Below are 57,671 nucleotides of genomic sequence, written 5' to 3' on the forward strand. Positions count from 1 at the left end.
TATAATTCATTTTGGAATTCTATAAATTGTATATTAACCATACCAAGTACATTAAGGTCTAAAGCTATTTTTTTAGTATATTCTAGAATTTTATCTTTTATCTTATCAGATATATTTTGGCTTGGATACATTGTCGTACTATCTCCAGAGTGAACTCCAGCTCTTTCTAAATGTTCCATTATTCCAGGTATTAATATATCTTCTTTATCACATATAGCATCTACTTCTATTTCTCTACCAGTTAAATACTTATCTATAAGTACTGGATTTTTATGGTCTCTAGCAAAAGCATCATCTAAATACTGAGTTAATTTTTCCTCGTTGTAAGTTATTTCCATACCTTGGCCACCAAGTACATAAGATGGTCTAACTAATACTGGATAACCTAATTCATTAGCAACTTCAATACCTTCATTAGTTGTCCATACGCCTTTTCCTTTTGGTCTATTTATATCTAATCTCTCTAATAATTCGTCAAATTTTTCTCTGTCTTCTGCTGCATCTATATCATCAAAATCAGTTCCCAATATAGGTATATTTTTCTCATGTAAGAACTTAGCTAGTTTTATAGCTGTTTGTCCTCCAAATTGTAGTATTACACCTTCTGGTTTTTCTTTTTCAATTATATTTAAAACTTCTTCTTCTGTTAATGGTTCAAAATATAGTTTATCTGATGTATCAAAATCTGTACTTACTGTTTCAGGGTTATTGTTTACAATTATAGTTTCTATACCCATTTTTCTTAAAGATTTTACACAGTGAACTGAACAATAGTCAAACTCTATACCTTGACCTATTCTTATTGGTCCAGAACCCAATACTACCACTTTTCTCTTATCACTTACAACTACTTCATCATATTGCTCATAAGTTGAGTAATAATATGGAGATAGAGCTTCAAATTCTCCTCCACATGTATCAACCATTTTATAAACTGGTTGTATATTATATAGACTTCTTAGTTCATATAATTTTTCTGGGCTAATCTTCATTAAGTCAGATATACCCTTATCAGAGAATCCTTTTTTCTTTAATTCATGTAAGTATTCCTTATCTAAATCTTCTATTTTAAGACCTTTTAATTTTTCTTCTTGCTCAACTATCCATTTAAATTTATTTATAAACCACTTATCAACACCAGTGATTTCTTCTATCATTTCTACTTTATAGCCTCTTCTTATCATTTCAGCTAAATCAAATAGTCTTTCATCATCAGGTACTACAACTCTTTTCTTTAACTCTTCTAATGTTCTACCTTCTGATGGAGCATGAACTAATGAATATTTTCCTGTTTCAAGTGATCTTATTCCCTTAAGAATGGCAGCTTCAAAGTTACTTCCTATACTCATTATTTCACCAGTTGCCATCATCTTAGTTCCTAATTTTCTATTTGCCTTTTTAAACTTATCAAATGGCCACTTTGGTATTTTTACTACCACATAATCTAAAGTTGGCTCAAAACAAGCATAAGTTTTTTTAGTTACCGCATTTTCTATTTCATCCAAAGTATATCCTAAAGCTATTTTAGCCGCCACTTTTGCTATTGGATATCCTGTAGCTTTTGATGCTAGTGCTGATGATCTACTAACTCTTGGATTTATTTCTATTATTGCATATTCTAAGCTATGTGGATTTAAAGCTATTTGAACATTACATCCACCTTGAACTTCTATTGCATTTATTATATCTATTGATGCTTTTCTAAGTAGTTGGTATTCTTCATCACTTAAAGTTTGACTTGGAGCAACAACTATACTATCTCCTGTATGAACTCCAACTGGGTCTACATTTTCCATGTTACATACAGTTATACAGTTTCCATTTCCGTCTCTCATTACTTCATATTCTATTTCTTTCCAACCTTTTATACTCTTTTCAAGAAGAACTTGACCTACTGGACTTAATTGCAATCCATGTGAAAGTATCTCTCTTAATTCTTCCTCTGTATCAGCTATACCTCCACCAGTTCCACCTAATGTGTATGCTGGTCTTACAACCACTGGATATCCTATTTTATTTGCAAATTCAAGACCTGCTTCTAAATTTGTAACTATATCACTAACTATTACAGGTTGATTTATTTCTTTCATTACTTCTCTAAATAAATCTCTATCCTCACCCTTTTTTATAGACTCTATAGACGTACCTATAACTTTTACATTATATTTATCTAGTATACCAGCATCATGTAATTCTACAGCCAAGTTTAGTCCTGTTTGACCACCCATACCTGCAAGTAAACTATCTGGTCTTTCTTTTTCAATTATTTTTTCTATAAATTCTATTGTTAATGGTTCTATATATATTTTATCTGCAATTTCTTTATCAGTCATTATTGTAGCTGGATTACTATTTACTAATACAACTTCTATTCCCTCTTCTTTTAGTGCTTGGCAGGCCTGTGTTCCTGAATAGTCAAATTCTGCTGCTTGACCTATTATTATTGGCCCTGACCCTAATACTAAAGTTTTCTTTATACTATCTAATTTAGGCATAACTCTTTCTCCTTATCTAAACAATTTTCACAGTTTTTATCTTCATAATCTATACAATCAATTTTAATTACTTTATTTCATCTTTAAATTTGAGTTTATTTATTATATCTATATTAATTAAACCAATACTTTTTTTGATTTAAGTTAGTCTTATTTTTAGCTATATATTCTGATATTATTTATTTTATAAACTCTAAAAACTTATCGAAAATATAGTCATTGTCTTTTGGCCCTGGACAAGCTTCAGGGTGGTATTGAACACTGTATACATCTAGCTTCTCATGTCTCATTCCTTCAACAGTATTATCGTTTAAATTTATATGTGTCACTTTCATTTGTTCAGGAACTTCTGAAACATAATATCCATGATTTTGAGAAGTTATAAATACTTTTCCCTCTTCTAAATCTTTAACTGGATGATTTCCACCTCTATGTCCAAATTTAAGTTTCTCAGTTTTTCCGCCAAGAGCTAAGGCTAAAAGCTGATGTCCTAAGCATATTCCAACTATAGGCTTTTTACCAATTAGAACTTTTATATTTTCTATAACATCTTCTAAATCCTCTGGGTCTCCAGGCCCATTTGATAAAAATATTAAATCAGGATTTATACTTAATACATCTTCTGGAGATGTTGTAGCTGGGAATATTGTTATATCGCATCCACGAGCTATAAATGATCTTAAGATGTTTCTTTTAACTCCAAAATCCATAACAGCTACTTTTGGACCATTTCCTTCTATATGCTCTACTTCTTTTCTTGTAACCGTTCTAACTGCTTCTGTATTTGAAAACTTATCTAATTTATGTTTAACATCTTCTAATTTACTATCTTCTAACGTAATTATACCTTTCATTGTCCCATTATTTCTAAGTATCTTAGTTAAAGCTCTTGTATCTATTCCTTCTAGTCCTATCACTTTATTTTGCTTTAAATATTGGTCTATATCAATTTCACATCTAAAATTACTTGGAGAATCACTTTTTTCTCTTACTATAAATCCTTTCACTTGCACTTTTTCAGATTCTGCTGATGATAAATTTATACCATAATTTCCTATAAGAGGATAAGTCATAGTAACTATTTGACCATAGTAAGAAGGGTCTGTTAAAACTTCACCATATCCTATCATTGAAGTATTAAATACTACTTCTCCTACACTTTCTTCTAAATATCCAAATGCTTTTCCTATAAAAACTGTCCCATCTTCTAATATTAACCTTGCTTTCATATTACAGTACCTCCTATAATTCTCTTTAGGCAAACTAAAGAACATTAACTAAATATAATCTTTTAAATATCTATATATATTTTTCACTTTTACATTCTAGTTTTATACTCATTTGCATTTATTTTTTATCTTTTTCTATTATACTACAAATTTCTTAAAAAAAAGAAGTTATCTCAAAAGTAAAAACTCCTAGAAAAAATAACTTCTTCTTTTTAATTTAATGATTAAATTCTTAAACTATACAATCAACTTAATTTCTATTCAGCTATATTGTAAACTTTTAACTTATCTTTGTTTAGGTGTTTTTTCTTAACCTCTACTAAGGCTTTTAATGTATCTAAAGATGTCATTATTTCAGTAGAGAATTCAATAGCTGTTCTTCTTATTTTAAATCCATCTCTTGTTGAGTCATTACCTTTAGTAGGTGTATTTATTACTATATCAACTTGTTTATTTCTTATAGCATCTAGTATGTTTGGTCTAGGCTCTTCAACTCTGTTTACTATATCAGCCTCTATTCCATTTTCTCTTAGACTCTTAGCTGTACCTTCTGTTGCAACAAAAGTATATCCTAACTCTTTCATATCTTTTGCTATTGCTATAAATTCATCTTTATCGTTATTATTGACAGTAGCAAGCACTACTCCTCTTTCATCGGACATATGTCTACCTGCTGCTAAGAATCCTTTATATAAAGCTTCTTCTAGATTTTCTCCTACACCTAAAACTTCTCCTGTAGATTTCATTTCAGGTCCAAGACTTACTTCAACTTTAGCTAATTTAGACATTGAGAATACTGGAACTTTTACTGATACTAGTTTAGGCTCTTTATAAACTCCTGTACCATATCCTAAATCCTTTAATTTAGCTCCTAGCATACATTTTGTAGCTAAGTCAACTATTGGTACTCCACTCACTTTACTTATATATGGGACTGTTCTACTGGCTCTAGGGTTAACCTCAATTATATATAATTCATTTTGGAATTCTATAAATTGTATATTAACCATACCAAGTACATTAAGGTCTAAAGCTATTTTTTTAGTGTATTCTACTATCTTTTCCTTTATCTTATCAGATATATTTTGGCTTGGATACATTGTTGTACTATCTCCAGAGTGAACCCCAGCTCTTTCTAAGTGTTCCATTATTCCAGGTATTAATATATCTTCTTTATCACATATAGCATCTACTTCTATTTCTCTACCAGTTAGATATTTATCTATAAGTACTGGATTTTTATGGTCTCTATCAAATGCATCCTGTAGGTATTGAGATAATTTTTCTTCATTGTAAGTTATTTCCATACCTTGACCACCAAGTACATAAGATGGTCTAACTAATACTGGATAACCTAATTCATTAGCAACTTCAATACCTTCATTAAGTGACCATACACCTTTTCCTTTTGGTCTATTTATATCTAATCTCTCTAATAATTCGTCAAATTTTTCTCTGTCTTCTGCTGCATCTATATCATCAAAGTCCGTTCCCAATATAGGTATATTTTTCTCATGTAAGAACTTAGCTAGTTTTATAGCTGTTTGTCCTCCAAATTGTAGTATTACACCTTCTGGTTTTTCTTTTTCAATTATACTTAAAACTTCTTCTTCTGTTAATGGTTCAAAATATAGTTTATCTGATGTATCAAAATCTGTACTTACTGTCTCAGGGTTATTGTTTATGATTATAGTTTCTATATCCATCTTTCTTAAAGATTTTACACAGTGAACTGAACAATAATCAAATTCTATACCTTGACCTATTCTTATTGGCCCAGAGCCTAACACTATTACTTTTTTCTTATCGCTAACAACTACTTCATCATATTGCTCATAAGTTGAGTAGTAATATGGAGATATAGCATCTATTTCTCCCGCACATGTATCGACCATTTTGTATGCTGGTTTTATGTTATATAGACTTCTTAATTCATATAATTTTTCTGGGCTAATCTTCATTAAATCAGATATACCTTTATCAGAGAATCCTTTTTTCTTTAACTCAAGAAGATAATCTTTAGTTAAGTCTTCAATCTTCATAACTTTTAATTTTTCTTCTTGTTCAACTATCCATTTAAATTTATTTATAAACCACTTGTCTATTCCTGTGATTTGCTCTATCATTTCTACTTTATAGCCTCGTCTTATCATTTCAGCTAAATCAAATAGTCTTTCATCATCAGGTACTACAACTCTTTTCTTTAACGCTTCAATACTTCTCTCTTCTGATGGTGCATGAACTAATGAATATTTTCCTGTTTCAAGTGATCTTATTCCCTTAAGAATAGCAGCTTCAAAGTTACTTCCTATACTCATTATTTCACCAGTTGCCATCATCTTAGTTCCTAATTTTCTATTTGCCTTTTTAAATTTATCAAATGGCCATTTTGGTATCTTAGCCACTACATAGTCTATAGTTGGCTCAAAACAAGCATAAGTTTTTTTAGTTACTGCATTTTCTATTTCATCCAAAGTATATCCTAAAGCTATTTTTGATGAAACTTTGGCTATTGGATATCCTGTGGCTTTTGATGCTAGTGCTGATGATCTACTAACTCTTGGATTTATCTCTATAACTGCATATTCAAAACTATGTGGGTTTAATGCAAACTGAACATTACATCCACCTTGAACTTCTACTGCATTTAATATATCTAAAGATGCTTTTTTAAGCATCGCACATTCTTTATTGCTTAGAGTTTGTGTTGGAGCAACTACTATACTATCTCCTGTATGAACTCCAACTGGGTCTATATTTTCCATGTTACATACAACTATACAGTTTCCTTTTGAATCTCTTATTACTTCATATTCTATTTCTTTCCAACCTTTTATACTTTTTTCAATTAATACTTGTCCAACTGGGCTTAATTGCAATCCATGCGAAAGTATCTCTCTTAATTCTTCCTCTGTATCAGCTATACCTCCACCGGTTCCACCTAATGTGTATGCTGGTCTTACAACTACTGGATACCCTATTGTAAGTGCATAATCAAGACCTGCTTGTAACTCTGTAACTATATCACTAACTATTACAGGTTGATTTATTTCTTTCATTACATCTCTAAATATATCTCTATCTTCACCTTTTTTGATAGATTCTACTGAAGTACCTATTATTTTTACTCCGTATTTATCTAGTATGCCTTTTTCATAAAGCTCAACTGCTAAGTTTAATCCTGTTTGTCCACCCATACCTGCAAGTAAACTATCTGGTCTTTCTTTCTCTATTATTTTTTCTATAAATTCTATTGTTAATGGTTCTATATATATTTTATCTGCCACTTCTTTATCAGTCATTATTGTAGCTGGATTACTATTTATTAATACAACTTCAATTCCTTCTTCTTTTAAAGATTGACATGCTTGAGTTCCTGAATAGTCAAATTCTGCCGCTTGACCTATTATTATTGGTCCTGACCCTAATACTAAAGTTTTCTTTATACTATCTAATTTAGGCATAAATTTTTCTCCTTATCTAAATGGTTTTTACTATCTGTAAATAATACTAAATCTATATTAATGCTAAGAATTTATTAAATATACAATCTAAATCTTCTTTTGTTGTGTATTCTGGAATGTACTGAACACTATATATTGGTAATTCCTTATGTCTCATTCCTTCTATAGTATTGTCATTTAAATTTACATGAGTTATCTCTGTATTTTCTGGCATTTCTGAAACATTGTATCCATGATTTTGAGAAGTTATAAATACTTTTCCTGTTTCTAAACATTTAACTGGATGATTTCCTCCTCTATGTCCAAATGCAAGTTTTGAAGTTTTTCCACCTAATGCTAATGCCAAAATTTGATGTCCTAAACCGATTCCTGCTAGTGGTTTTTTGCCTACTAATTTCTTTATATTTTCAACTATATCATTTATATCTTCTGGATTACCTGGCCCATTAGATAATAATATCAAGTCAGGGTTTATTCTTAAAATTTCTTCTGAAGTAGTCATTGCTGGTACTACTGTTATGTCGCAGTTACAAGCTTTCAGTGAATCTAATATACTATTTTTAACACCAAAGTCTACAACTACAACTTTAGCACCAGTCCCTTTAATATTTTCAATTTCTTTTCTTGTAACACTTTTAACTGAATCTTTATTGCAACACTCTGTCAATTTAGACTGAACTTCTTGTAATGATACATTTTCTAAAGTTATAATACCTCTTTTTGTTCCATTATTTCTAATAATCTTAGTCAATGCTCTTGTATCTATTCCTTCAAGTCCAATTACTTTATTTTGCTTTAGATATGTGTCTATATCCATTTCACATCTAAAATTATTTGGGTTGTCACTTTTTTCTCTTACTATAAGTCCTTTTACTTGCACTTTATTTGATTCAACATCTTCTAAATTTATTCCATAGTTCCCTATAAGTGGATATGTCATTGTCACTATTTGTCCATAATAAGTTGCATCTGTCAGTAGTTCACCATATCCTGCCATTGAAGTATTAAACACAACTTCACCAACAGCTTCCTTTAAATATCCAAATGCTTTTCCTTCAAATACTGTTCCATCTTCTAAAATTAATTTCCCCTTCATATAAGCTACCTCCCAAATGTTTTATCTAAGCATTTTCTATTTCTTTTACAATATTAATAGCTGATTCTCTTGGACTTTCTGCTTTTGTTATAGGTCTTCCAACAACTAAATAATGAGCTCCTCTTTTTATTGCATCTGATGGAGTAACAACTCTTTTTTGGTCTCCAACTTCTGCTGACTTAGGTCTTATCCCTGGGCAAACTGTTATAAAATCAGTTCCACACGCTTCTACTATCTTATCTACTTCTTGAGCTGAGCAAACAACTCCATCTATTCCTGATTCTTTTGCTAATTTAGCTCTCTTTATAGCCAATTCTTCTGTTGTCATATTACATCCTATATCTTGTAAGTCTTGGTTGCTTAATGAAGTTAAAACTGTTACTCCAACCACCAAAGGTTTTTCTATATTTAATCTCTCTGCTTCTTCTTTAGCAACTAGTGCACATTGTCTCATCCCTTCCATGTCTGATACATGTATTGTCATTAACCAAACATTATCTCTTACTGCAGCTCTTACTGCACTTTTCATAGTATTTGGAATATCATGGAATTTAAGGTCTAGAAATATTTTTTTACCTTTTTCTTTTAAATAGTCTATAGTCTTTCCTTTTGTAGCCACATATTGTTCTAGTCCTACTTTAAATATATCTACACTATCTTCTAATTTGTCTATTAGTTCTTTAGCTTTATCAAATTCGTCAGTATCAATTGCAACTATTAGCTTCTCTTTACCATTTATCATTTTTACATCTCCTTTTTAATAAAGCCTAAATCCTCATAAAAAAATCCTCACACCAAAAGAGGCACAAGGATTTTATCTATACATAACTCTATTTATTAGCTATGAGATATCTTTCCCAGTCTCTCTGGACTAGTTTAAAAGACTTTATTATATTTAAATTTTTATTTTATACTCATCAAAAACCTCTAGAAGATTTACTAGAGGTTATATATTAACACTATCTATAACCCTTTAGTCTCTCTGGACTAATTTAAGGAATTTAGCTGTAATATTTTTCTTTATTTATATAACTTTATGTATCTTAAGGATATTTTAAAGTTTCATCTTTTTTATAATTAAACCACTAATTGCTTTTTATGTCAATAAGTCTTTGAATTATTCTTTATCTTTATCAAACAATTTTTTTTCAAAATAAGACTCTGCATTATATATCGCAGCAGCTGGATTATGCCCAGTTACTCTATCTTTGACAATTAGAGTTGTTATAGGAGCTTCCATATATTTCATAGCTAATGTATCATGTCCAACACATAGTCCAAGAATTATATTAAGGTCAACTTTAGCTTCATTTAAAAACAAAGCCTGCCCTATTGGATTACACATTATTTCATCTGCACACTTTGATATCGTTTGAGATGCTTCTAATCCAACTGTACTTTTAGGCATTGCTCCATTTTTACATATCACAGAAAACACTTCAAATCCATGATGTTCAAATACCTTTTGTACTGTTTGCATTTCTCTTTTTAAACCAATACAAAACGCTATACCAATTTTTTTATAGTCACATTTTTTAGCAAACTCTATAATCTCTTTTAACCTAGTATATTGACAGTATCCCTCTGTTTCAATTAATCCAGCATTATAAGCTATTTTTCTATTTTCTTCATCTTCATAAAGTTTTTTTGCTTTTTCTTGTAACTCAATTTCTCTAGTTGGACATATCTTCATTAGCTTATCCATATCTCCATCTGAACAGCCTCTAAGATTACATTTCCCACACTTATACATACCTACTATCCCCTCTCAAAATTTTATTCATTTTGTGATTCTTCTTTTTCCAAACTTAAATTTTCATCTTGAGTTTCTTCTTCTGGTTTTACATGTTCAACTACAGTTATAAAATATGACTTTCCTATTCTATTCTTTATAGGAAGTTTTTCATATGAAACATCTATTTTATTTTTTATACATGCTATATCAAAATGTCTTAAGCCTACTCCTAAGCTAACCTTATTCATATCTTCACAATGTTTCTTAGGTTTCTTTTCAAATAGATGAAGACCTCGTTCATCTTTATGAAAATACCAAGGTTGAGAGTTTTTCACAGATGGAGCTCTTCTTGTAAATTCTAATATTTCTTTCCATTTCCTATTTCTATTTATTTTATTTATGATATCTTTTACTGGTTTTCTATCAGGCCTAGCGTGTCTTGTCCTAAATAAATCTTCATTTTTTGCCGGATATCCAAAAGCTATTATTATATATGGATTCTCTATTTTGTTTTCATCTTCTTCTTCCGTTTTTATTCCAGCTAAATAATCTAAATCGTCTTCTTCATCTTCTCTTGGGTCTTTGTTGCCAATATCTACAAATTCCAAGATATCTTCTCTTTTTAATGTCGACTCCAACCAACAAGTAGCTACTCCTAACGTTGTAAGACGTAAGACTATACCTTCAGTGGCAAAACCTATATTTTGTAGATAGTCTTTTCCTTTATCTGATGTGACTACTATATAATGAGGTGCTTTTACTTTACACTCTTTTCCCATTAAAAAGTGTATTATATGACCTCTATCAACAACATGTGCTTTAATATTTAAATCTTCATTTAAGTATTCTAAATTTTTACAACTTCTTTTTATTTCTTCCATTAATGGCTTTTTTAGTTTTGTACTGGAAAAATTTCTTACAGATTTTCTATAAAAAATGGCTTCATAAAGCTCCATTTATGCCCTCCTAACTGAAATCTTCTGTTCATAATATATAAACTACTATATTTAAACATATATAAGCTTTGCCAGAAAATTTTTTATTTCATTATAAATATCTATCTCATTATTATATTATAAGTTTTTTTCGGTATTCTTGTATAGCTTTTCACTAAAAAAGTATTTTTATTTCTACTTTAATACTATTATCAACAAAAAATAACGTCTTAGTTGCAATTATATATTTAAACAATCTATTTTAATTAAAATAAGTGTTTTTTATTTCTCAGTCTATTGAGTATAAATATTTTAAATATGACCCAAAATCTAAGTAATGATATTAATATTTTATAAGTTATTTAATGATATAATATTTTATAAGTTATTTAATATTAAAAATACAGGAGGAATAATATGGATTTTAATAAAAATTTAGAAAAATATGCTGAGTTAGCAATTAAGGTCGGAGTTAACATACAACCAGGTCAAACTTTACTTATAAAATCACCAATTGAATGTGCTGATTTTGCAAGAAATGCACTAAAGGAAGCATATAAATGTGGTGCTAAAAATGTATATATAGAATGGTCTGATGAAGAAAGTACTCTTATTAAATATTTATATGCACCAGACGAAGCATTTCATGAGTTTCCAAAATGGACAGCAGATCAATATGTAGACATAGCTAAAGAAGGTGGAGCATTTTTATCAGTATATGCTCAAAACCCAGATTTATTAAAAGATGTTGACCCTGAGAAAGTTGCTAACTTTCAAAAAGCTTCTGGAAAGGCTTTAAAAGAGTGGCGTTCTTATACGCTAACAGATAAATGTAAATGGAGTATAGTTTCTGTACCAACAAAAGATTGGGCAAAAAAAGTATTTCCAAATTTATCAGAAAACGAAGCAGTAGATAAGTTATGGGATACCATATTTAAGTGTTCAAGAGTTGATGGACAAGACCCTATAAAAGCATGGAAAGAACATAATGAAAATCTAAAGTCTAAAATGGATTTTTTAAATGAAAGTAATTTCAAAACTTTAAAGTATAAATCTTCAAAAACTAATTTAACTTTGGATTTACCAAAAGGTCATATTTGGTTGAGCGGAGCATCTAAAGACCCTAATGGAGTAAGCTTTAATCCTAACATTCCAACTGAAGAGATTTTTGGAATGCCACACAAGTTTAAAGTCAATGGAACTGTTTACAGCACTAAACCTCTTGTTTATGGAGGAAATATAATTGATAATTTCTTTTTGACATTCAAAGATGGTAAAATAGTAGATTTCTCTGCTGAAAAGGGATTGGAAACATTAAAGAAACTTATTGAAACAGATGAAGGTTCTCATTATCTAGGAGAGGTTGCTCTTGTTCCATATAACTCTCCAATATCTGATACAAATATTATTTTTTATAATACTTTATATGATGAAAATGCTTCTTGCCACTTTGCAATTGGTTCTGCTTATAAGACTTGCTTAGATGGTGGAAATGATTTGAAAGATGAAGAATTGGATGAACATGGAGTAAATGATAGTCTAACACATGTTGACTTTATGGTTGGCTCTTCAGACATGGATATTGTCGGAGAAACTCATGATGGAAAACATATACAGATTTTCAAAAATGGCAATTGGGCTTTTTAACTTATTTTTATACTAAAAAGGGCTGACGGAAGTTATACCAGACTTCCCAGCCCTTTTTAATGTTGATGATAAATATTTTTTTATATTAATTAATCTCATTATTATAGATTAATTCCTATTATTTTGGATATAAGTTTCTAAAACTTATATCTATATTATATATAAAATATCCTGTTTAGTAAAACCTTTATTTTAATTTCCATGCTAAAAATTTAACTTTGCTATCTCAACAGCAGATTTTGCATCTTTTGAATAATAGTCAGCTCCCATTTCCTCAGCATATTCCTCTGTCAAAACTGCACCACCTACAAATACCTTTGCATTTATTTCATTATCTCTTAATGCTTGAATTGTATCTTTCATACTTTGAACAGTTGTAGTCATAAGTGCACTCAATCCCACTAACTTTATATTTCTTTTTTTAGCAACCTCTACTACTTCTTCAATTGGAACATCTTTTCCTAGGTCTATAACTTCATATCCATAATTCTCTAGCATTATTTTTACTATATTTTTTCCAATATCATGAATATCCCCTTTTACTGTAGCAACTATTATTTTTCCTTTAGATACATTGTCACTACTTCTACTTAGTAAGGTTTCTTTTATTGTATTTAGTGAAGTTTTTACTGTTTCTGCTGATTGAATCAGTTGTGGTAAAAAGATGTCTCCACTATCGTATTTCTTTCCTACTCTATCAAGAGCTGGAATTAAAATTTTATCTAATATATAATTTTCATCCTTCTCTTTTAAAAGATTCAATGTTACATTTTTGGCTTCTTCTTTTAATCCTCTTTCAACTAAAACATCTAGTGACAAATCTTTATTAGCTTTAACAGTGGAATCAGACTGTTTTGAATTATTTATATTGCTATATTGATTTATGTAATTTATACATCCTTTATCTGTATTATTTAAGATTCTAAAAGAATTAACAGCCTCCATCATGCTATATTCGTTTGGATTTATAATTGCTAAGTCAAGCCCAGCTCCTAAAGCTAGTGTTAAAAAAGAGGCATTAAGTGCTTTTCTATTTGGAAGTCCAAATGAAATATTTGAAACCCCTAGTATAGTTTTTACCCCTAATGTCTTAACCATTGTTATGGCCTTTATAGTTTCTATTGCTTCCTCTTGTTGAGCTGAAACAGTTAGTGATAAACAATCTATAAATATATCTTTTGGTTTTATTCCATAAGAAACTGCTCTATCAACTATTTTTTTTGCTATTTCAAATCTTTCCTCAGCTTTTTTTGGTATACCTTTTTCGTCTAATGCAAGACCAACCACACATGCACCATACTTTTTAACTATTGGTAATATACTTTCTAAAGACTCTTCTTTGCCGTTTACAGAGTTTACGATTGTTCTACCATTATAATATCTAAGACCTTGTTCTAAAGCCTCTACATCGGAAGAATCGACTTGTAATGGTGTGTCTACTACTGCTTGAATCTCTTTTATTAACTTTGGCATTAATTTCTTTTCATCTATTTCTGGCAAACCAACATTCACACCTAATATTTGTGCCCCAGCACTTACTTGTTCTAGCCCTAAATTTATTGCATAATCTAAATTTTCATTTTTTAAAGCTTCTTGTAAAGATTTTCTACCTGTTGGATTTAATCTTTCTCCGACAACTGTAGGCGATTCTACTTCCACAAATTTTGATGGCGAACAAACTACACACTTATCAATCTTTTCGGTACTTCCCTTTTTAACAGAACTTATATTTTCAGATATTTCTTTTATAAAGCTTGGATTTGTGCCACAACATCCGCCTATTATAGTTGCTCCAGCTTCAACAAATTTTTTGACTCCCTCAAAAAATTCCTTTGCATCAACATCATATATAGCTTCTCCATCAACTATATTTGGTAAACCTGCATTTGCTTGAACCATTACAGGTATTGAAGCTCTTGACACGATTTTTTTTACTATTGGTAAAAGTTGTTTAGGACCTAATGAACAGTTTACTCCTATTGCGTCAACCCCCAGCCCTTCTATTGTAGCAACCATACTTTCTGGCATACATCCAGTAAAACTTCTCCCACTCTCATCAAATGTCATAGTACAGAAAACAGGTAAATCAGAATTCTCCTTAGCCGCTAAAACAGCAGCTTTAGCTTCATATAAGTCCATCATAGTCTCTATTACTATTACATCAGCTCCAGATTTAACACCCTGTAATACTTGTCTTTTAAATATCTCATATGCTCTGTCAAAGCTTAAAGTTCCCATAGGCTCTAACATTTCTCCTATAGGACCAATATCTAGTGCTACATATCTAGGTTTAGTGTTATCTACATTTTCTATAGCTTTTCTAGCCACTAAAATGGCATTGTCGATAACTTTTTCTACTGTATATTCACTATCTAATTTTAATTCATTACACCCAAAAGTATTTGTAAGAATTACATTTGAGCCTGCCTCTAAATATGATGTATGTATCTCTATAAGTTTTTCTGGATTTTGAAGACCAAATACTTCTGGATTTTCACCTATTTTTAACCCCTTTTGTTGAAGCATTGTTCCCATTGCACCATCAAATATTAATATATTATCCTTTAGATATTGTCTTATTTCCACAAGAATTCGCTCCTTTTCTATATGTACAATTTCTGTAGTTTTTACAATTTTCACACGATTTTTCTTTCTTTGATTTATCTATTTTTAAATTAGAAATGCCTATAATAGCTACTACTGATTTTCTTGGTATCATAATCCCATTTGATGTAATTGTGAGTCCTATTTGTTTTTGAGCATTTAAAACATTTAATATATCTATATTTTTCTCTATTGGTAAGTCCCCATATCCTGGGCTATATCGCATAGTTATAAATTTGTTTTGTTCTAAAAAAACCTTTTCTATGTTGTTTTGAACAATATCACATACTTCTTCTATTGCTGTTGTTCCACATGAATCAATTATTAGTCCTTTTGTTAAATCTGAGTAAGAGTATCTTTTTATTTCCTTTTCTACTTCTATTCCCAAAGTCGCTGCCATAATTACACATTCATCACAGTTTTTTAGAAGTTCATATATATCCTTACTCTTTAAAGTTAAATTTGTTCCCTCTAGTTCTACAATCTTATCTTTATTTATTTTGATAGGATAAATCCTAGATATATATCTAGGATTTATCTTGTTTTTGGCTGTTTCTATACATTCATCAATAGTTTCTTTAAGTTCTTTATCTATTTCTTGTCCTTTATATTGTAAATACCTTAAAACTTCACTTTGATTTATGCTTATACTTTCTCTTTCAATTAAATTATTCTCCATATATATTAAGAGAAAATCCTTTATCTAAAACATCTTTTGCATATTCTTTTGCTCCAAATAAAGATAAGTCTCTATAATTTCCACATTCTAAAGCTGTAGCAGCTGGCATTTTATCAGATTCAATTACTTTCTTTAATGCCTTTTCTAAACCATCTTTAACTGTCTTAGCATCTACATCTCCCCATAATATTAAATAAAATCCTGTTCTGCATCCCATTGGAGATAAGTCTATCACACCATCTAATGTCTCTCTTAAATAAGTTGCTAGTAAATGTTCTAAACCATGCATAGCAGCAGTTCCAAAGCTTTCTACATTTGGTTGTAAAAATCTCAAGTCAAATTTACTTATTTTATCTCCTTTAACTCCATCAAGTACACTGCACTTTCTCACAAAAGGAGCTTTAACTTTTGTATGGTCTAATTTAAAACTTTCTACTTTTTCCATTTTTGAATCCTCCATTATCACTTAAAAATTTGTTACTTTAAATCTATAAAAAAACTCTCCCTATCCACTATTGATAAGAAGAGTATATTATTTCCAATCATCTCATCGTTGTTAGCAGGACCACCTAATAAAAGGTTGGTATAGGTTCACTGAGCTAACTCTCTCCCCTAATTCTTGATAAGTATCTTATTAAACTGACTTAAATTATATATTACTTTTTTATTTTTGTAAACACTTTATGCTATAAATATTTGTGCATCTAAATCATACTTTTATCTTATTGCACAGTTTCTTGTATTATTGGTAGCTGTACCTCAAATACAGTTTGATGTATATTACTTGAAACAGTAATTTCCCCACCATGTAAATTCACAATATTTTTTGTAATTGCAAGACCTAATCCAGAACCTCCATCATTGCTATTTCTTGATTTTTCAACTCTATAGAATCTATCAAATATATTTGGTAAATCCAATACTGGAATGGGTTCTCCATAATTTATAACTTTTGCAATCGCCATATTTCCTTTTTTGGCAGTTACTATATCTACATAAATTCCTTCTTTTCCATATTTCATAGCATTGGTTATAAGATTTTCAAAAGCTCTCACCAATTTATTTGGGTCAGCATTTATAATTAATTTTTCTTCATTGAAGTTAACTCTACTAACCATAAATTCTTTTTTAAAATAAAATCCAAGTTGAGATACTATTTGACTTAATAGTTCTACCAAGTTTATATCTATTTTTTTTAATCTTATTGTATTATTTTGCATTTTTGTAAGTTCAAATAAATCATTTATAAGTATATTTAAACTTTTTGATTTCTCATATGCAATATTAACATAATACATCAACTGAACTTCATCTTTATACTTACCATCTTCTATCAATCCCAGATAACCCATTATTGAGGTTAAAGGAGTTCTTAAGTCATGCGAAACATTTGTTATTAAATCCGTTTTAGTCTGTTGAGCTTGTCTTTCTTCAACAGTTATATTTCTAAGTTGATAAACTATACTATTGATTTTATTTGCAAGTTCATCAATCTCATCAATTTTTTTATCACTTAATCCATTTGACTCATACTCAATATCTATACTTTTTTCTAAATCGCCTTCCTCCATTGAGTTTACAGCATCCATGATAATTTCTAGTTTTTTATTTTTGTTATCAGTATCTTTTAGAAAATTTACAAGTTTTTTATTTCTCTTGTATGACATTAATGAATAAATTGATAATGATGCTGTCAGAAATAAAACAGAATATAATGTACTGTCTCCTATAACAGCTCTAATGCCTCTTAAACTACGCATAAGGTAATTAATCGTAGATAAAGTAGTTCTAATATATAATATCTTTATTATATATACACTTGTTAACATAATCATTAGGGTTATAATACAACTTATTATAAAGTCTACTATAGGGCGAAACATATAATTTAATACACTCTTATTTTTCAATTTTATATCCTACCCCCCATACAGTATGAATTATTTTTTCTCCATCTGTATACTTTTCAATTTTATCTCTTATCCTACTCATATGAACCATTACAGTATTGTTAGATTGGTAGTATTGTTCTTTCCACACTTTTTCAAATATCTCTTCTGTACTATATACTCTACCTCTATTATTTGCTAGTAAATACAAGATATCAAATTCTCTTGATGTCAAAAATATATCCTTGCCAGCTACTGTTACACTATGTTTTTCCTTATCTATTAACACCACTCCTACTTCTATGACATCTTTATTTTCTTTGTCAGTACCACTAAAATAATACGCTCTTCTAAGTAATGCTTTTACTCTCACAGTAAGTTCAAGTGGATTAAATGGCTTTGTTAGATAGTCATCTGCACCCGTCATTATTCCTTGTATCTTGTCCATATCCTCTGATTTTGCACTCAGCATAAGTATTGGTATATTTAAACTTTCTCTAACTTTTCTACAAACTGCTATCCCATCCATCTTTGGCATCATTATATCCAATACCATCAGATGAATATTTTCTTTTTTTAAAATATCTAAAGCTTCTTGTCCATCTTTAGCTTTAATTACATTATATCCATCATTTAAAAGATATATCTCTACAAGGTCTCTTATTTCCTTTTCATCATCCACAACAAGAATTGTATCTTTCACTTTTTCACGTCCTAACTTACTTTAATATAGTTCTTACTCATCTAAAATTATACTATACTTAAAGTAGTCTAATCTATCAAATTTATTTATATTACATTTAGTAATATTATACAATTTATGTTATGTTGTTTTATTATTTGCTTTGTAAATATTCTTCCAAAGTTAACCCTTTTGAATAAATTTCCTCAGCGACATCCTTACCCACATATCTAATGTGCCATGGCTCATATGCTGTACCTGTTATATCTTCTTTACCTTTAGGATATCTTATTATAAATCCAAATTTATGAGCATTTTCTGCCAACCATATGGCTTCTTTTGTGCTTCCAACAAACCATCTTTCTGGATTTGTCAAGTCAATACACAGTCCAGATTGATGTTCACTATGTCCAGGTTTTGCTACATATGCATCGGCTTTTTCCTGACCTTGAGAATTTACTCTTCTTGTATAAGTATCTTGTTGAGTATCATAAGACCGATATGCTGAAGACCCTAAAAACTGTATTCCTTCTTCATTAGCTTGTCTAACTAAGTCTTCTACTGCTTTTGCAGGTTCTCCTGCCATTTGTTTTTCCTCTTCAGTAGCTTCTGGAACAAACTCTATATTTACTTTAGTAATATCTTTTGGCATATAATCTTTACTAAGTTCATTTGTCTTGTTTACCAATAATATATTATCTGCTATACTATTTGAGTGATTTTTTTTCTGAGAATTTGCTTCAACATCTTCTGATGAAGCAAATTGAGCAGTTCCAGTCAGTTCTTCATCTTTCAGAATTTTATCTTTAACTATAAACATACTTATAAATACTAATACTATAATGGCTAACATCAATTTTAATTTTTTCATGGTTAAATCGTCTCCTTTGTTATGTTTGTTAATGTTAATTTTAGAGTATAAGTTTTAAGTATTTTATAAGTAAACCTTAAGTTATTCTTAAGTTTATATTTTCAAATAAAGGATGGTGCTAAAAATGTCTATGCAAAAACTTCTTAGTAAAGCCCGTAAGGCTATACAAGACTTTGATATGATACAAGAAAATGATAAAATTGCAGTTGGTCTTTCTGGTGGAAAAGATAGTTTGACATTACTTCATATGCTTAAAAATTATCAACGATTTTCTCCACAAAAGTTTGAATTAATAGCTGTAACACTAAATCCTGGCGGAATTGATAACTCCCCATTAAATAAGTTATGCGAGGAAATAAATGTACCTTTTTATGAATTTCAAACTAATATAAAAGAAATCGTATTTGATATAAGAAAAGAAAAAAATCCTTGTGCATTATGTGCTAATTTAAGAAGAGGTGCTTTAAATGACAACTCAAAGAAACTTGGGTGCAACAAAGTAGCTCTAGGACACCATAAGGATGATGCTATTGAGACATTTTTAATGTCTATGTTTTATGAAGGAAGAGTTAATTGTTTTTCACCAAAGACATATTTAGATAGACAAGATTTAACTGTTATAAGACCTATGATTTACATAGAAGAATATATGACTAAGAAGATTTCAAAGGAGTGTAACTATCCTATCATAGCAAATCCATGTCCTGCAAATGGCCATACTAGGAGAGAATACATAAAAAATCTTATTGCTAATTTAAATAAAGAAATGCCAGATTTTAAAAGGAATGTATTTGGAGCTTTAAATAATTCAGAAAAACTTTTTATATGGGATAAAGAAAAGATAAAAAATATTTATTTAAAATAATTTAAATATAACATTAAATCGCTTTCATACATTGTATAAAAATTAATATCTTTATATAAAGAAATGCAAGATTGTATTAATTATAAATACTCTCTATTTATAATTGACACAATCTTGCTATATTATAATCTTTTATATTTTTATTATTTTTTATATCTATATTTTAATAGTTATTAATATTATTATCGATTCTAATAAATGTATTAACTATAACTTAAACTTTTTATATTCTTAACTCAATTTATTCTTAAAATTTCTATCCCTCTATATTTCATAAAAACAATATTCTATACTAGATTAGAATATTAAATTCGACTATCTCTGGTACATTAAAAAATCTAAACGGCAACTTTGTACTTCCAAGACCAGAACTCACATATAGATGATTTCCTTTTATATCATAAAATCCTTTAGTGTATTTCCTTCCATATGGAGGAGTGACTAAAGCTCCCTTGAAAGGCAATCTTATTTGACCGCCATGACTATGTCCAGATAAAACTAAATTCATGGTATCTTTACTGAGCATATCTACCAAATCTGGTTCATGTGCTAGCAATAAATTAAAACTATTATAATCAGTTTTACTTTCCAAATCTTGTATATTTGGGTTACCATTTAATATCTCATCAGCTCCAAGTATATTAATATACTTATTGTCTTCAAGTTTTATTTTCTTATTTTCATTAACTAAAAGATGAAAGTTAGAATTTTTCATAATTTGTCTATAATACCTAGGAAGTTCATACATATAATCATGATTACCAAATACTGAAAATTTTCCTAACCTTGCATTCATACTAGATAAAATCTTTGTAATTTCATCTATATCTGGATTTTTATTAGAATAATCAATTAAATCTCCAGTAAATACTAATATATCTGGATTTAAGGCATTCACCTTATTAGCTACTTTTTTGAGTTTATTAGTTGAATAAAAACTGCCTATTTGAGTATCTGAAATCTGAACTACTTTTATAGTCTCGTTCTCATTTTTTACTATATTTTCTTTAATCATGTTTCCATCTTCATTTATATTATATGTTTTCACAATTAATAGACTCGGTTCTATTGCAACTGAGTATATAAAAATTAAAACAAATATCAATATAAAAAATTTTAAAAAACGTTTTGTCTTTAATTTCAAAGTATCTACCTACTTATTTATTATATTAAACTATTTGAATTACAGACTCAACTTTGTCCATTTTTCTATCGTGTAATTTTGGCTTATTAGCTAAAAACCATTTATATGTTCTTGTAAGACCTTCTTTTAATAAAATATTTGGTATATAAAGACCATGTTCAATAAGCTTATTTATATCTAGATTAAAGTCTATATTCCTAAATGGGAAGTAAGTTCTCTCTCTAAACTCAACTTTTTCCATGTCTACATATTTTATAATAGGTTCCTTCCCAATAACTTCTCCACATGTATATATAAGTTCATCCCAAGATATTAACTGTGGATTTGTTACATTATACGCTTCTCTTACATGAGAATTTTTCATTACACTTTCTAGCACTTTTACTAAATCCCCAATATATATAAATTGATTGCTTACTTGTTTTCCTTTAGGTACTGGTATTTTTTCGTTTTTTTCTATTTTTTCAAAGAAATAATATTCTCTATACAAATTATTATTTTCCCCATATATATAAGTTGGCCTAATAATTATATATGGTATAGAGCTATTTATAACAAAATCTTCTGTTTCTTTTTTGTTAAGTCCATATTTACCCCAATTTTCATTTTCACCTTTTTCATTATCTTCTTTTACATTTCTTCCACTATCTTTGTATACGGCTCCTGCTGACAATACTATGTATTTTTTTAAATTATCTAAGTTTACAAAATCAATAAGATTACCAACATCCTCTTTTGTATATGCTGTCATATCATATATGTAATCATACTGTCTTCCATTGATAATGTTTTCCATATCTTTGCGTACTTTTCTATCGCAAATTAAGTGCTCTCTAAAACCTTTATAATCTATTTCCTTTTTACCATTCGTAAGTATATCTATTTGATACCCACATTTAATTAAACGCTTAGCAAGTGCAGAACCTATAAAGTCGCTTCCACCCATGATTAAAATAGATTTCATTTCAAGTGCATCCTCCTCTTTTTTAAATGGCTTCCTTAATTATAATATCATATTTTTAAATATGCTACACCATTTTGTATTGTTTTTGTCTATAAAAGATATTTATAGCAAAATATCTTTTATAGATTTAACACTTTCGACAATATAAGTAGGATTACTTTTACTAATCTCATCAAAAGAGCCATATCCATACAATACACCTATAGAATCTACACCTATTTTATTAGCTCCAATTATATCGTATTTTCTATCGCCAATCATAATGACCTTATCTTTATCTGTTACATCACACAAATCTAACACATATTCTATAACTTCATTTTTATTTACTCTTGTACCATCAAGATTACTGCCTGCGATATATTTAAAATATCTATCTATACCAAAATATTTAAGTATGGTTTCTGCAAAAACTGTTGGTTTAGAAGTAGCCAATAATAATGTTTTTCCATTTTCATAAAGTATTTTTAAAGTCTCTTTTATATCTTTATAAATTTTATTTTCAAATATTCCTCTGTCAGAAAAGTATTCTCTATACTTTTCAACAGCTTCTGTTGCCTTTTCATCTTCAAATTTATAATAGTCTTTAAAAGTAGCATGTAGGGGTGGCCCTATAAATTGTTCTAAGTTATCCAATTCTTCTTCTATCCCAAAACTACTTAAAGAATATTGAATAGACTTTGTTATTCCTTCTTTAGGGTCTGTAAGTGTTCCATCCAGGTCAAATAACACTATTTCATAATTTTTTTTCATATTTAAATCCTCCACTTTTTATAAAAATAATACTTTATCTTTTGAGTTTATCTATTTTAAAAAGCTATAGTAATAGAATCTTAATCTAATACTATAGCTTAAATAATAATCAAATCTTATATGTTGTCTTTAAACTAAATTTAAACAGTTTTATTTAACTGTTATAGCTGAAACTGGACATCCTTCTTCTGCTTCTTTACATAAATCCTGTAATTCTGCTGGTATTTCTCCTTCAATTGCAACTGAATGACCTTCATCACTCATACTAAAAACGTCTGGACATGTTCCTATACACGCTCCACAAGCTACACATACATCCTTATCAACAAATGCTTTCATACTAAAATACCTCCCCTAAAATTATAATTATTGTTCCTTACATATTTATCCAATATATACTAATTTAAACATATTTTTCCTTTTTTATCAATATGACTTAATTTATTACAGTCCCATCATACCAATGTCTATAAACTTCACTACTTTTCATCCATGATTTTATAGTATATTGTAAGCTCAATTTTTTATTTAGCATTAGTTCATTATTATTATAATCTGTTATAATTTCTTTACTATCATCTATTGTAAATATTGTAAAATCGCCTTCTCCACCAACTTTTATCCTACCTTGACTTCCTTGCAAATTAAAAACTTTTGTTGGATATTCAGTTACTTTTTCTATACATTTTTCTAGAGGTATACCAAGTTCCATAATTTTATTTACAACATTTAAAAGAGAATAATGTATATCTTTCATATTTTTTATATGCATATCTGTACTTATTAAATCTGGCTCTAATCCTTGATTTACTGCTTTTTTAAAGACTTCAAAGTCAAACTGTTCTAACCCATGACATACATCAAATAATACACCTCTATCTTTTGCATTTAATACAGATTCTCTCAAGCCACCAGATTCATTAAATATTCCATTTGTGCTATTTCCATATACAGGTGTAACTATATCTCCCTTTCCTAAAATATTCATTACTTCATCTATATATGATGGATACTCCCCTATATATACCACTAATGGTAAATTTAATTTTTCTGCAATTTGTTTTGACTTTTTAATTATATCTATACCATCTGTACTAGATTGAAATTTACTTGCTTTTACTTTTATACCCTTTATCTTTTCCATATTTTTTTCTACAATGGACTCAATGTTATCAAAATTTATAACATCTAAAGATGTTGATTCATTCAATATATTTAATCCCTCATTAGTTACATTTAAAAATGAATATACTTCAGTCTTACATTCATCCATATATTTTTTCTTAAAATCGTAGTAATTTACAGGACCTGCTGTACCTGCATCAAATATAACTGTTGAACCTTTTTCAATTCCAATTGAATCAGAATCCATACCTGTAGGTAATTTTCTCTTATAACAATGGGTATGAACATCTATAAATCCAGGAGAAATATACATGTTATTAGCATTTATTATCTCAAACTCTTTGTTTATGAGTATTTTTTCTTTTCTTATCATTTCTTTAAGATTTAATCCAATATCATATATCTTTCCATGTAAAACTAAGATATCTCTTTTTTCAAATTTGATACCATCCTTTGGAGATATTATTGTCCCATTCCTTATAAGTAAGTTTTTCATTTATTCCACATCCTAATTACAGTATAATTTCTCTAATAGTTTTTTCTTACATAAAGAAAATAAGTCTAAAAATAAAAATATTCTAGACTTATTCATTATATTATACTATATTAATTATATTAAATTAAATAAAAACTTGGACTTACTTTAAAAAACAATTTAGTATTTGTTGTTCTGCTTCTTCTTCTGTAAGGCCTAATGTCATCATCTTTAAAATTTGGTCTCCTGCAATCTTTCCAATTGCTGCTTCATGTACTAAAAGAGCATCTGGATGATTTGCAGCAATTTCAGGTATCGCACTAATTTGAGAATTGCCCATAATTATTGAGTCACATTGAACATGTGCAGAACAAAGAGAATCCCCAATAACACAAGGATTAAACTTTTGTTTAGAGTTATCTTGACCAACTGTACGAGAAATTACTTGAGCAGAAGAATTTTCACCTTCCAATATAACCTTCATATTAGATTCTGCAACTTGATTTCCATGAGTTAACAACTTTTCAAATACAACTATCTTTGCTCCTTTACCTAAAGTAGCATCCATTTCTCTTTTAGTTGAATCAACACCTTTAATCTGAATTGTTTCCATTTCACAATATGAATCTTCGCCCATATTAACAATCGTAACTGGATTTAAAATTCTTTTTCCTTCTCCATCACCTTCGCCATAATGTTTTTCCACATATTTTAGACGAGCTCCTTTATGTAAGAAGAATCTATGTATTCCATTGTGTTCACTGTCATCATTACCACAATTATGTATACCACAACCAGCAATTATAACAACATCCGCATTTTCTCCAATTTCAAAATCATTATAAACCATGTCTTGTACACCAGCTTCTGTTACTATTACTGGTATATGAACATTTTCTCCTTTAGTATTTGGTTTTACTATAATATCAATTCCAGGTTTATCAGTCTTTGGAGCTATAGTTACATTTTCAGTTGAATGTCTTTCTATACCTTGTCCATTTTTACGTATATTGTATGCTCCTAATGGAGTTCCGCGAAGTTCAGCAACTTTTTCTAAAAGATTTAAGTCTATTTTGTTCATTTAATTTGCCTTCCTTTCTAATTAATTCATATCTTTCATTAATTCACAATTTGAATTAACTTGGCACATGATTTCAGGTAATATAGCATCTTTTGTTCCATGGCTTTTTACTGAACCATCTTGTAAAACAATTATTTCATCAGCTAACTCTAATATTCTTTCTTGGTGAGAAATTATGATTATAGTTTGGTCAGATTCCCCATGAATTTTCTTAAAACTTTCATTAAGCTTTCCAAAACTCCAAAGGTCTATACCTGCTTCAGGTTCGTCAAATATAGAAACCTTTAAATCTCTAGCAAAAAGAGTTGCTATCTCGATTCTTTTCATTTCCCCTCCAGAAAGAGAGTTATCAACTTCACGATTTAAATAATCTTTTGAACACAATCCAACATCTGTAAGATATTGACAACACACATCAGTAGACAATGGTTTTCCATGAGCAAGAGTAAGCAGGTTTTCAACTGTCATCCCTTTTATTCTTGGTGGTTGTTGAAATGCGTATCCTATTCCTTTTTTTGCTCTTTCTGTGATACTAAGATTAGTTATATCTTCTCCATCTAAAAGTATTTGACCACTAGTGGCTTTTTCAATTCCCATAATAAGCTTAGCAATTGTGGATTTTCCTCCACCATTTGGACCTGTGATAACAATAAGTTTGCCTTTTTCAAATGAAAGGCTAACATCATTTATTATTCCTAGCTCCTCATTGTTAGACTCGACATTAAAGGAAAGATTTTTTATTTCAAGCATAATACCCCTCTTTTCTGTAAAATATTACATTTATATCCATTCTTTTATTATATCAGTACTTTTTATATCTCAGCAACTCTAAGGGATAAAATATATATTAAATATAAAACAAATTTATTAAAAAATAAAAAAGATGAGTTTTTCTAACTCATCTTTAAAAATCAGTATTATTTAATTATATATGTATCTAAAAATTAACCTTCTATATACTCTAGTATTATTTTTTGATTATCTTTTAACATAATTTCTTCTTTTTTAGATTCAATCCCATTCTTTTTTATTTTTACTTCAGCTACAAAAGCGTCATTACCCTCAACCATTTCTAATAATTCATACGCTTTTTTACGTCCTATTTTAGTTGCTATATCTTTTAGCACTGCCATTTTCTTAAACATTTCATCACCTCTACTCAAATTTTACAATTGATTTTTAACTATATAATTATAGTTTAATACTAAATTATAATTATTATTGTCTCTAATTATATCAGATATTGAGTAAATTTAACACTTTGCAAAATTATTTATCCTCTCTGACTAAGTAAGAATTTCCATCTTGGTCTTTAAAAGAAAACATTCTTCCATAAGGCATCTCCATTAATTCTCCTACTTCAACTTTATTCTTTGCCATCTGTTCATAAGTTCCATTAATATCTCTTGTACTTAAAATTATTGATGGATGCGATAAACTTACATCTTGATTTTGCTTCATCATCAAATTTTTATCATACAATACAAATGTTGTAAATTCATTTTTACTTGGTGCTACTTCCACCCATTTCATATTTGGACCCATTTCTTTTTCATAAGTTACCACAAAGTTTAATTTTTCTGTCCAAAACAATTTTGCATCCTCTTGATTATTTACATAGAGAGTTATTTTTCCTATTTTATTTATCATAAAAATACCCACCTTTATTATTAAATAAATATCTAATATTTTTTATATTTAATAATATACCCATATATATTATTTTCTATAGATATATACTTATAATATTTATCGCCAAATTATGTAATTCTATACAATATATAATTTATAGTATCCATATAATTATAGCCTTAATTTACATATTTTAATTTTTCTATATATCATACTTATAATTATGATATTCTCTAAATAAAAAATCACTTTTAAATAGAATTTACTATCTAAAAGTGATTTTTTATATTCTATGCAACTTTATGTTTTAGCCACTTCGTTCCTCTTAATCTCAAACAATATAAGGTTCCTCTAACAAGCCAATCTGTATACATACCTATCCAAATTCCTAGCACTCCAAATTCTAATACAACCCCTAATACGTAGCCTGTAAAAATCCTAAAAATCCACATTCCTATTACAGCTGTCATCATTGTATATCTAGTATCTCCAGCTCCTTTTAGACCTGCGGATAGTACAAAGGATATAGGCCATATTACCATAGCTAAACAATCACTTCGAATTAATTGTGTTGATACATCAATTACATTAGAGTTTTGAGTATACATGCTTGAAATCCATGGTGCAATTGGTATAAATATAGCACCTACTGCAAATAAACAAACTGTTGCAAATTTAGTTAGATATAACAAAGTGCTCTTAGCCCCTTTGATGTCTCCCCGTCCTATATATTGCCCCACCAAAGTCGTAGCAGACAGGGCTAATGCATTTCCAATTACATTTATAATAGATGCAATTGACATTCCTATTGCGTTTGATGCAATTGCTGATGTTCCCATAGTAACTATAAATACTTGAACAATCAATTTACCTGCATTAAAAAGTAATTGTTCAACCCCTGCTGGTATACCTATATTAAATATAGATTTTTGAGTTTCAACATCAATCTTAAATGGAAATATTTTACCTATAGATATAAATTCATTTCCTTTAAATAAAGCTCTTATAATAACTATACATCCAATTATTCTAGCTATGGCAATAGACATAGCTGCTCCTGTTATGCCATAAGAAGGTGTCTGTAAATTTATCCCTAAAGTATTTAAATCAACACCATATATAAGTATATATCCTAATGTTACATTTACTATATTCATAAACATAGTCACATACATAGGTTTCTTTACATCTCCACAACCCCTTAGAATACCATTTGCTATCTGCTGTGTTGCAATAAATGGATAGGTGAATAATGTAAACTCTATGTACAGTTTTGCATTTGATTTTACCAATTCTTCTGCTGAACCATAAAACAAATTGATTACACCTGTTCTAAAAATCCACATTAATATTGTTATTGTAAGTGATAATATTACACCAGATATTAATGCTTGCTTGATAGTTTCATTTACTTTTTCAGTATCTCTTTTTCCTATTTGTTGAGCTACAACAACAGTAGCACCAACAGATAGCGCAGCAAATACAGATATAAATATATTATTGATTGAATCAACCATTCCAACTGCAGATACAGCCTCTTCCCCAATATGACCTGCCATCATTGTATTAAATACCCCTAGAAGCATAACAAATGTCTGCTCTATCATTATAGGAATCGCTAATTTTATAACATTCTTCCTTATAAACATCCCTTTTCCTCTTTTCCCTCTTTATATAAATTTAATTTTTAATTATTTTATCGAACTATGAATTGATACCATAAGGTTTAGAATTGTATTTTTAACGTTATAATATACTGTGTTCAAATAATATAAATCTTGTTTAATATCATTTGAACACAGTATATCTTTATAATTATCTTATGTTTATTATTTTTTATGGATACTAGATTTAAAATATTTATGAGTTAAATTAACTGATTAATATAGCTGGATATCAAATGCAATCACTGTATTTCGATAATATTGTACCACTATTATATAACAATAACAATAAACATATTTTTTATTAGCTTCATAAAATTTTTTGTAATGGACATGGTCATTTAAGTCACATCTACTAAAAACAAATTTATAAAATCTTATAATATATCTGTAACAAAATCACATCAATTTAAATATTGTATCTTATAGACTCTTTTTAGGATGTGATAATTTGGTTAATTTGAATGCTAATAATTTAAATGTAAATATGGTTTACCCTATTTCTGCCACAGCACCTATACGTTTCAGAAGATATACTGTTTCATACTTAGAAAACATGGAAAATATTTATTTAACTATAGCAACATACTTTGATACACTTGGTTTAGGTACAGTAAGTATTGACAAAGTTTATGGTCAATGGGCTTGGTTCATTGATAATATATATGACTTAAATCTATTTGTTTTTGTAGGAAACTATCCTTATCAAATTGCTAGAAATAGATATGATACCTTTGTTGATATTTTACCAGTAGCTATTACTTCTATTGTCAATGGAGATAGAATATTTTTAACTTCAAATCCTTGTTTGTTAAACTCAAAGATTACAGTTAGATTTATATCTAGCCATCCTACTCTTAATAGAACAGTTGATTATGGCAATATTAGAGATTTTATTTTTTAACAGTACAACATGATGTGCTCTTTAAAACAATGTAACCCTTTAGATAATAATATTAATTTAACATAACGACCTTAGCTAGTACATCATGTTTAACTGTTACAAATTTATAATAACTTTTCTTATTAAATAGTATTTAAGTTTTTGGGTAGTTAATATATTTTACTTACCTATTTTTTCTGTTCTATATCCTATTTCTTTATTAGCTAATCTATAACCGTTGCATAATACTTATAATTTAATATAAAAACATATTAAAACTCATAAAATTATTTTTCTTCCCTATTCAATGTGTATGCTTTTGACAAATACTCTACTCACAAGTTCTAGTACACTCCAAGGGCGTAAATTCGGGTACAACGTACCCTACATATCAGCATTGTCTTTTAAGTGATTCTATGCTAATTTTTCATAGTTGGCTAAATTTATACTTGCATTTAAATCTCTATCAATTTCAAGTCCACACTCACATTTATAAATTCTATCACTCAATTTTAAGTTCTTTTTGATAGAACCACATTGACTGCATTTTTTACTTGAAGGGTAAAATCTATCTACTTTTACAAACTCAATTCCATTAAATTTACATTTATATCCCATTTGTCTTGTAAATTCAAAGAAACCTTGGTTTGCAACTGCTTTTGATAGGTAGATATTTTTCATCATTCCACCAACATTCAAGTCTTCCATTACTATTTTGCAAGGATATTTTTTAATGATACTGTTTGTGGTCTGATGCAAATGATTATTACGTATATTTGTAAGTTTTCTATGAATAAGTTTTATCTCTTTTTCAAGTTTTAAGATATTTTTGGTTTTCAAATGCTTATTACCTTGCTTATTCATATCATATTTTCTTGAAACCTTACGTTGCAATCTTTTTAACCTCTTTTCAGTTTTTCTGACTTTGTGAGTTTTGTTGATATTTTTAAATACAGAGTTATCTGAACATATTGCAAGATTTTTAAGTCCTAAATCTACCCCAATCACTAAATCTTTATTTAAGCCGACTTGATTTTCGTCTACTTCAATTCCTATAGATATGTACCAATACTTACCATCATAGCTTATTCTAGGATTTGTAAATTTAGTGTTTATTGGAAGTTGCTCACTTGTTTTAACTTTACCTATTTTAGCAAGTTGGATTATATTATTATCTTCTATCTTTAATTTACAAACATCATTGTAAAAAGATAATTTAGACTTTCTTTTACTTTTAAATTTTGGAAATCCTTTGTTTCCTTTTTGAAAAAAATTCTTAAAAGCTAGGTTCATATCTTTAACTGCTTGCTTAGGTATATCATTAGATACTTCACTTAAAAATTTTAATTTAGTTTTCTTTCTTTTAGTTATATGTTTTCTTAATCTCTGTTCTGATATAGTTTTTTTGAACATCTTATAATATCTGATTCTAAGACCTAAAGAATAATTATAACTAAATCTTGCTATGTTAGAACACTTAAAAAACATTTCTTCTTGTTCTTTAGTTGGGAGTAATCTAACTTTCTTCGCTTTTATCATTTTCTGCTAACTCCTTAATAATTCTTCTAGTTTTCTTTGCTCGTTTACCTTGTAACCTACAACTAAATACAGTAATTATCTGCACTAAATCTTCAACTAACTCTTCTTCATCTATTTTATTAGTACTATCTATAATTTCAATCTTAGTATTGTTATAGTTACAAATGTTTTCAAACAATTCAAATCCAAGTCTTAAAAGTCTATCTTTGTAAAGAATCACAACTTTTTCAACTTTATTAGACTGTATCATCTTTAGAAGTTTTTTAAGTCCTTTTTTATCATAATTTATCCCATTCCCAATATCTGTGATTATTTCAAATTGGTATCCTTTTGCTATCATATACATTCTCACATTTTCAATTTGCCTTGTTAAATCATCCTTTTGCTTATGAGAACTTACTCTACAATAACCAATCACTTTTCTATCTGATACTTCTACTGGATTTATTCCTAAATAATCATTAAGTTGTTCTTGAGAATAAAATCTTTTTCCATAATCTGATGTATGATGTGGCTTAAAAGTCCCTTTTTTATCCCAATTTCTAAGTGTTTGTTCAGTAACTCTAATTTTTTTAGCAAATTCACTTATTGAATAATATTTCATACTTCACACCTCCAATATGTTTATTATATCAAGGGTACAAAACATCAACAATATTATATTTATATGTTTTTATATGTTTTTATATGTTTTTATATTTAATATTATAAGTATTATGCTATTTACCATAGAACGCTACTTCTATGACACTATTTCGCTCACACTAATAGTCACTTCCTTTCAGAACGTGCGTAGACTATTTCTTCACCTTCACCATTACGTGTTAAGGGCGACCCGCTTCCAACTCCAATCACTTGAGTTGTACTCTCTTTCGAGATAGTCGTTTGACCTTCCTATTTCTAGGCTTGGCGACCAAACATCCATTGTATTAATACTTAGGCTCTCGCCATATATCATCCTAACTGTTGTTTCAGAATTTCTTCACATTCATAAGAGTTTGATTATCTCTTATTGTAGTCGTTAGGCTTTAGGAGTTACTGGTTTTCAAGTCGTGTCCTACGTATATTTCTACACGTACGAGGCTACAGTTTTACTTATAAAATATTGTAATATTTTATAAGTATTTACAAGTTTTTATAAACTGTTTCGTTACCTTCTTTTATCTTCTCTTCTCTTGTTAATGCATTTCCTAACAAATTATCAATACTAAGTTGTTTTCTATCACTAAAATACTTATCTAACAATGACTCTTCTATATCTTCTTGAGATGCTAAATGTCCTTCATGCATTATATATTTTACATCGAAACCTTCTTTATTTAATATTTTTCCTAATAAAATACTTCTATGACATCTTATAGGCTCTTGCATTGCACCTAATAAAACTATTTTATAACCCATTTGACATCCCTTTTTTAATCTCTCTATTCCTTTTGAAAATATATCTTCCTTTATTACCTCTTCAAAATCTGCATAACCTTCTTGTGTATATACATCTTTATTAGTTCTTTTTGCCCCAAATTCCTTACCCATGTATATATATACAAATCCAGCCTTTCTTAGTGATTCATTGAATGTTTCTCTATTATACTGAATATTATATTTAGAATATGGAGTTTCTCTAATGTCAACTACACAATTTATATTATATTTTTTTATCATATTAATAAGCTTATCAAATGGATAATTTGAATGTCCTATTGCAAATATTTCCATACAATCACCTACTATTCTTAGAATTACTATTTTATACAATTGATACTCTATCTTACATATAAGCCTTCTACACTGCAAATATACTTAACTATATCTATACTTCCATTTAACCCCATATATACATTGCTAAATAATCCATTTATTTCTAATCCTATTTCCAAATCCAACAGATATATATAGAGAGAAACTCTTTCTCTTAGTGCCAACTTCATAAGAGCATCAATTATATAATAATTATACCCTATTTCTTCAAAATCAAATAAGGTATCACTTAATTGTTCTAGATATGTCCTCTCCTTTTTACTTAGTGCTATTTTTATATGTTTTTTATTTTCACTTACAAAATATTCACTTGCAATTATTATTTATTTACTGTAACTCATTATAATTAATAGTGCCCTTAAAAACTTATTTTCTTGTATAAAATACTTATCTTTTACTTTATCTAAATCCCAAAATACATCAAGGATACTATGTGGAGACTCTATATCCATCATTTTAGGAAAACTATCTATTTTAAAATACCTTTCATTTAGTATTATCTTGTCAGTTCTATCTAAATCTATATATGATAAAAATAAGGTCTATCTTTTTATTTAGACAGACCTTACTTAATTACTTATATATTATTTTAATTTATTATAAAATATGTTTCACAGGTATCTGGATTTCTGTTAACCATTCTTCTTCATTTTCTTTATTCCATATACCATCTATATAAGATTCCCTAAAATGCCCTATTACTTCATATTTATTATCTTGTATCCATTTAAATGCATCTGCATAAGTTTTTCCTAATGTTGAATATGGCCCATTATGCAATATACAAACTGCATTTTCAACTTCGTCTATTTCTTTAAATTTTAATAAATCCGTGTCTTCTTTTAGGTCATTTATCGCTTGACACATCTCAACATCCATATCTGTTTCTCTATATTCACCATCATGATATATATTGAAACAATAGTCTGGAACCATACATGTGCATCCTGATTTCATCATTTCTCCAGCCATTACGTTTGGAAACAAATTGAAAAGCTCATCATAATTCTTTAATACTTTTCTCATAGAAGCAATTTTAACTTTTGGTAGGGACTTAATAATTACATTATTCATATCGACTTCTCCTTTTAAGTTTTTAAGGTAATTACGTAGTTTAATAAGCTTATATTCTTCATTCCTCATTACATCTAATATATCTTTTTCTTTGTTTATTAAAATCTTTTCCACCTCTTCAGGCTTTTCTATTATTTCTTTTATTTCAACTAGTGATAGGCCCATTTGTTTTAAGGTGATTATTTGATGCAATTTTGGTAATTGTTCTGTTGTATAGTATCTGTATTTTGTAAATTCGTCTACGTATTCTGGTTCTAACAGCCCTATATCTTCATAATACCTTAGTGTCTTTGTAGTTATTTTATTTATTTTAGAAAACATTCCTATAGAAAACATCTCATCACCTGCGCATTAGATTTGATTAATTTAAGTTTAAACCTTACCCTTAGGTTAAAGTCAATATTAAATAAATTATAATTATATTAATTCTTCAATTCTGTCTCCACTTAATACTAAAGTATCCCCTCTTTTTATAACAGTTGACCCTTTAGGTACTAAAACCTGCTCTTTTCGTTTTATCATAACTATTAATATGTCCTCTGGTATATTAGAATCCATTATACTCTTGTCAGCCCACTTACTATCATCGTCTATATTTACTTCTATAAGTTTAGAACTAATTTCACCATCATAGTCATTAAATGTTTTTAATACAGGTGTATTATCATCAACCAAGTCTAACTTCCTTGCTACAGTTGGTATCAACGTACCTTGTAGTCCTACTGAAAGTAACGCTATGAAAAATATTATATGAAATATATCATTCTCTATGACTACTCCTTGAGTAACTGCATAAATTGCAAAAACTACTGACGCAGCACCTCTAAGACCTACCCATGATATAAACAATTTTTCTTTGTTTGAAAATTTAAATTTTGCTAGAGTTATAAATGTGGCTAATGGTCTTGCAATAATTATCATAAATATAGATATGGCTATTGCTATACCAAATACACTTGGTAGTTTTGAAGGGAAGGATAACAATCCTAACATAAAGAATAACATTATTTGCATAATCCATGAAATTCCATCAAAGAAATGAACTAGACTCCTTTTATGAGGTATCTTACTATTACCTATAATAATACCTGAAATATATACACTTAAATATCCATTTCCTCCAACATACTCACTAAGTGCATAAGAAAGTAACGCAATAGCTGTAATAAATATAGTATAAAATCCTTCTATTTCAAAATTTGAATTTCTCAAAATATAAACAGATAATTTTGCCAATATAAATCCTATTGCCAATCCAAAAGTTATTTGTTTTATTACCATTGGAATAATAAGTTCTACTCCAGAATTATTCATCAATGTCAAAATAATTAATGTTAACATATATGCTATTGGGTCATTACTTCCACTTTCAACTTCTAATAATGAAGCAAGAGAACCTTTTAAGTTTAGTTTTTGAGAACGTAATACAGCAAATACAGATGCAGCATCTGTTGAAGCTGCAATTGCTCCAATTAACAAACCTTCAAATAAACTAGTTCCTATTACCATGTAACAAAAGATACCTGTAACACCTGCTGTAATTATTACGCCTAATGAAGACATCAGTATAGAAGGTACTGCAACTGGTTTAGCCATGTTCCAGTTTGTTCCAAATCCTCCAAAAAACATTATAAATATCAATCCAATAGAACATAATTGCTTTGTTAACTCATAGTTATCAAAATAGATTCCTACCATTCCATCAGACCCAAATAACATGCCCAATAAGATAAAAATCAATAATATTGGTACTCCAAATTTATATAATACCTTGCTTGAGGTTATACAAATCAATAGCACTAATCCACTTATAATCATCAATTCTGTCATAGCATCATCTCCATTTCATATAAATTTTACAGATTAAATTATATCTGTAATTATACTGCTTCTTTAAGTATAAATATGATATAAGTTATATTGTACAAAGTGTAATTAAAATTTAACAATCTATTAAAAATTGAGTATTGTACTCAATTTTATATATTTACTTTAATTATATTCATTTAATCTTTATAGTTTGAATTTTATTTAATTAATATTTCATTTTTCAGTCGATTATTTAGTGTATTTCATATTTTTATAGTAAATTTACAGGTAACTATGAAATACATAATATTTAGATAAGTAATAAGAAACTAGCATGTAGTATTAGATACACTAGATATGAAATCTTCAAAATTTTATCATTGAAATATTTCTTTATATATATTATTGTATATTTCTTACAAATCATTGTCAATTTATTTTTCTCAAAAATAGAATAATTGCATAATCTTTTTTTAGATTATGCAATTTATAGATTTAATCCCAAAACTCCCTTATTACCTCTATAATTTCACTATATGGTAATAATGTAGCCTCCACTATTGACTTGTTTGTTTTTTCTAAATAATACTTAATCATATAGTAACCACAGGCATACCCTGCGCAATAAGGTAGTCCTACTGGAAAATATCCTTGCATTTTAGCTATATCATCACCATAAAGATATGATATTATATTTTGAAATCCAGTTTCCTTTAAGCCACTTTTAATTATTGGCTTTATATAGGTATTCAGTGTTTCAAGGTCAGTCTTACTAACCCAAGGTCCTACCATATCATCTCCAAACATCCATGTTGCAAAGTTTTCTGCAAGACCTTCATTTATCATCATTTCTTCCAAAGTTATGTCATTGCTCCATTTTATAAATTGAAATCGAATATTGTGATTACATTCATGCGCTAGTGCTACTGGTAACCTATTAATAGTGTACTCATTTGGAACTATTGATAAAAATATATATCCTGGAATTCCACCATCACCAAAATATCCATCACTTAATATTGTATAAGGGCTTTCTGGATTTGCTAATAATATTGAAAATTTATACTCCTCAGTATTCAATTTATATCCCTCTTTTATAAAAGACTTTAGGGAATTTTCAATAGTTTCTTTACACCTGTTCCAAAGCTTGTCATTAGATAAAATATTTATGCTATTTATTTGATTTTCATTAATATCTCTTGGAGATAAAACCCCCATCATATCACTTGCCATAATTACATCATATCCACCTTCTTGTTTTGCAGTGATTGGAACGTTTATACACTTCCATTTAAACTCAAAAGGTTTCATCAATTCATATCTGTATATATCCTCTTTCTTATTTATAGGTGCATTAATTATTTTTTTATATATTTTATCTGAGCGTACCTCTATAATATTCATTTTTATCATCTCCTTTAAAATAAAGTATATAGAATTACGTAGCGTCAATGTCAATATATAAACTTATACAAATAAATAAGAGAATCATTTAATTTCATATAATATGACTCTCTTGTTTATTTGTAATGTGATGGATTCGTATAATATTTTTAAACATTTATCTTTTTATTAGAATTAATTATGTTAAAGCAAGGATAATATTATCATCTAACTTAAATTCTATTTTAATGTTGTTAGAATAATATTGTTAGCTATTAGCATTAATTTTTTTGTATTAAATACTATATTCTTTTGGTGGCTCCCCTGAAAAATCTGAGATTACAGCCTTAGCATCCTCAAGATAAAAGATTTCAAAAGTAGGATTCTCTTCATTCTTATAGATTGATTTAACAAGCTCACTAGATTCAATTATTTTTTTCTTTATATCCTTATTATCTGAGAATATGACTTTTCCACATAGTCTTATCCAAGCAAATTCAGGAGTTGATGTAGTTATTTCTACATATGGACTTTTTTTAACTTGTTTAAATACATCTTTTTCATTACTTGTACAAAAATATAATTTCCCACATTCTTCAATCATAAATTGGAATGGGCGAACTTTTGGCTTTCCATCAGTTCCTATTGTTGCAAAATATTGAACTGGATTTTCCTTTAAAAACTTTACTACTTCATTCATTTCATCTACCCCCTAAAATAATTTGTTGTATTTTTTATTTCTTTAATAATATAATAAACTCATTAGTATCTACTGTATAGTAAGCACTTTAAAGTACTATAGTTACCTAATAGAAACTATTGGTATATTTCATTTTTAAATACTTATATATTTAAAATAAATTTTTATGCATATTACCTAAAATGATATAATACTTTAAAGAGGATTATTAAAGAAAGGATGTTATGATTTATGAAAAAAGATTTACCTGAATGTCCTGTAGAGATTACTTTACAACTCATCAGTAATCGATGGAAGGTATTAATTATACGAGAACTATTAGATGGTACTAAAAGGTTTGGTGAAATCAAAAAATCTATTGGAAACATAACTCAAAAAGTTTTAACATCAAACTTAAGGTCTATGGAAGAAAGTGATTTAGTAACTAGAAAAGTTTATCCAGAAGTTCCTCCAAAGGTAGAATATACCCTAACGGAAACTGGTTATAGTCTTGAACCAGTTCTAAATTCAATGCATGAATGGGGAAATGATTACAGACATAAAGTTATTAACAAATAAAAATAACCGTATCGCTTCACTATGATACGGTTATTTAAAATATTGTAAAATAAATATATTATTTTACAATTTGCACATTTTTAGTCTAATATACTTCAATTATATCTTTATAAGAATCTACCTAAATAAATAATTAGCTACTCTATTTATAAATCCATTTTTCTGCCAATAAATTACATCATCTACTAAAAATGGATTATCTGTAATTATACTATCTACATTTAAATTAATCATTTTTTTCATTAATTTACTACTATTAATAGTCCATACAAAAACTTGTTTTCCTTTTTGATGTATGTTATCTACTACTTTTTTGTTTATAAATGTGGACTCTATTCCATATATATCAACATAGTCCCAGTCATAAAAATTCCCATATGCAACTGCTGTTAAATAACAAGTTACCATATTGGGATTTAATTTTTTAACCCTCTTTAATACATTTTTATTCATTGATGCTACAACACATTGACTATCTAGTCTATTTGATTTAATTAGCTCTAATACTCTTTTTTCTACATCAGTTTTTTCATGACCATTAAACTTTATTTCTATTAGCAATTTTATTTTCCCCTTAGAATACTTCATTGCCTCATCAAGAGTTGGTATTTTCTCTCCAGCAAAATCTGACCTAAAATGACTTCCTGCATCATATGTCTTAATTTCATCATAATCTACTTCCCAAACATTTTTATCTACACCAGTGACTCTTTCAAAATTATAATCATGAAATAAAATCAACTCTTCATCTTTAGTTTCTTGAACATCAATTTCAGCATATTCAGCTTGAGTTATAAAGGTTTCTTTAAATGCTGCTATAGTGTTTTCTGGAGCAACCAACGCTGAAACCCTGTGAGCCGTTGCTGTTGTGTTATAAAAAAATGAAGTATTAAATAAAATATCATTGTTTAAAGAGTACATCATTGACTCAATATGTAGGACAAATAAAATTACTACTATTTTCAAAGTAACTTTTAATACTGCCCCTATTGAGTTTTTTTGTTTTTCTAGATTCTTTTTATAGACACGAATGTCATTATATTCATAATAAAATGCAGAAATAAATCCAGTACTAATTATAAATATAGCTATTGATGAAATAAATGCTGCATAATCATTAAACATAATACATCTACTAATAAATATATCTTTTAAAAAGTTTGCATTGGTGTAATTTTTAGTCCATATTCCTATCAATATAATAATAACATGATAAATTATATACCCTATGACAGTAACTATTAGAGACAATCCTAAAGAATAAAGTATTAATTTTATTGCTTTTCCTTTTGTAAGGCTAGCACTTTTATTTCTTGCTTCTTTAAAACTATTTGTATTTAGAGTTACTTCATGTATACTAAAAATCCACCTAATAACTGATACATATAATATTAAAATTAAAACTATATAAATTATATTTAGAACAATATTAGAACTTATATAATCCAATATATATTCAGGAAGTTTTATTTTCCCTATAAAACCTGAGGTTAAGGCTATATTCGTTAATGGAACTATTAGTAATACAAACACAAATAATAATATATTTTTAGGATTCAATATGTTTATAGATTTTTTTAAGGATAATTTAATAAGTTTAAACAAAGTAATTTTTTCAGAAATTCGTGATTTATCAAAACAAATAATTACTGAAGTAAATTCAAAAAACATATAAAATGCCAATATTATAATTGACAGTATAGCTAATATTATTGATAGAGGATTCGTTAATATTTCTCCTATGTTATCAGTACTTAAATACACTATATTTGCACTTTTCATAGAACTACTTAATACAAATTTAATTGATGGTAATATAATCAACAAAGCTAATCCTTTATGAAATAACTCAAATAGAATTAATGTACTCCAGTTATATTTCACCAATTTTATAAAATTATTTAAAATTCTCTTTTTCATGATATCCCCTTAATCTTTTTATTATATTTTAACCTGTAAATAACTTAAATATATATTATCTTTTAATAATTTATAATTTAATATCTTATAAATTATTCTATTTACGACTATTCACAAATAAAAAAAGCACTTTCTTCTTCTTAAAAAAGTGCTTTCTACTATTAACTTGTATTTGCTTATATATTTAATATAGTACTAAATCTATACTAACCTAGTTTCATATGTAATATTGGATATGGATTCCCTTGCCCATCTATTTCAGACCTATCAAACTCTTTAAACCCTAAGTGAGTATAAAATCCCACTGCTTTTTTATTTTGTTCATTTACATCAACATATTTTATATTGTATTTATTTATGGCATATAATATTAGTTTTTTTCCAATACCATTACTCCTATATTCACCTTTTATAAATAACATTTCAATTTTATCTTTATCTATTCCCATAAAGGCTTTAATCATATTATCATCTTTTACACAAACCATAGTTTCTACTTGTGTCAAACCAATTTTAACTAATAGCTTCAAAGATTCAATATCTTTTTCTATTAAAAAATCATGTGTTGCTCTTACTGATGATTCCCAAACTTGTAACATCTCTTGAAATTCTTTTGCACTTCTTTGTTTCATTTCAAAAACTATTTCAGAACTCATAATAATCTCCTCTCCATAATTAATATTCTTTTTTATCAAAGATAGAAATTATAAAGGACTATGAAAGTTAATATCATAGTCCTCATTAAATTTAAATATTATCTCTAATACACTTTTATAATTTACATACTTACATTTAATAAATTTACTACAATAATTTACCTTAGTTTATACTAAAGGTGCTTCTATTTGAGTAGTAAAAAGGAATTTATGGCAGTGGCCATCATTAACAGTAGTATTTCCACATACTAAATGAACATGCTTATTAGTTCCTGGTATATTAATTGCTGGACCTGTTGTAACACATATCTTGTGGAAATGGTCAAGAAAATCTACATTATCATTTATTTTATGAACATGATTTGTTCCACCATTTATTGGTATAACTTCACCTGTAACTCCTGCAGCACGATGATTATGTCTATCGTCACATTCTTCTGCTAATTTAACACTTTCTGAGTATTCATGAACATGTGTCATTTCTTCATAGTCATTATAACACTTATTACATTTATTATATTTATAATCCTCATACATATAATCTTTTTCACATTTACAATTTTGATAACTCATTTTTATATCTCTCCTATTATATTATATATTAAGAAATTCCTCTAAAGAACCTCTAATATATACTATGAACTGGAGTCAAAAAAGTTCATATTTTGTAAAGTTATGTAATAATTTAATTATTTATCCCAGTATTTAGGACGTACTAGTATCTCTGGTAACTTTGTATTAGAATCTCCCTTTGCAGTATTAATCTGTAATTGTGTAAGGAATACACTATTTTTAAGATTTGCCCCTCTAATATCGCAGTCTCTTAAATCTGCTCCTATCAAATTAGCACCACTTAAATCTGTCTCCCTTAGATTAGCTGCTATAAGAAATTTACCTTTTAAATCTGCTCCTATTAAATTTGTTTTTCTAAGGTCAGCTCCTATTAAATCCATACTTTTACTTAATTTTTTCTTATTTTTAAAATTGGAACTCTTTACAAAAGATTTGACTTTTTCTAATACAGAGTCACTAGCCTGTGACAATAATGAATTAACCTTTGCTCGATGTGATATTATATCTAAATCTATTAGTTGTTCTGGACTCATATTAGTTATCTTATCAGTTTCTTCAATTATTAGATTAAGTTTTTCTTTGGTTGCATCAGATATATCTAATGTAGATGCTTCTTTAAGATACCATAACATTTCATGTAACTGCCTCATAACTAAAAATACTTCAAACATCTGGTTTGCTAACTCTGGCTCTTGTATCCAGTTTTTTCCTTTGTATGTTACTTGAGCTACCCTTTGACCTGAACCAAAGCAATCATATGTAGTACAACCTCTAAATCCTTGCCTTCTAAGATTTTTATGTACAGAACATTTAAAATCTGATTGTAAGTTAGTACATGGTTTACCTGATTCCTTATTAACAGGAAAGTCTTCTGAAGCAGAGAAATAAAGGGCCACACAACAAAGTCCAAAACACTTTTCACAGTCAATTTTTAAACTTTCAAATAGTTGATTATTATATTTATCTTTATGTATAGCTTTCATATCTATTCTCCTTTTGTTTTTGCATTTTATAAATTAATATTTATTAATAAGTCATTTTTAAACTATTTGTACAAAATTACTTCTTCTTTAATTATAAGTTAAAGTGTCCTTTATTCCAATAGTATACAGTAATCTATCAACGTTAATATCTGTAACAATACCTTTTTCATGCCAATGATTTTTGCATCCACAATAATCTAATACTACACATTGAGGAACAAATCCAAAATTTTTCACTTTCCATCCTCCAGATATAAGGTTAAGTACGCATGCTACACCAATTATACCTACATCCTCAACATCTACCATTTGTTTTGTAAAAGCAGTCTTTTTTCTTTTGCATTCAAAAATTCTTCTATATAGCACCTATTAATTATTTCAGCTCCAACCATATTTTTAACCTCTTGACTTCTTGATTAAATTCTCCTGTAGCTGATAACTAATCAATTAGTTTTCTAAAGTTTTTCAGTGTTAAATCTATATTATTTCTATACTCTTTATTCAAAAATATCGTTGCTAAAATTCCTCTACAAAAATCTGCTGTTCTTTTTAGATTGTTTTTTTCCCTTAATTTGGATAGTTTTATAAGCATACTTTTCGGTATTTTCTTTAATGTTATTGATTTATTTATATATATTTTCCATAATAAACCTAAGACTAATAGTTCAAGTACATATTCTATATTACTTCTTACACATTCTATCTCATTTTGATATATAAACGCTCTAAATTCTTCTGTATATATACCAGTAGATTTGGAAACTTTATCTATTACTTGATTGGTAAAAAGTGATACATCTTTATAATATTTATTAGAACTTTCCTCTCTTTCGCATAACGAATAAATTACTATCTCTCTCATATAACCCTCCTATATGTTAGATTTGATTATACTTCTAACATACATTTATTTTTTATTTTAGACTTAACCTATATCCTAAAATATCTTTAAATATTTTGATTATTTTTTAGTAAATAACTCCTTAGTCAATATTAGCTATATTTTAAAATTTATTAAAAATATGGTTATAATTTTTTATTTTAATGAATTTAAAATAAAGTAATTTTTTGAAGATACTTAGTTCTAGTATATTAGGATTTTCTTATTTATATTTATCTTATCACATCTTAATAAAAGTAATTGCTCTTTTCCACGCCTGATTATAATTTTGTTTATAATATAATTTTATGTTACATTTTTAAATTGTATTATTTTAAATTTTGCCTTGATTTTTATCTACATATCTTATACATACAATATCTTATAAATCCAGATAAAAGCGATAATAGTATATTAAGGAGGACAGGTAAAATATTTAGAACCCCCATTGAAAAATAATCTATTACACTCACACAAGAAAATATATAAATTATCCTTTAAAAATCTATAAGCTAAATTTGCCACAAAAAAAGAAAGAAATACTAAGATTTCTTTCTTAACCAATAATATATTCTAGTAATGTACCTTTTTCTATATGCTTATCCATTTCTAATCTTTCATTTGGGTCAAATGTTATCCATAACTTTACTTCACCATTTTTATCACATCCAGCTACTGCTTCTCCATCTTCACTATCTTCACAGCATCTGTACACTATAGGTACTACTTTTTTCATTTCTTCCATTACTTTATTTACATAGTAATCTTGTTTTTCACCTTTTAAAAAATAACACATAAGCTACCCTCCTAATGAATTTTCACTACATTAAAATCTTAAATTTATATCTGTACAATAGCTATATAGATTATTTCATAAATACCACAAATTTTTTATACTATGCTTTTTTGACAACAGAAGACTTTAGTTTCATAGCTCCAAAACCATCTATTTTACATTCTATATCATGCCCATCAGATGGGTCATGAATTAAACGTATACTTTTTGCTTTTGTTCCTATCTTTATAGAGGATGAACTTCCTTTTACTTTAAGGTCTTTTATTACTGTTACAGCATCTCCATCATTTAACACATTTCCATTTGCATCTTTAATAATGTCTGTATCTTCTTCTGCATCTAATCCTAATGTCCACTCATGAGAGCATTCTGGACAAACTAGAAGCGTTCCATCTTCATAAGTATATTCTGAATTACATTTCGGGCAATTTGGCAAATTTTCCATATTTATATGTCCTCCATTTATTATTTTTAATTTTATTTTTAAATATATAAAATTTCTTTTGAGCCTATATGATACCACATTATACTTATATTGACAAATACAGCCCTATACTTAGAAAAGTAAATATCTCTTTTTAATACTTACCTATTGTAGTTAAGTTTATAAAAGAAAAAACAGTCAATCTGTCATACTCAACCGCTTTTAAAAATAAAATTTATTTTTTATCAATCAATATTTCAATATCATTACAGGATTGCTCTAATTCATTTACACTTAGATAATATTGTAAATAGAATTGTCTAATTGCTTCTTCTGATGGCTTAGTATAAATTTTTTCACTTCCTAATACAATTTTTTATAAAATACAATCCAACGAAGATATACTTCTTTGTCCAGCTCGAATGCTAAAGGTGTGGCTATTGTTGATTTACCTAATGCTATAACTTCAAAATTTATTGACATTATTACAAAACTTCAATTTGTAAAGTTGATTTCTTTTAATTTAGGCACTAGGTTTGATTTATTGCAAACAAAACTTGATTCATTTTATACATAGGATAGAATTTATTGTTTCTTAACCATAATTTTCTGATATTTATCTAAAATTTGCCTTCTTTTAATGAAATTATATCATAACTTGAACTTTAAATCAGTCCTTTTCTAAATAGAAAAAATAAGATAAAACCATTGAAATTATGTACAAAATAATAGAAAATCATATACATTTAAATATACTATTTACAGTGTTTTGTAGTAACTCTACAAGTCCGATTGACCATTGCTATTTTTATTTTTTTGATTCTTATTTATGTTATATACTATACACATAAATACTGTATCTATTACTTATAATATAGTTCTCTGTTATACTTTTAAAAGTACTTCCTTCACTAAAAAATAACCACATAAGTAATTATCTTATATGGTCTATGTTAATTATTCATTATTATAAAGTTTTATTTTTAAATATCCTACAGTAGATATACTAAAATTGTTTAATAAATTTAATAAAATACTTTTCTCCCTGGCTCAATTTATAATCATTTAATATAGCATAACCTGTTCCTATAGTCTCATCACAATTTTCTAATTGCATATATATAAATTTATTTTCTTTCTTATTCAACACTTGAAAAGTAAGTGTTTATACCTAGATAATTAGTATCTAATATAGCATAAGAAAATAATCCTAATCTAATCCTGTTATCTATTAATGCCTTAAAAATTTCTATTGGACTCATTTCATATACCTTATCTTGCAAATCTATAGGTTTAACCTTTTTAAAATTTAATTTATTCTATCTCTTCTTTTACATATTCCAGTATATAACTAATTCCCATACCTATAAAACTACCAACTACCCCCCACATAAAATTATCTGTTACAAATCCAATTGATATACCAATTATAAAACCACCTATAATTAAATTATCTGATGGGTCATTTTCTTCCTCATTTTTATCATAATCTGTGATATTATCAGTAGGTAATTTACTTGCTACAATCGTATCTTCAACTTCAGTTTTATTTTCATTAACTATTAAATCATCTAAAGTTACATTAAATAGATTTCTTAATAATATTAGATTTTCTATATCTGGATATGTTTTATTAGATTCCCATTTTGATATAGCTTGCCTAGATACATTTAGCATTTCAGCAAGTTGTTCTTGTGATAAATTTCTTTCTTTTCTTAGTCTTTTTAAATTTTCCCCCAAGTTCAACATAATCACCTCATCTCAATTTAAATTATATTTATCTATTGGTTTATTCACAAGACTTATATGGTTGCATCTTGTTAACTATTAGTTGCATTGCTGGATTTATCTACATTTCAAATAATAAAATTATAAATAATAAACCGTATCACTTACTTGTAATATGGTTATCTGTTACACCTATTAGGATATTTTATTTTCTATGTATTGTTTTATAAAATCTAGTAGAGCACCTCCTACAGTGAGGAAGAGGAATTTCTCCTTGTATATTAAAAATAAGCTACTCTACATAAAAAAGAAAGCTGTTACACATCAATTTATAATTGTTCATGCAACAGCTCCAACTTTAAGCTTCTCTTGTATTTTTAATTATTTCACGAATCTTTCTAGCATTTTCAGCAATATCTTCAACGCTACCTTTGGTTAATAACCCACCAAATCCACACACATCAACACCATTTTCCAACCATATATGTAAGTTATCAAGAGTAATTCCACCACTTGCCAATATCGGCATATCAGGTATTGGTGTCTTGAATACCTTCACTAGTTTAGGTCCATAGAAATCTGATATTGGAAAAGCTTTGATAAAGGTAGCCCCTAAACTCAATGCATCTACTGCTTCTGTCAATGATGTACACCCTGGTGCGTAAGGAATTTGATATCTATTACAAGTTTTTGCTACACCTTCATTGTAATTCGGTGCAATAATGAACTGAGCTCCATGTAAAATGGCATGACGAGCTGTTTCGCTATCCAAAACTGTTCCTGCTCCTACACAAAGTACTTTACCATACTTCTTGCTAAGCCCTTGAACAATTTCCCCAGCATTATTCAAGGTATAACTCATTTCTATAACTGGTACTCCACCTTTAATACAGCCTTCAGCAATCTCACATGCACGCTCAAGTGTTTCCGCCCTTACAATTGCTAGAGCTCCACATTCTACCATTTTTTTGGTTATATTCATCTTTTTCATATCGTTCACCTCTGTATTCATTAAAGCGTTTTAATCTCTATTTAATTTATTAATATTGCTTATAAGACATGTATTCTCTACACATTAACATAATTGCCTGCTCTATTTATAACACTTTATTAAACATTGCTATATAATTTTCAACTACTTGCTTAATTTCTTCAAGTACTTCTCTAGTTGGCTCAGTTACAGGAAGTCGTGCAGGTCCAACATTAATTCCATTTAAGACAACAGTTTTCTTTATAACAGATGGGATAGTCCCAAATTTTAGAATACGACGAAGTTCTTCAATACTATTTTGAGCTTTTTGAGCTGCTTTTAAATCACCCTTGATAAAGTTATCATAAATAGCAATATCAATCTCTGTTAGAAAATTTGCTGTGGCTGCAACAGCACCTTGCCCACCAGATTTCAAGGTGTCAAGAATAAGTGAATCTGAGCCTGAAAATACACTGAAGTCTTCATTCCTAGTTATTTCAATATAAGCTTTTATATTATCAAGCTTACCACTACTATCCTTTATTCCAACAATATTCTTTACCTTAGATAATTCACATACTGACTCAGGTTCAATATTAATTCCTGTCTTACCTGGCATGTTATACATCATAATTGGTAAGTTAACTGCCTTAGCAATAGCTTTATAATGTAAAATTAATTCCTGTTGTGTTGGAGCCACAAAGTATGGTGTAATAATCGATAATGCACTTGCACCTATGTCTTCCATTCTCTTAGATAAATTTATAACTTCACGAGTTGAATTGCCACCAGTACCAACAAAAACTGGTACACGATTATTAGTATGATTGATAACAATTTTTGCAAATTCAACCTTTTCATCATCTGTAAGTACATGACATTCACCATTAGTTCCTAAAATAAATAATCCATAGATTCCTCTATCAATTAGATAATCAATCAACTCACATGTTGCATGTGGATTGATATTTTGATTTTCATCAAATGGCGTTATCATTGCACATATAATACCTTTATATTTCATAAAATTACATTCCCTCTCTAATAGACTTTCCAAGACTTCCTCCTGGGTGCCACTTCAAATACTGCTGTGCATCAAGACCTTTAGCGTACTGAAGTGCAACACTTAATGATTGTAATACTATAGTTTCAGCAAGAATTGACGCACGAGGAGCCTTATTAAGGCAATCGCCTTCCTGTTTAACACCTGCAAATAAAAATATATCAGAAGAATTTTTTAAGTATGAATCAACATTGCCACTTACACCAATTATTTTTGCTCCATTTGCTTTTAATGTTTCAACAGTTGCTTTTAATTCTTTAGTTTCACCACTATTAGATATTGCAATAACAACGTCACCCTCAAGTACTTGACCACTTGACCCATGTACTGCTTCTGTACCATGCAATATATATGCTGGTGTTCCAGTGGACGAAAGCAATGAGGAGATATATCCCGATACATGGCCTGGCTTACCAATACCAGTTACATGCACACGTCCATGATTCCTTTCTGCTTCGAAAATTAAATCACGTGCTTTGTTTATAGATACTTCATCTATTGAAGCAATGAACGTCGCAACTTCATTAGATAGATTCTCTAGAAATACAGGTAATGTATTTTCTACCATAGATTTATCCTCCTTAAAATTATAATGGTAATACCTATTGTCCTTGTATAATATTAATATGTCTTAGATAGGTTTTATAAATTGTAAAATATTATGTAATATTGAACCAACCACGTTATAATCAATGTTAGGGAAAGTTGCACCTTCTATACCAAGTGTCCCATAAACTGGATATAGTATAACTGGTAAGAATGCAAGAAATAATCCTACAACGAATGAGCCGACAATAGCTCCTCTCCATCCACCTGATGCATTACCAAATACTGCAGCTGTACCACCTGAAAAGAAACATATATGAGCGGCTGGAATAATTACTACAGGGAATATATTAGGAAGTGATGCCATAATAACAATTGCTAATAGACCAGCAGCATATGCTGAAATAAATCCGATAATAACTGCATTTGGTGCGTATGGAAATACTGTTGGTACATCTAATGCAGGACGTGAACCTGGAATATATTTTTCTGAAATAATTACGAATGCTGCAGTTATTTCAGCCAAGAACATACGAACACCTGACATTAATATTGACATACCAGCTACGAATGTAAATGCTTCTATAGGAGGGAACACCAACCAGTGTGTTGAGCCAGCAAGTTCCTGAGTAAATGCGTGACCAGCTTTTAATGTTGCTACATAGAATAAGATTAGCATAACTATAGACAGACCCATTAAGAAATCTCTGAATATTGATAACCACTTAGGAAATTTAATCGTTTCTGTTGTTTCTTCTTTATGCTTTGAAAATAAACGACCAATATAACCTGATAAACCATAGCCAATCATGTTGAAGTGACCAATAGCTTGTTCATCCCCACCTGTTAGTTCACGCATAAATGGTTGACAGAATTGAGGTAATGCAGCAGACATAAATCCTAAGATAGTACCACCTACTAAAATAGTAATTGTATTATCGAATCCATGTGCTTTCATAATCAAAACTAATACACAAGAAAAGAATAAACTATGACCTGTTGTAAAGAAAATATTTTTGAATCTTGTAATACGTGCAAAAACTAAGTTTAATATAAATCCAAGAATCAATGTACATGAAACTGCAAAACCATATGTACCTTGTGCAAGTGCAGTAGCTGCTTCTGGTGAAGCTATAACACCTGTAATTCCAAAACCTTGTTGGAATAATTTATTGAAGTTCTGTAATGCTCCAGTCATAGCTGAAGCACCAATACCAAATATCAAGAAACCTATAAGTGTTTTTGAAGCTCCAGTAAATACTTCAACAGCTGGTTTCTTTTGAAGAATCAATCCTATAAATGCAACTACACCAAGTAAAACAGCTGGTGTACTCAATAAACTAATAATAAACTCCATAAATAGCCCTCCTTATTCTATTAAATTTTATTTTTCTTTGGATGCAAGAAATTTTTCTAATGCCGTTTTAATTTCATTACGGTCAACAATGTTGTGAATTCCAATTATATCAAATTTCAAATCTTTATTTTTTAACTCTTCAGCAACATCAATTAATGTTTCTACAGCATCTCCATTGAATCCATTTAATGAGTCTAATGAACCATGCTCTACTTCAATTGGAAAATTATTTTCCTTAATAATTTGTTGAGTCTTTATTTTTAACATCAAACTTGAGCCAACTCCTGCTCTACATGCGATTAAAATTTTATACATAATTAAATCCCCCTTTTATAATTCGTGTTTTTTTATAAAATCAATAATTTCATTGGCTTCCTTAGCATTATCTAAAACTCTAAAGAATTCCTCTTCTTCCAATAATTCAACTAACTCAGACATAGCACGTAAATGACTATTATTATCTATTGCACTTAAGCAAAATACATATTTTACAGGGTCATTATCATCATTTCCAAACTCAATAGGATTTTCTAAAGTAGCAATCCCTATTGCAATTTCTTTTGACCCTGATTCTGGCCTAGCATGTGGAAGCGCCACATGTTTTGTAATTACTATGTATGGTCCAGATGCCTTTGCTGAGTTAACCATAGCATCGACATAGTCTTCAGTTACTTTATTATTTTCAACTAAGACAGAAGCTGACTGTCTAATAGCCTCCTCCCAATCTTTAGCTTTTATCCTTAGTTTTATTAGTGTTTCATTAGTAATGTCACTTAGCATAGGTCCTTCTCCTTCCTTAGACGTAAAATTTTCTATCTGTGTAAAATAAGCTAATAACTCACTTGAAAGCATACTCTCAGAAGTTACTTTTGCATATTTTTTTATTATATCCATAACCTCATCTATTTTAGGTTGCCTTAAAAAAATATCACCCAATTGAATGTACACTTCACGTGTAACCTTATATTTTTCTTTTGGGGTCATAACAGGACTAACTTTAATTACTGGAACGTCTGTTTTTAAACCCTCTGCCTTATAATTAGTAGTAAACACAATGTCTACAGATTCACTGATATTTTCCAACTCAGAGGATTCTAATATTGGTAGAAAATGCAAATCAGGGAACAAGCTTGTCAGTTCTGCATGTAAAATAGCTGAACTACCAACACCATTTGAACAAACTATCAATGCTCTCCTTTTTCTAGGTCCATCAAACTCTTTTTTATCTGAGAAAAGGGTTGCAAAATGCATAGTTAAATACGCTAATTCCTCTTCTTGAATGTCTTCTCCAAATAGCCCACAAAACTCTTTCATTGCATTACTCACAATTCTGTAAACTAATCTATATTCTTCTTTTACCTTTTCACAAATTGGATTATAAATAGGCAATTTAAATAAAAGTCTGTAATAGGCTGGTCTAAAATGAGAATATAGTCTCTTAAATATTTTTTCTTGGCTTATATAATAAACTCCACTTAAATATCCAAACTTTGTCATCATTTTATTTACAATTTTTGAAATAACAGCTCTATCTTCTGTATCTTCTTCATCATTTCCTACTGATATACCTAAAATCCAAGCACTAATATACATTATATTATGAGATTTTATCTTCTCTTTACTCTCATATACTTCTAATAGTTCCCTAGCAAATTTGTATTCCTTCATCGAACTCATGACTGCAATATTAGGAATATCTATATTTTCTTGAATAACTATTCTATTTGAATACATTCTTGCTTTTAGAAAGATAAAGATATATATGAACTCTATTAATCTATCTTCAACAAAAGTAATTTCATATTTTTTTACAAGCTTTAATATAATTTTTTTAGCTTCTTCAAAACTATCTAACTTATACTCTTCAATAAAAATATCAAATACTCTTGAACTTTTCTCATTAGATAGCGTTTCTATAATGTTTTTAATAAGTACTCTTCTAATTTCCATCTCATTCCCGACTAAGTAATATCCGTTTATACGATTGTTCTTAACTTTAATGTTCTTTTTCTCAAGCCCTGGTATCAAACCTTTAAAATCAAGATTTACAGTAGACCTACTTACTTTTATAGAATCTATAAAATGATTAATTGAAATATCCTCCAGATTAATAAAAAGCATTAAATACATATATAAAATTCTTTCTGTTTTGCTAAAGTAGTAAGTATTCTTAGAATAGTTTTTTTCTAGGATTTCTTTAATTGCATCTTTTGTATCTTTTTTAACAATAATATCTTTATCAGCTCTTAAATATATAAGTGGTACTTTTTTTACTTTAAGTATGTCATTGATTTTATTTATTCTATAAGTAATTTGCCTTTTTGATGCATTAGATTCTTCTTGTAGTTCATCAGCTGTAATCAATGTGCTATTTAATAAAATCTGAAGAATTGATACAATTTCTTTGTCCACTTCTATTAATCCCTACTTTCTTATTAAGATTAGTCTTTATATTATCGCTGGATTTTCATCACCTCCACAATATTTATTTTATTTGATAATTTTAGCCTTTTCAATTTCATTTAAGTCTAACTTTTGTTTTAGATTAAGACAAAAATTAAACTTATCTAAAATACAAACTATAATACAAGTATATATTCTATACATAAAATACATAAAAAAAGAGTTTCTTAAATAAAGGAACTCAAGAAAAATTAGATTTAAAGAAATAAAAATCACATCAATTTTACATAAATTATTACACCTAAAATGGCACATCAATTCAAATTAATGTGCCTTATTTAGCTAAATTTTCTTTCTTATATAGTAGTATATACTTATCTATTTCATTCTTTTAAGTGTTTCTTCTAAAGAAATACACTCTGCATATCTTCCATTCCATATAAATTCATTGTAGTATTTATATGATTGTTCTGCTGACATAAATGAATTGCCAACAGTTGTATTTGCATAAGCTGGAACTATTATATTAAATCCATGCTCAAATCCACATTTTATAGTGGCATCAATACAGTAATCTGTTTGAAGTCCAGTGACAATTACATCTTTTTCGCTCTTATTTGTTAAGTATTCTAATAAACCTGTTCTCTTAAAAGAACTATTTACTTCTTTATCAAATATTTTTTCTTCATTACATGGTTTAAATTTTTCATATATTTCAAAACCATCATTACCCTTAGTTAATTCATTTTCAGCCCCATCATCATGACGTATGTATATTACTTCTATATTATTTTTTCTTGCTGTATCAATTAAATTCTCTACGTTTGCTACAAATCCATGAAAATTATACAACTTTTCATTTGTTATTAGTTTTTGTGTATCAACAACCAATAAAACCATATCTATTCCTCCAGGTTCCTAAAACAATTTCTTTATACTTTATCATAACAGTAAATAATATCCTATAAATTTTTTATTTATAAAAAACCTACTAAAAATAGAATCAGATTTAAGAGAATGCTTACAAATATTTTTCACTTAAAATTAATTAATAAGTAAGGGAGAATCATAGCACTCATTTATGACATGATTCTCCCTTACACTCTTAAAGAGTTTGTGTTGTGTTTTTAGAAAACTTTTTATATAGTGCATTTCTTGGATTTATAGCTATCAATACAATTGCAAATACCAAATATAATATTGCATAGTATTTTATAAGTTCTATTAAACTTCCACTAATTATCCCAATTAGAAAATTAAATAGTTGATGTATTATAATAGATACTAACAAAGTTTTATTTAAATTATAAAAAGTTGCCACTATAATACTAGTTGATATAATCGCAATCATAAAAAATATAATATATTTTATTAAATCAATCCCTGTAAATCCTGTTGTAAACCATATTGGTAAATGCCACATCCCCCACCAAAACCCTACTATTATTGATGCTTTTAAAGTAGAATGTTTTTTCTGAAGTTCACTTTGAACAAATCCTATCCAACCTAATTCCTCACCTAATGGACCTGCAAATAAATTTTTTAAGAATAAATATATAAACGCTCCCCATGATGAAACTGTGAAGCTAGGCATTATTCCATGATTTTTAGATGTTAATATAAGTATAACTACTATAGCTATTAAAACTTGTATACTAATTACTATAGATACTATTGAAAATTTAAATTTATTTCTAAATCTATCTTTTACATATACTAGAAATTTTTCATCTGGGTAAATTTTTTTAAATAATATCATAAATGCAAAAGTTGATGACCAGGCTGATATACACAAAGTAATGTCAGATACCACTGTTGGAAGTTTTAACATTCTAGTTGCTAATGCTAATAAAAAAAGTGGTAAGAAAATTATATTTGTTAAAATAATAAAACTTACTATAGGTCTTTTTAATGTTTTCTCTACTCTCATAAGAACCCTCATTTCAAATTAATATTTAACTGCTATATAAGTTATAATTGCTTATACAATGAGTTTAAACCTATGAGTAAGTCTCAGGTCAATGTTTTTTATATTATTTTTTTATAGGTGCATATATTTCTAAAAATATGCGTTCAAGCCCTTCTTCGTAAGTAGTAAGCAATATGTTAACATAGACTATTCCAAGTAAGTCATATCCATTTTCTATTGCTATTTTTCTTAATCGGTCTTCCACCTTATCATCAATATTTTCTCCTCCAGTTGACCATCTTCCATCTTCAATAATAGTATAAATGCAATTTGGATGAGCGAGAACTTCACCTTCTATGTTTTTGTCAAAGCCCTCTATTTCTTTTACAATTATAAACTTCTCTCCTGTTATGCCTTCTTGACTAAAACTTATTACTCTTCTTAAAGCAGTTAATGTAACTGCTTTTTTTAGACTTTCTGTATTCTCTCTTAAAGTTTCATATTCATCATATTCAGTAACACTTTTTATTCTACCCTTTACTTCTAAAGGTTTCATTTCTTTTATTGCGTATTTCCCAAAATATTTTTTAATTTTGTCACAGTCTTCTTTAATTAACTGAATCTTTTTTAAAAGAAGCTTTTTATATTCTATTTCTTCCAATATGATTTGTTCTTTCTCTTCTAGCAAAAGCTCTAAATTATTTATACTCTTGCTTTTCATTATTTCTTGAATCTTTTTAATTTCGATATCAATTTCTCTATAAAAATTTATCGTTGTAATATCATATATATCAAACTGATTATATTTTCTATATCCATTTTCATCATTTTTCTTAGGTTTTACTAATCCCTTGTCTTCATAAAATTTTAGTGTATCTCTAGATATACCTAAAAATTTAGATACTTGTCCAATTGTATACATTGTATTCTCCTATTATTGATATATGCTCTTTATGTTCATTAAATTGCTTCCTATTAACAATTCCAGCATCTTCTAAATCTCGAATTGTCAAAATCAGCTTAGTATTTCTTAATCTTTGGAATTACTCTTTTTATTTCTCCAAAACATGAGTACACCATTTCTCATCTAATAATTCTAGTACATTTTTAACTGAGTATTTATCTATTTTTACCTCTATTATCAGTAAGAGATTCTTGTCCATTAGCTTTATATTTCCTAAGCCAAGTGTAAACTTGTTAATATGATAAGTTATAAATATTATCTTGTCTACATATTTCTAATAATAATACTTTACTTACAATATATTCTTGCACATATTTAATTTTTATTTCAAAAGATTTCCTAGACATAAAAATATTCCCTTTATTCTAACAGTTTTATTATTTCAACTGTCTACCATAAAGGGAACATCTTAATCTTTAAATACACTCTAAATTCTTTTTTAACAAATATTATCAATTTATTCTAATGCTGTTATTTCATATTTATTAGCCTTATTTATCATCAATATAAATATAAAACTACATATAACAGCTATAACCATTACTATAAATGTTGAATAATTAAGAATATCACCTAAAAATTGAAATCAATCCAACAACTTGTAGCTATTGTACTTGCTGATACATATTGTCCAACTTCAATTGCCACACCACTTACTTGAGATACTATGGCTAAACCGGATGCCTATAATAGTCATTGTGCACCACTTGCTTGTTATGAATTATAACTTTTATCTCATTGGAATATATCCACGATACTGTGAATATGCATCCATAGTTGCTATATCGCCTAAGAATACTGATGCAATATTAAATTGCGGCTTTAAATATGGGAACTCTTCTTCTTGTGCCCATTCTGGCTTTTTGATAAATGATTTTGTCCCTTCAACCACAGCTTTATACCATTCTTCTTCTCCTTCAAACCATAGTTCTACTACACGATCAAAGGCAGTTGCTCCATAGTTAATCATAATTTTACTACTTACAAAACGATTAACATAACAGCAGTTTGTAAAGTATGGAACTACTTCATCATAGAACCATTTTTCTCCTTCTTCTTTAGAAATGCCATCTGGATACTTAATCATAAATTGCCAGCGATAGTTTGGTCCATCTTGTACAGTACGCCCTTTTCCTCTAAAATCTTCTTCCCAGTTTATTGGAACAAAAGCAAATATAAATGGTGGACATCCGTTATCCCCACCTACTGCACGTCCTGCATCTCCACTTTCTGCATTCTCATGAACTTTTTTATTCTCCACATCTGGTATACACCCTTGCCAACGGAGAACATCCATAGGCATGTATTCTGTCATAATTCTATTTGCCATTTCAGGCATATGTTCATCTACAATCCAATAGTGCTCTGTTAATTGCATCTTACGTACACCAAAACGTTCGCCTTCATCTGGTGTAGGATACGCTTGATAAAAAGCATATTTAGTACAATATGGTCCAAAATTACTAATACTATCTGGAATATGGTAGCGATATAACCAGTCCATTAATTTAGGTCTATACTCTTCCTTAGCAAGTCCTACATATATTAAACTTCTCATTATTTTAAATTCAAATCCCATAAACATTCTCCTATAATCAAATTATATTCACATGCTTTCAATTTCCCGTTTTTTTATCTTTCTTCAAAATACACATAGTAAATAAATCTACACCTGCTCCTACATACCACACTCCTACTACCATAGCCACAGCAATTTGAATATAAAGACCTTGTAAGTTAATAATACTTTCACCTGTCATAATAGT

The 57,671-nt window shown here is 28.3% G+C and carries 56 protein-coding genes and 1 pseudogene (1 of these 57 running past the window's edge); 4 read left to right on the plus strand and 53 right to left on the minus strand.

Annotation, left to right across the window (positions count from 1 at the left end; all coding sequences use genetic code 11):
- The 7 genes from carB (KGF36_RS14085) to KGF36_RS14115 form a co-directional block, all read right to left on the minus strand.
- The coding region (gene carB, locus KGF36_RS14085; RefSeq protein ID WP_227854801.1) for a carbamoyl-phosphate synthase (glutamine-hydrolyzing) large subunit at nt 1-2,495 on the minus strand (2,495 nt) is incomplete at its 3' end.
- Between the two features lie 179 nt (nt 2,496-2,674).
- A complete protein-coding gene (gene carA / locus KGF36_RS14090; protein ID WP_227828648.1) occupies nt 2,675-3,724 on the minus strand; it encodes a glutamine-hydrolyzing carbamoyl-phosphate synthase small subunit in 1,050 nt (349 codons plus the stop codon).
- A gap of 257 nt (nt 3,725-3,981) precedes the next feature.
- Entirely contained in the window at nt 3,982-7,188 is a 3,207-nt protein-coding gene (gene carB, locus KGF36_RS14095; RefSeq protein ID WP_227854802.1) for a carbamoyl-phosphate synthase large subunit, read from the minus strand.
- A gap of 52 nt (nt 7,189-7,240) precedes the next feature.
- Entirely contained in the window at nt 7,241-8,284 is a 1,044-nt protein-coding gene (gene carA, locus KGF36_RS14100; RefSeq protein WP_227828646.1) for a glutamine-hydrolyzing carbamoyl-phosphate synthase small subunit, read from the minus strand.
- 25 nt (nt 8,285-8,309) lie between these two features.
- The gene (gene pyrF, locus KGF36_RS14105) at nt 8,310-9,026 is read right to left on the minus strand and encodes an orotidine-5'-phosphate decarboxylase (RefSeq protein WP_227436407.1); all 717 of its coding nucleotides are present in this window, start codon (nt 9,024-9,026) and stop codon (nt 8,310-8,312) included.
- Nucleotides 9,027-9,401: 375 nt separating this feature from the next.
- Entirely contained in the window at nt 9,402-10,037 is a 636-nt protein-coding gene (locus KGF36_RS14110; protein WP_227828645.1) for a DUF1847 domain-containing protein, read from the minus strand.
- 23 nt (nt 10,038-10,060) lie between these two features.
- Entirely contained in the window at nt 10,061-10,975 is a 915-nt protein-coding gene (locus KGF36_RS14115; protein ID WP_227828644.1) for a nitroreductase family protein, read from the minus strand.
- A gap of 396 nt (nt 10,976-11,371) precedes the next feature.
- Here KGF36_RS14115 and KGF36_RS14120 point away from each other — a divergent pair, with 396 nt between their 5' ends.
- Nucleotides 11,372-12,601, plus strand: a complete 1,230-nt coding sequence (locus KGF36_RS14120; protein ID WP_227828643.1) for an aminopeptidase — start codon at nt 11,372-11,374, stop codon at nt 12,599-12,601.
- A gap of 204 nt (nt 12,602-12,805) precedes the next feature.
- Here the strand turns inward: KGF36_RS14120 and KGF36_RS14125 are convergent, their stop codons facing one another.
- The 6 genes from KGF36_RS14125 to KGF36_RS14150 form a co-directional block, all read right to left on the minus strand.
- On the minus strand, nt 12,806-15,187 hold the full coding sequence (locus KGF36_RS14125) for a homocysteine S-methyltransferase family protein (protein WP_227828642.1): 2,382 nt from the start codon (nt 15,185-15,187) through the stop codon (nt 12,806-12,808).
- Nucleotides 15,159-15,884, minus strand: coding sequence for a vitamin B12 dependent-methionine synthase activation domain-containing protein (locus KGF36_RS14130; protein WP_227828641.1), 726 nt, complete (start codon nt 15,882-15,884; stop codon nt 15,159-15,161). Before KGF36_RS14130 ends, KGF36_RS14125 begins: the two co-directional genes overlap by 29 nt.
- Nucleotides 15,874-16,329, minus strand: coding sequence for an S-ribosylhomocysteine lyase (locus tag KGF36_RS14135; protein WP_227828640.1), 456 nt, complete (start codon nt 16,327-16,329; stop codon nt 15,874-15,876). Before KGF36_RS14135 ends, KGF36_RS14130 begins: the two co-directional genes overlap by 11 nt.
- 277 nt (nt 16,330-16,606) lie before the next feature.
- Entirely contained in the window at nt 16,607-17,794 is a 1,188-nt protein-coding gene (locus KGF36_RS14140) for a sensor histidine kinase (protein ID WP_227828639.1), read from the minus strand.
- The gene (locus tag KGF36_RS14145) at nt 17,784-18,476 is read right to left on the minus strand and encodes a response regulator transcription factor (RefSeq protein ID WP_227828638.1); all 693 of its coding nucleotides are present in this window, start codon (nt 18,474-18,476) and stop codon (nt 17,784-17,786) included. Before KGF36_RS14145 ends, KGF36_RS14140 begins: the two co-directional genes overlap by 11 nt.
- Nucleotides 18,477-18,609: 133 nt before the next feature.
- On the minus strand, nt 18,610-19,326 hold the full coding sequence (locus KGF36_RS14150) for a M15 family metallopeptidase (RefSeq protein WP_227828637.1): 717 nt from the start codon (nt 19,324-19,326) through the stop codon (nt 18,610-18,612).
- Between the two features lie 124 nt (nt 19,327-19,450).
- Between KGF36_RS14150 and KGF36_RS14155 the strand changes: the two genes are divergently transcribed.
- On the plus strand, nt 19,451-20,191 hold the full coding sequence (locus tag KGF36_RS14155) for an ATP-binding protein (RefSeq protein ID WP_227854803.1): 741 nt from the start codon (nt 19,451-19,453) through the stop codon (nt 20,189-20,191).
- A gap of 292 nt (nt 20,192-20,483) precedes the next feature.
- Here KGF36_RS14155 and KGF36_RS14160 read toward each other — a convergent pair whose 3' ends face one another.
- From KGF36_RS14160 to KGF36_RS14205, 10 genes are all read right to left on the minus strand, one after another.
- The gene (locus KGF36_RS14160; RefSeq protein WP_227854804.1) at nt 20,484-21,335 is read right to left on the minus strand and encodes a metallophosphoesterase; all 852 of its coding nucleotides are present in this window, start codon (nt 21,333-21,335) and stop codon (nt 20,484-20,486) included.
- A 25-nt stretch (nt 21,336-21,360) separates the two neighbouring features.
- Nucleotides 21,361-22,299, minus strand: coding sequence for an SDR family oxidoreductase (locus tag KGF36_RS14165; protein ID WP_227828634.1), 939 nt, complete (start codon nt 22,297-22,299; stop codon nt 21,361-21,363).
- 102 nt (nt 22,300-22,401) lie between these two features.
- On the minus strand, nt 22,402-23,052 hold the full coding sequence (locus KGF36_RS14170; RefSeq protein ID WP_227828633.1) for an HAD family hydrolase: 651 nt from the start codon (nt 23,050-23,052) through the stop codon (nt 22,402-22,404).
- A 150-nt stretch (nt 23,053-23,202) separates the two neighbouring features.
- Nucleotides 23,203-23,391: a ferredoxin gene (locus KGF36_RS14175; protein ID WP_227436432.1), complete on the minus strand. Its 189-nt coding sequence runs from the start codon at nt 23,389-23,391 to the stop codon at nt 23,203-23,205.
- A gap of 97 nt (nt 23,392-23,488) precedes the next feature.
- Nucleotides 23,489-24,673 carry an amidohydrolase family protein gene (locus KGF36_RS14180; RefSeq protein ID WP_227828632.1) on the minus strand — a complete coding sequence of 395 codons (1,185 nt, stop codon included), beginning with the start codon at nt 24,671-24,673 and terminating at the stop codon, nt 23,489-23,491.
- A 142-nt stretch (nt 24,674-24,815) separates the two neighbouring features.
- The gene (locus KGF36_RS14185) at nt 24,816-25,733 is read right to left on the minus strand and encodes a SufB/SufD family protein (RefSeq protein ID WP_227436436.1); all 918 of its coding nucleotides are present in this window, start codon (nt 25,731-25,733) and stop codon (nt 24,816-24,818) included.
- Nucleotides 25,734-25,754: 21 nt separating this feature from the next.
- The gene (locus KGF36_RS14190; RefSeq protein ID WP_227825061.1) at nt 25,755-26,483 is read right to left on the minus strand and encodes an ABC transporter ATP-binding protein; all 729 of its coding nucleotides are present in this window, start codon (nt 26,481-26,483) and stop codon (nt 25,755-25,757) included.
- 194 nt (nt 26,484-26,677) lie between these two features.
- Nucleotides 26,678-26,878: a hypothetical protein gene (locus KGF36_RS14195; RefSeq protein WP_003420681.1), complete on the minus strand. Its 201-nt coding sequence runs from the start codon at nt 26,876-26,878 to the stop codon at nt 26,678-26,680.
- Between the two features lie 124 nt (nt 26,879-27,002).
- Nucleotides 27,003-27,383, minus strand: coding sequence for a VOC family protein (locus KGF36_RS14200; RefSeq protein ID WP_227828631.1), 381 nt, complete (start codon nt 27,381-27,383; stop codon nt 27,003-27,005).
- 272 nt (nt 27,384-27,655) lie between these two features.
- On the minus strand, nt 27,656-29,014 hold the full coding sequence (locus tag KGF36_RS14205) for an MATE family efflux transporter (RefSeq protein WP_227828630.1): 1,359 nt from the start codon (nt 29,012-29,014) through the stop codon (nt 27,656-27,658).
- Nucleotides 29,015-29,480: 466 nt separating this feature from the next.
- Between KGF36_RS14205 and KGF36_RS14210 the strand changes: the two genes are divergently transcribed.
- Nucleotides 29,481-29,933, plus strand: coding sequence for a staygreen family protein (locus KGF36_RS14210; protein WP_227828629.1), 453 nt, complete (start codon nt 29,481-29,483; stop codon nt 29,931-29,933).
- A gap of 393 nt (nt 29,934-30,326) precedes the next feature.
- On the opposite strand, the gene KGF36_RS14215 is transcribed toward KGF36_RS14210, so the two are convergent.
- The 8 genes from KGF36_RS14215 to KGF36_RS14250 all read right to left on the minus strand — a co-directional run bounded on the left by KGF36_RS14215 (nt 30,327) and on the right by KGF36_RS14250 (nt 38,175).
- On the minus strand, nt 30,327-31,451 hold the full coding sequence (locus KGF36_RS14215) for a transposase (RefSeq protein WP_227828628.1): 1,125 nt from the start codon (nt 31,449-31,451) through the stop codon (nt 30,327-30,329).
- Nucleotides 31,429-32,055, minus strand: a complete 627-nt coding sequence (locus KGF36_RS14220; RefSeq protein ID WP_227828627.1) for an IS607 family transposase — start codon at nt 32,053-32,055, stop codon at nt 31,429-31,431. The genes KGF36_RS14215 and KGF36_RS14220 overlap by 23 nt, the downstream gene beginning before the upstream one ends.
- Nucleotides 32,056-32,576: 521 nt before the next feature.
- Entirely contained in the window at nt 32,577-33,167 is a 591-nt protein-coding gene (locus tag KGF36_RS14225; protein ID WP_227828682.1) for a DUF488 domain-containing protein, read from the minus strand.
- A gap of 47 nt (nt 33,168-33,214) precedes the next feature.
- The gene (locus KGF36_RS14230; RefSeq protein ID WP_227828626.1) at nt 33,215-33,379 is read right to left on the minus strand and encodes a hypothetical protein; all 165 of its coding nucleotides are present in this window, start codon (nt 33,377-33,379) and stop codon (nt 33,215-33,217) included.
- A gap of 427 nt (nt 33,380-33,806) precedes the next feature.
- Nucleotides 33,807-34,619, minus strand: a complete 813-nt coding sequence (locus tag KGF36_RS14235) for a MerR family transcriptional regulator (RefSeq protein ID WP_227854805.1) — start codon at nt 34,617-34,619, stop codon at nt 33,807-33,809.
- 81 nt (nt 34,620-34,700) lie between these two features.
- Nucleotides 34,701-36,113: a potassium/proton antiporter gene (locus tag KGF36_RS14240; protein WP_227828624.1), complete on the minus strand. Its 1,413-nt coding sequence runs from the start codon at nt 36,111-36,113 to the stop codon at nt 34,701-34,703.
- Between the two features lie 474 nt (nt 36,114-36,587).
- Nucleotides 36,588-37,496 (minus strand): DUF2268 domain-containing protein, encoded by a 909-nt coding sequence (locus tag KGF36_RS14245; RefSeq protein WP_227842926.1) that lies wholly within the window; start codon nt 37,494-37,496, stop codon nt 36,588-36,590.
- Between the two features lie 274 nt (nt 37,497-37,770).
- The gene (locus KGF36_RS14250) at nt 37,771-38,175 is read right to left on the minus strand and encodes a pyridoxamine 5'-phosphate oxidase family protein (protein ID WP_227828622.1); all 405 of its coding nucleotides are present in this window, start codon (nt 38,173-38,175) and stop codon (nt 37,771-37,773) included.
- A gap of 231 nt (nt 38,176-38,406) precedes the next feature.
- Between KGF36_RS14250 and KGF36_RS14255 the strand changes: the two genes are divergently transcribed.
- Nucleotides 38,407-38,733 carry a winged helix-turn-helix transcriptional regulator gene (locus KGF36_RS14255; protein WP_227828621.1) on the plus strand — a complete coding sequence of 109 codons (327 nt, stop codon included), beginning with the start codon at nt 38,407-38,409 and terminating at the stop codon, nt 38,731-38,733.
- Between the two features lie 117 nt (nt 38,734-38,850).
- Here the strand turns inward: KGF36_RS14255 and KGF36_RS14260 are convergent, their stop codons facing one another.
- The 22 genes and pseudogenes from KGF36_RS14260 to KGF36_RS14355 all read right to left on the minus strand — a co-directional run.
- Nucleotides 38,851-40,653: a glycerophosphodiester phosphodiesterase gene (locus tag KGF36_RS14260; RefSeq protein ID WP_227854806.1), complete on the minus strand. Its 1,803-nt coding sequence runs from the start codon at nt 40,651-40,653 to the stop codon at nt 38,851-38,853.
- Between the two features lie 206 nt (nt 40,654-40,859).
- Entirely contained in the window at nt 40,860-41,309 is a 450-nt protein-coding gene (locus KGF36_RS14265) for an acetyltransferase (RefSeq protein ID WP_227828619.1), read from the minus strand.
- 168 nt (nt 41,310-41,477) lie between these two features.
- Nucleotides 41,478-41,882: a YmaF family protein gene (locus KGF36_RS14270; RefSeq protein WP_227828618.1), complete on the minus strand. Its 405-nt coding sequence runs from the start codon at nt 41,880-41,882 to the stop codon at nt 41,478-41,480.
- Between the two features lie 116 nt (nt 41,883-41,998).
- Nucleotides 41,999-42,865: a pentapeptide repeat-containing protein gene (locus tag KGF36_RS14275; protein WP_227828617.1), complete on the minus strand. Its 867-nt coding sequence runs from the start codon at nt 42,863-42,865 to the stop codon at nt 41,999-42,001.
- An 87-nt stretch (nt 42,866-42,952) separates the two neighbouring features.
- On the minus strand, nt 42,953-43,174 hold the full coding sequence (locus KGF36_RS14280) for a DUF116 domain-containing protein (protein ID WP_227842922.1): 222 nt from the start codon (nt 43,172-43,174) through the stop codon (nt 42,953-42,955).
- Nucleotides 43,175-43,304: 130 nt separating this feature from the next.
- Nucleotides 43,305-43,727, minus strand: a complete 423-nt coding sequence (locus KGF36_RS14285; protein WP_227828615.1) for a hypothetical protein — start codon at nt 43,725-43,727, stop codon at nt 43,305-43,307.
- 574 nt (nt 43,728-44,301) lie between these two features.
- Nucleotides 44,302-44,541: a hypothetical protein gene (locus KGF36_RS14290; protein ID WP_227828614.1), complete on the minus strand. Its 240-nt coding sequence runs from the start codon at nt 44,539-44,541 to the stop codon at nt 44,302-44,304.
- 100 nt (nt 44,542-44,641) lie between these two features.
- Nucleotides 44,642-44,986, minus strand: a complete 345-nt coding sequence (locus tag KGF36_RS14295; protein WP_227828613.1) for a zinc ribbon domain-containing protein YjdM — start codon at nt 44,984-44,986, stop codon at nt 44,642-44,644.
- Nucleotides 44,987-46,104: 1,118 nt separating this feature from the next.
- Complete coding sequence (locus KGF36_RS20245; RefSeq protein ID WP_255614783.1) at nt 46,105-46,227, minus strand: hypothetical protein; 123 nt, start codon at nt 46,225-46,227, stop codon at nt 46,105-46,107.
- A 52-nt stretch (nt 46,228-46,279) separates the two neighbouring features.
- On the minus strand, nt 46,280-46,714 hold the full coding sequence (locus KGF36_RS14300; protein WP_227828612.1) for a helix-turn-helix domain-containing protein: 435 nt from the start codon (nt 46,712-46,714) through the stop codon (nt 46,280-46,282).
- Between the two features lie 337 nt (nt 46,715-47,051).
- Complete coding sequence (locus KGF36_RS14305) at nt 47,052-47,684, minus strand: ketohydroxyglutarate aldolase (RefSeq protein WP_227828611.1); 633 nt, start codon at nt 47,682-47,684, stop codon at nt 47,052-47,054.
- Between the two features lie 106 nt (nt 47,685-47,790).
- Nucleotides 47,791-48,687 carry a 4-hydroxy-tetrahydrodipicolinate synthase gene (gene dapA, locus KGF36_RS14310; protein WP_227828681.1) on the minus strand — a complete coding sequence of 299 codons (897 nt, stop codon included), beginning with the start codon at nt 48,685-48,687 and terminating at the stop codon, nt 47,791-47,793.
- A gap of 4 nt (nt 48,688-48,691) precedes the next feature.
- A complete protein-coding gene (locus tag KGF36_RS14315; RefSeq protein WP_227828610.1) occupies nt 48,692-49,294 on the minus strand; it encodes an SIS domain-containing protein in 603 nt (200 codons plus the stop codon).
- A 63-nt stretch (nt 49,295-49,357) separates the two neighbouring features.
- Nucleotides 49,358-50,629: a PTS ascorbate transporter subunit IIC gene (locus KGF36_RS14320; protein WP_227828609.1), complete on the minus strand. Its 1,272-nt coding sequence runs from the start codon at nt 50,627-50,629 to the stop codon at nt 49,358-49,360.
- A 27-nt stretch (nt 50,630-50,656) separates the two neighbouring features.
- A complete protein-coding gene (locus tag KGF36_RS14325; protein ID WP_227828608.1) occupies nt 50,657-50,944 on the minus strand; it encodes a PTS sugar transporter subunit IIB in 288 nt (95 codons plus the stop codon).
- Between the two features lie 15 nt (nt 50,945-50,959).
- On the minus strand, nt 50,960-53,041 hold the full coding sequence (locus KGF36_RS14330) for a BglG family transcription antiterminator (RefSeq protein WP_227828607.1): 2,082 nt from the start codon (nt 53,039-53,041) through the stop codon (nt 50,960-50,962).
- Between the two features lie 369 nt (nt 53,042-53,410).
- On the minus strand, nt 53,411-53,932 hold the full coding sequence (locus tag KGF36_RS14335; protein WP_227828606.1) for a cysteine hydrolase family protein: 522 nt from the start codon (nt 53,930-53,932) through the stop codon (nt 53,411-53,413).
- A 205-nt stretch (nt 53,933-54,137) separates the two neighbouring features.
- Nucleotides 54,138-54,962 carry a CPBP family intramembrane glutamic endopeptidase gene (locus KGF36_RS14340; RefSeq protein ID WP_227828605.1) on the minus strand — a complete coding sequence of 275 codons (825 nt, stop codon included), beginning with the start codon at nt 54,960-54,962 and terminating at the stop codon, nt 54,138-54,140.
- Between the two features lie 103 nt (nt 54,963-55,065).
- A complete protein-coding gene (locus KGF36_RS14345) occupies nt 55,066-55,863 on the minus strand; it encodes a MerR family transcriptional regulator (protein WP_227828604.1) in 798 nt (265 codons plus the stop codon).
- 197 nt (nt 55,864-56,060) lie between these two features.
- Nucleotides 56,061-56,129, minus strand: a pseudogene (locus tag KGF36_RS20515) (hypothetical protein); the annotation flags it as partial.
- Between the two features lie 506 nt (nt 56,130-56,635).
- A complete protein-coding gene (locus KGF36_RS14350) occupies nt 56,636-57,490 on the minus strand; it encodes an acetyl-CoA hydrolase (protein WP_227828603.1) in 855 nt (284 codons plus the stop codon).
- Between the two features lie 31 nt (nt 57,491-57,521).
- Nucleotides 57,522-57,671, minus strand: partial view of a DUF1097 domain-containing protein gene (locus KGF36_RS14355; protein WP_227828602.1) — the end only. Its footprint extends 363 nt past the window's final position; only the last 150 of its 513 coding nucleotides appear in the window; its start codon lies off the right edge, out of view; it ends in the stop codon at nt 57,522-57,524.

It is taken from the genome of Clostridioides sp. ZZV14-6009 (assembly GCF_020658095.1).
Lineage (GTDB): Bacteria > Bacillota > Clostridia > Peptostreptococcales > Peptostreptococcaceae > Clostridioides.

Bases quoted from the DNA above. Each gene is read 5' to 3' on its own strand.
- KGF36_RS14185 (WP_227436436.1), bottom strand. From the start codon at position 25,733: ATGAACAAAATAGACTTAAATCTTTTAGAAAAAGTTGCTGAACTTCGC.
- KGF36_RS14255 (WP_227828621.1), top strand. From the start codon at position 38,407: ATGAAAAAAGATTTACCTGAATGTCCTGTAGAGATTACTTTACAACTC.
- KGF36_RS14180 (WP_227828632.1), bottom strand. From the start codon at position 24,673: ATGAAAAACTTACTTATAAGGAATGGGACAATAATATCTCCAAAGGAT.
- carB (WP_227854802.1), bottom strand. From the start codon at position 7,188: ATGCCTAAATTAGATAGTATAAAGAAAACTTTAGTATTAGGGTCAGGA.
- KGF36_RS14305 (WP_227828611.1), bottom strand. From the start codon at position 47,684: ATGAAAAAGATGAATATAACCAAAAAAATGGTAGAATGTGGAGCTCTA.
- KGF36_RS14300 (WP_227828612.1), bottom strand. From the start codon at position 46,714: ATGTTGAACTTGGGGGAAAATTTAAAAAGACTAAGAAAAGAAAGAAAT.
- KGF36_RS14150 (WP_227828637.1), bottom strand. From the start codon at position 19,326: ATGAAAAAATTAAAATTGATGTTAGCCATTATAGTATTAGTATTTATA.
- KGF36_RS14230 (WP_227828626.1), bottom strand. From the start codon at position 33,379: ATGAAGTTGGCACTAAGAGAAAGAGTTTCTCTCTATATATATCTGTTG.
- KGF36_RS14215 (WP_227828628.1), bottom strand. From the start codon at position 31,451: ATGATAAAAGCGAAGAAAGTTAGATTACTCCCAACTAAAGAACAAGAA.
- KGF36_RS14190 (WP_227825061.1), bottom strand. From the start codon at position 26,483: ATGCTTGAAATAAAAAATCTTTCCTTTAATGTCGAGTCTAACAATGAG.
- KGF36_RS14240 (WP_227828624.1), bottom strand. From the start codon at position 36,113: ATGACAGAATTGATGATTATAAGTGGATTAGTGCTATTGATTTGTATA.
- KGF36_RS14275 (WP_227828617.1), bottom strand. From the start codon at position 42,865: ATGAAAGCTATACATAAAGATAAATATAATAATCAACTATTTGAAAGT.
- carA (WP_227828648.1), bottom strand. From the start codon at position 3,724: ATGAAAGCAAGGTTAATATTAGAAGATGGGACAGTTTTTATAGGAAAA.
- KGF36_RS14235 (WP_227854805.1), bottom strand. From the start codon at position 34,619: ATGTTTTCTATAGGAATGTTTTCTAAAATAAATAAAATAACTACAAAG.
- KGF36_RS14120 (WP_227828643.1), top strand. From the start codon at position 11,372: ATGGATTTTAATAAAAATTTAGAAAAATATGCTGAGTTAGCAATTAAG.
- KGF36_RS14250 (WP_227828622.1), bottom strand. From the start codon at position 38,175: ATGAATGAAGTAGTAAAGTTTTTAAAGGAAAATCCAGTTCAATATTTT.
- KGF36_RS14245 (WP_227842926.1), bottom strand. From the start codon at position 37,496: ATGAATATTATAGAGGTACGCTCAGATAAAATATATAAAAAAATAATT.
- KGF36_RS14205 (WP_227828630.1), bottom strand. From the start codon at position 29,014: ATGTTTATAAGGAAGAATGTTATAAAATTAGCGATTCCTATAATGATA.
- KGF36_RS14340 (WP_227828605.1), bottom strand. From the start codon at position 54,962: ATGAGAGTAGAGAAAACATTAAAAAGACCTATAGTAAGTTTTATTATT.
- KGF36_RS14200 (WP_227828631.1), bottom strand. From the start codon at position 27,383: ATGATAAATAAAATAGGAAAAATAACTCTCTATGTAAATAATCAAGAG.
- KGF36_RS14175 (WP_227436432.1), bottom strand. From the start codon at position 23,391: ATGAAAGCATTTGTTGATAAGGATGTATGTGTAGCTTGTGGAGCGTGT.
- KGF36_RS14135 (WP_227828640.1), bottom strand. From the start codon at position 16,329: ATGGAAAAAGTAGAAAGTTTTAAATTAGACCATACAAAAGTTAAAGCT.
- KGF36_RS14115 (WP_227828644.1), bottom strand. From the start codon at position 10,975: ATGGAGCTTTATGAAGCCATTTTTTATAGAAAATCTGTAAGAAATTTT.
- KGF36_RS14220 (WP_227828627.1), bottom strand. From the start codon at position 32,055: ATGAAATATTATTCAATAAGTGAATTTGCTAAAAAAATTAGAGTTACT.
- KGF36_RS14280 (WP_227842922.1), bottom strand. From the start codon at position 43,174: ATGGTAGATGTTGAGGATGTAGGTATAATTGGTGTAGCATGCGTACTT.
- KGF36_RS14265 (WP_227828619.1), bottom strand. From the start codon at position 41,309: ATGAGTTCTGAAATAGTTTTTGAAATGAAACAAAGAAGTGCAAAAGAA.
- KGF36_RS14155 (WP_227854803.1), top strand. From the start codon at position 19,451: ATGTCTATGCAAAAACTTCTTAGTAAAGCCCGTAAGGCTATACAAGAC.
- KGF36_RS14260 (WP_227854806.1), bottom strand. From the start codon at position 40,653: ATGAAAAAGAGAATTTTAAATAATTTTATAAAATTGGTGAAATATAAC.
- KGF36_RS14325 (WP_227828608.1), bottom strand. From the start codon at position 50,944: ATGTATAAAATTTTAATCGCATGTAGAGCAGGAGTTGGCTCAAGTTTG.
- KGF36_RS20245 (WP_255614783.1), bottom strand. From the start codon at position 46,227: ATGAGTCCAATAGAAATTTTTAAGGCATTAATAGATAACAGGATTAGA.
- KGF36_RS14320 (WP_227828609.1), bottom strand. From the start codon at position 50,629: ATGGAGTTTATTATTAGTTTATTGAGTACACCAGCTGTTTTACTTGGT.
- dapA (WP_227828681.1), bottom strand. From the start codon at position 48,687: ATGAAATATAAAGGTATTATATGTGCAATGATAACGCCATTTGATGAA.
- KGF36_RS14345 (WP_227828604.1), bottom strand. From the start codon at position 55,863: ATGTATACAATTGGACAAGTATCTAAATTTTTAGGTATATCTAGAGAT.
- KGF36_RS14195 (WP_003420681.1), bottom strand. From the start codon at position 26,878: ATGTTTAAGAAAATGGCAGTGCTAAAAGATATAGCAACTAAAATAGGA.
- KGF36_RS14315 (WP_227828610.1), bottom strand. From the start codon at position 49,294: ATGGTAGAAAATACATTACCTGTATTTCTAGAGAATCTATCTAATGAA.
- KGF36_RS14225 (WP_227828682.1), bottom strand. From the start codon at position 33,167: ATGGAAATATTTGCAATAGGACATTCAAATTATCCATTTGATAAGCTT.
- KGF36_RS14350 (WP_227828603.1), bottom strand. From the start codon at position 57,490: ATGTTTATGGGATTTGAATTTAAAATAATGAGAAGTTTAATATATGTA.
- KGF36_RS14130 (WP_227828641.1), bottom strand. From the start codon at position 15,884: ATGGAGAATAATTTAATTGAAAGAGAAAGTATAAGCATAAATCAAAGT.
- KGF36_RS14165 (WP_227828634.1), bottom strand. From the start codon at position 22,299: ATGAAATCTATTTTAATCATGGGTGGAAGCGACTTTATAGGTTCTGCA.
- KGF36_RS14270 (WP_227828618.1), bottom strand. From the start codon at position 41,882: ATGAGTTATCAAAATTGTAAATGTGAAAAAGATTATATGTATGAGGAT.
- KGF36_RS14285 (WP_227828615.1), bottom strand. From the start codon at position 43,727: ATGAGAGAGATAGTAATTTATTCGTTATGCGAAAGAGAGGAAAGTTCT.
- pyrF (WP_227436407.1), bottom strand. From the start codon at position 9,026: ATGATAAATGGTAAAGAGAAGCTAATAGTTGCAATTGATACTGACGAA.
- KGF36_RS14290 (WP_227828614.1), bottom strand. From the start codon at position 44,541: ATGTGTTATTTTTTAAAAGGTGAAAAACAAGATTACTATGTAAATAAA.
- KGF36_RS14335 (WP_227828606.1), bottom strand. From the start codon at position 53,932: ATGGTTTTATTGGTTGTTGATACACAAAAACTAATAACAAATGAAAAG.
- carA (WP_227828646.1), bottom strand. From the start codon at position 8,284: ATGAAGGGGAAATTAATTTTAGAAGATGGAACAGTATTTGAAGGAAAA.
- KGF36_RS14170 (WP_227828633.1), bottom strand. From the start codon at position 23,052: ATGAAAAAAAATTATGAAATAGTGTTATTTGACCTGGATGGAACACTT.
- KGF36_RS14295 (WP_227828613.1), bottom strand. From the start codon at position 44,986: ATGGAAAATTTGCCAAATTGCCCGAAATGTAATTCAGAATATACTTAT.
- KGF36_RS14110 (WP_227828645.1), bottom strand. From the start codon at position 10,037: ATGTATAAGTGTGGGAAATGTAATCTTAGAGGCTGTTCAGATGGAGAT.